The organism is Duganella sp. GW822-FHT06D06 (assembly GCF_058799615.1).
In genome coordinates this window covers 339,638-392,784 of record NZ_JBXALQ010000001.1, presented here as the reverse complement: position 1 = coordinate 392,784, position 53,147 = coordinate 339,638, and the positions used below count along the sequence as shown (strand labels likewise).

At 63.8% G+C, this 53,147-nt stretch carries 59 protein-coding genes and 1 tRNA gene (2 of these 60 running past the window's edge); 32 read left to right on the top strand and 28 right to left on the bottom strand.

Translation table 11 applies throughout. The features are described 5' to 3' along the window. From AC1RMD_RS01840 to AC1RMD_RS01815, 6 genes are all read left to right on the top strand, one after another. Positions 1-101: the 3' end of a F0F1 ATP synthase subunit delta gene (locus AC1RMD_RS01840; RefSeq protein WP_492923084.1), read on the top strand. The gene continues 445 nt to the left of window position 1, outside the view; only the last 101 of its 546 coding nucleotides appear in the window; the start codon falls outside the window, past its left edge; the stop codon is at positions 99-101. Positions 102-163: 62 nt separating this feature from the next. Continuing rightward, the gene (gene atpA, locus AC1RMD_RS01835; RefSeq protein WP_492923082.1) at positions 164-1,705 is read left to right on the top strand and encodes a F0F1 ATP synthase subunit alpha; all 1,542 of its coding nucleotides are present in this window, start codon (positions 164-166) and stop codon (positions 1,703-1,705) included. A 60-nt stretch (positions 1,706-1,765) separates the two neighbouring features. After that, positions 1,766-2,641, top strand: coding sequence for a F0F1 ATP synthase subunit gamma (gene atpG / locus AC1RMD_RS01830; protein WP_492923080.1), 876 nt, complete (start codon positions 1,766-1,768; stop codon positions 2,639-2,641). A 29-nt stretch (positions 2,642-2,670) separates the two neighbouring features. Further along, positions 2,671-4,071 carry a F0F1 ATP synthase subunit beta gene (gene atpD, locus AC1RMD_RS01825; RefSeq protein WP_026334776.1) on the top strand — a complete coding sequence of 467 codons (1,401 nt, stop codon included), beginning with the start codon at positions 2,671-2,673 and terminating at the stop codon, positions 4,069-4,071. Between the two features lie 60 nt (positions 4,072-4,131). Then, a complete protein-coding gene (locus AC1RMD_RS01820; RefSeq protein ID WP_026334777.1) occupies positions 4,132-4,554 on the top strand; it encodes a F0F1 ATP synthase subunit epsilon in 423 nt (140 codons plus the stop codon). A gap of 60 nt (positions 4,555-4,614) precedes the next feature. Then, positions 4,615-5,007, top strand: coding sequence for a hypothetical protein (locus AC1RMD_RS01815; protein WP_492923077.1), 393 nt, complete (start codon positions 4,615-4,617; stop codon positions 5,005-5,007). Here AC1RMD_RS01815 and AC1RMD_RS01810 read toward each other — a convergent pair. Next, the gene (locus AC1RMD_RS01810) at positions 4,994-5,338 is read right to left on the bottom strand and encodes a helix-turn-helix domain-containing protein (RefSeq protein ID WP_492923075.1); all 345 of its coding nucleotides are present in this window, start codon (positions 5,336-5,338) and stop codon (positions 4,994-4,996) included. The two genes, AC1RMD_RS01815 and AC1RMD_RS01810, sit on opposite strands and share 14 nt — an antisense overlap. 268 nt (positions 5,339-5,606) lie before the next feature. Here AC1RMD_RS01810 and AC1RMD_RS01805 point away from each other — a divergent pair, with 268 nt between their 5' ends. The 5 genes from AC1RMD_RS01805 to tet all read left to right on the top strand — a co-directional run bounded on the left by AC1RMD_RS01805 (position 5,607) and on the right by tet (position 11,374). Then, positions 5,607-6,800, top strand: a complete 1,194-nt coding sequence (locus AC1RMD_RS01805) for a hypothetical protein (RefSeq protein WP_492923073.1) — start codon at positions 5,607-5,609, stop codon at positions 6,798-6,800. Continuing rightward, entirely contained in the window at positions 6,800-7,915 is a 1,116-nt protein-coding gene (locus tag AC1RMD_RS01800) for a hypothetical protein (protein ID WP_492923071.1), read from the top strand. Before AC1RMD_RS01805 ends, AC1RMD_RS01800 begins: the two co-directional genes overlap by 1 nt. Positions 7,916-7,996: 81 nt before the next feature. Then, positions 7,997-8,620 (top strand): hypothetical protein, encoded by a 624-nt coding sequence (locus tag AC1RMD_RS01795; protein ID WP_492923069.1) that lies wholly within the window; start codon positions 7,997-7,999, stop codon positions 8,618-8,620. Between the two features lie 69 nt (positions 8,621-8,689). Beyond that, positions 8,690-10,114, top strand: coding sequence for a CsgG/HfaB family protein (locus AC1RMD_RS01790; protein ID WP_492923067.1), 1,425 nt, complete (start codon positions 8,690-8,692; stop codon positions 10,112-10,114). A 42-nt stretch (positions 10,115-10,156) separates the two neighbouring features. Then, a complete protein-coding gene (gene tet, locus AC1RMD_RS01785; RefSeq protein ID WP_492923559.1) occupies positions 10,157-11,374 on the top strand; it encodes a Tet(A)/Tet(B)/Tet(C) family tetracycline efflux MFS transporter in 1,218 nt (405 codons plus the stop codon). 22 nt (positions 11,375-11,396) lie between these two features. Here the strand turns inward: tet and rsgA are convergent, their stop codons facing one another. From rsgA to AC1RMD_RS01765, 4 genes are all read right to left on the bottom strand, one after another. Continuing rightward, positions 11,397-12,449 (bottom strand): ribosome small subunit-dependent GTPase A, encoded by a 1,053-nt coding sequence (gene rsgA / locus AC1RMD_RS01780; RefSeq protein WP_492923065.1) that lies wholly within the window; start codon positions 12,447-12,449, stop codon positions 11,397-11,399. Between the two features lie 237 nt (positions 12,450-12,686). Then, positions 12,687-13,016 carry a helix-turn-helix domain-containing protein gene (locus tag AC1RMD_RS01775; protein ID WP_217941449.1) on the bottom strand — a complete coding sequence of 110 codons (330 nt, stop codon included), beginning with the start codon at positions 13,014-13,016 and terminating at the stop codon, positions 12,687-12,689. A gap of 103 nt (positions 13,017-13,119) precedes the next feature. Then, entirely contained in the window at positions 13,120-13,968 is an 849-nt protein-coding gene (locus tag AC1RMD_RS01770) for a PhzF family phenazine biosynthesis protein (RefSeq protein ID WP_492923063.1), read from the bottom strand. Beyond that, positions 13,965-14,774: an AraC family transcriptional regulator gene (locus AC1RMD_RS01765; RefSeq protein WP_492923061.1), complete on the bottom strand. Its 810-nt coding sequence runs from the start codon at positions 14,772-14,774 to the stop codon at positions 13,965-13,967. The genes AC1RMD_RS01770 and AC1RMD_RS01765 overlap by 4 nt, the downstream gene beginning before the upstream one ends. A gap of 80 nt (positions 14,775-14,854) precedes the next feature. On the opposite strand from AC1RMD_RS01765, the gene AC1RMD_RS01760 reads away from it, so the two are divergent. Together AC1RMD_RS01760 and AC1RMD_RS01755 are read left to right on the top strand one after the other, a co-directional pair. Continuing rightward, positions 14,855-15,484 (top strand): glutathione S-transferase family protein, encoded by a 630-nt coding sequence (locus AC1RMD_RS01760; protein ID WP_492923059.1) that lies wholly within the window; start codon positions 14,855-14,857, stop codon positions 15,482-15,484. 131 nt (positions 15,485-15,615) lie between these two features. Then, entirely contained in the window at positions 15,616-15,795 is a 180-nt protein-coding gene (locus AC1RMD_RS01755) for a hypothetical protein (protein ID WP_492923057.1), read from the top strand. Here the strand turns inward: AC1RMD_RS01755 and speD are convergent. The 5 genes from speD to AC1RMD_RS01730 form a co-directional block, all read right to left on the bottom strand. Then, positions 15,788-16,186 carry an adenosylmethionine decarboxylase gene (gene speD, locus AC1RMD_RS01750; protein ID WP_492923055.1) on the bottom strand — a complete coding sequence of 133 codons (399 nt, stop codon included), beginning with the start codon at positions 16,184-16,186 and terminating at the stop codon, positions 15,788-15,790. The two genes, AC1RMD_RS01755 and speD, sit on opposite strands and share 8 nt — an antisense overlap. Then, positions 16,183-16,365 (bottom strand): hypothetical protein, encoded by a 183-nt coding sequence (locus AC1RMD_RS01745; protein ID WP_492923053.1) that lies wholly within the window; start codon positions 16,363-16,365, stop codon positions 16,183-16,185. Before AC1RMD_RS01745 ends, speD begins: the two co-directional genes overlap by 4 nt. Continuing rightward, positions 16,362-17,762, bottom strand: coding sequence for a DUF4178 domain-containing protein (locus tag AC1RMD_RS01740; protein ID WP_492923051.1), 1,401 nt, complete (start codon positions 17,760-17,762; stop codon positions 16,362-16,364). The genes AC1RMD_RS01745 and AC1RMD_RS01740 overlap by 4 nt, the downstream gene beginning before the upstream one ends. Positions 17,763-17,824: 62 nt before the next feature. Beyond that, positions 17,825-18,853: an SPFH domain-containing protein gene (locus AC1RMD_RS01735; RefSeq protein ID WP_492923049.1), complete on the bottom strand. Its 1,029-nt coding sequence runs from the start codon at positions 18,851-18,853 to the stop codon at positions 17,825-17,827. A 16-nt stretch (positions 18,854-18,869) separates the two neighbouring features. Next, positions 18,870-19,256: a DUF350 domain-containing protein gene (locus AC1RMD_RS01730; RefSeq protein ID WP_492923047.1), complete on the bottom strand. Its 387-nt coding sequence runs from the start codon at positions 19,254-19,256 to the stop codon at positions 18,870-18,872. A gap of 65 nt (positions 19,257-19,321) precedes the next feature. Between AC1RMD_RS01730 and AC1RMD_RS01725 the strand changes: the two genes are divergently transcribed. The 4 genes from AC1RMD_RS01725 to gabD are packed head-to-tail and all read left to right on the top strand — an operon-like array spanning position 19,322 to position 24,765. After that, a complete protein-coding gene (locus AC1RMD_RS01725; RefSeq protein WP_492923045.1) occupies positions 19,322-20,833 on the top strand; it encodes a polyamine aminopropyltransferase in 1,512 nt (503 codons plus the stop codon). Further along, positions 20,833-22,443, top strand: a complete 1,611-nt coding sequence (locus AC1RMD_RS01720) for an NAD(P)-binding protein (protein WP_492923043.1) — start codon at positions 20,833-20,835, stop codon at positions 22,441-22,443. Before AC1RMD_RS01725 ends, AC1RMD_RS01720 begins: the two co-directional genes overlap by 1 nt. A 12-nt stretch (positions 22,444-22,455) precedes the next feature. After that, complete coding sequence (locus AC1RMD_RS01715; protein WP_492923041.1) at positions 22,456-23,298, top strand: polyphosphate kinase 2 family protein; 843 nt, start codon at positions 22,456-22,458, stop codon at positions 23,296-23,298. Between the two features lie 12 nt (positions 23,299-23,310). Further along, positions 23,311-24,765, top strand: a complete 1,455-nt coding sequence (gene gabD / locus AC1RMD_RS01710) for an NADP-dependent succinate-semialdehyde dehydrogenase (RefSeq protein ID WP_492923039.1) — start codon at positions 23,311-23,313, stop codon at positions 24,763-24,765. On the opposite strand, the gene AC1RMD_RS01705 is transcribed toward gabD, so the two are convergent. Next, positions 24,762-25,823, bottom strand: coding sequence for an extracellular catalytic domain type 2 short-chain-length polyhydroxyalkanoate depolymerase (locus tag AC1RMD_RS01705; RefSeq protein ID WP_492923037.1), 1,062 nt, complete (start codon positions 25,821-25,823; stop codon positions 24,762-24,764). The two genes, gabD and AC1RMD_RS01705, sit on opposite strands and share 4 nt — an antisense overlap. A 166-nt stretch (positions 25,824-25,989) precedes the next feature. Here AC1RMD_RS01705 and AC1RMD_RS01700 point away from each other — a divergent pair, with 166 nt between their 5' ends. The 3 genes from AC1RMD_RS01700 (at position 25,990) to AC1RMD_RS01690 (ending at position 27,728) form a co-directional block, all read left to right on the top strand. Beyond that, positions 25,990-26,592 (top strand): glutathione peroxidase, encoded by a 603-nt coding sequence (locus tag AC1RMD_RS01700; RefSeq protein WP_492923035.1) that lies wholly within the window; start codon positions 25,990-25,992, stop codon positions 26,590-26,592. An 81-nt stretch (positions 26,593-26,673) separates the two neighbouring features. Further along, positions 26,674-26,994 carry a hypothetical protein gene (locus AC1RMD_RS01695; protein WP_492923033.1) on the top strand — a complete coding sequence of 107 codons (321 nt, stop codon included), beginning with the start codon at positions 26,674-26,676 and terminating at the stop codon, positions 26,992-26,994. Next, positions 26,991-27,728: a toxin gene (locus AC1RMD_RS01690; protein WP_492923031.1), complete on the top strand. Its 738-nt coding sequence runs from the start codon at positions 26,991-26,993 to the stop codon at positions 27,726-27,728. Before AC1RMD_RS01695 ends, AC1RMD_RS01690 begins: the two co-directional genes overlap by 4 nt. On the opposite strand, the gene AC1RMD_RS01685 is transcribed toward AC1RMD_RS01690, so the two are convergent. Further along, positions 27,691-28,116: a rhodanese-like domain-containing protein gene (locus AC1RMD_RS01685; RefSeq protein ID WP_492923029.1), complete on the bottom strand. Its 426-nt coding sequence runs from the start codon at positions 28,114-28,116 to the stop codon at positions 27,691-27,693. The genes AC1RMD_RS01690 and AC1RMD_RS01685 overlap by 38 nt on opposite strands. A gap of 97 nt (positions 28,117-28,213) precedes the next feature. Here AC1RMD_RS01685 and ftrA point away from each other — a divergent pair, with 97 nt between their 5' ends. Next, positions 28,214-29,170 (top strand): transcriptional regulator FtrA, encoded by a 957-nt coding sequence (ftrA, locus tag AC1RMD_RS01680; protein WP_492923027.1) that lies wholly within the window; start codon positions 28,214-28,216, stop codon positions 29,168-29,170. On the opposite strand, the gene AC1RMD_RS01675 is transcribed toward ftrA, so the two are convergent. Continuing rightward, complete coding sequence (locus tag AC1RMD_RS01675) at positions 29,167-29,940, bottom strand: substrate-binding periplasmic protein (RefSeq protein WP_492923025.1); 774 nt, start codon at positions 29,938-29,940, stop codon at positions 29,167-29,169. The two genes, ftrA and AC1RMD_RS01675, sit on opposite strands and share 4 nt — an antisense overlap. Before the next feature lie 118 nt (positions 29,941-30,058). Between AC1RMD_RS01675 and AC1RMD_RS01670 the strand changes: the two genes are divergently transcribed. Both AC1RMD_RS01670 and AC1RMD_RS01665 read left to right on the top strand, forming a co-directional pair. After that, positions 30,059-30,418, top strand: coding sequence for a DUF1428 domain-containing protein (locus AC1RMD_RS01670; protein WP_492923023.1), 360 nt, complete (start codon positions 30,059-30,061; stop codon positions 30,416-30,418). After that, positions 30,418-30,879, top strand: coding sequence for a GNAT family N-acetyltransferase (locus tag AC1RMD_RS01665; protein ID WP_492923021.1), 462 nt, complete (start codon positions 30,418-30,420; stop codon positions 30,877-30,879). Before AC1RMD_RS01670 ends, AC1RMD_RS01665 begins: the two co-directional genes overlap by 1 nt. Here AC1RMD_RS01665 and pabB read toward each other — a convergent pair. From pabB to AC1RMD_RS01650, 3 genes are read right to left on the bottom strand one after another with little or no spacing between them, the layout of a single operon-like run. Continuing rightward, the gene (gene pabB / locus AC1RMD_RS01660; RefSeq protein ID WP_492923019.1) at positions 30,876-32,747 is read right to left on the bottom strand and encodes an aminodeoxychorismate synthase component I; all 1,872 of its coding nucleotides are present in this window, start codon (positions 32,745-32,747) and stop codon (positions 30,876-30,878) included. The two genes, AC1RMD_RS01665 and pabB, sit on opposite strands and share 4 nt — an antisense overlap. Then, the gene (slmA, locus tag AC1RMD_RS01655; RefSeq protein WP_492923017.1) at positions 32,737-33,330 is read right to left on the bottom strand and encodes a nucleoid occlusion factor SlmA; all 594 of its coding nucleotides are present in this window, start codon (positions 33,328-33,330) and stop codon (positions 32,737-32,739) included. The genes pabB and slmA overlap by 11 nt, the downstream gene beginning before the upstream one ends. 41 nt (positions 33,331-33,371) lie before the next feature. Further along, positions 33,372-34,100, bottom strand: a complete 729-nt coding sequence (locus AC1RMD_RS01650) for an HAD-IA family hydrolase (protein WP_492923015.1) — start codon at positions 34,098-34,100, stop codon at positions 33,372-33,374. A gap of 25 nt (positions 34,101-34,125) precedes the next feature. On the opposite strand from AC1RMD_RS01650, the gene AC1RMD_RS01645 reads away from it, so the two are divergent. After that, entirely contained in the window at positions 34,126-35,046 is a 921-nt protein-coding gene (locus tag AC1RMD_RS01645) for a TraB/GumN family protein (RefSeq protein ID WP_492923013.1), read from the top strand. Positions 35,047-35,078: 32 nt separating this feature from the next. On the opposite strand, the gene AC1RMD_RS01640 is transcribed toward AC1RMD_RS01645, so the two are convergent. Then, positions 35,079-35,153: transfer RNA gene (locus AC1RMD_RS01640), tRNA-Thr, on the bottom strand. 54 nt (positions 35,154-35,207) lie between these two features. Then, the gene (argB, locus tag AC1RMD_RS01635) at positions 35,208-36,101 is read right to left on the bottom strand and encodes an acetylglutamate kinase (RefSeq protein ID WP_093385720.1); all 894 of its coding nucleotides are present in this window, start codon (positions 36,099-36,101) and stop codon (positions 35,208-35,210) included. Positions 36,102-36,246: 145 nt separating this feature from the next. On the opposite strand from argB, the gene AC1RMD_RS01630 reads away from it, so the two are divergent. The 5 genes from AC1RMD_RS01630 to AC1RMD_RS01610 are packed head-to-tail and all read left to right on the top strand — an operon-like array spanning position 36,247 to position 41,546. Further along, a complete protein-coding gene (locus AC1RMD_RS01630; protein WP_492923011.1) occupies positions 36,247-36,822 on the top strand; it encodes a sigma-70 family RNA polymerase sigma factor in 576 nt (191 codons plus the stop codon). A gap of 36 nt (positions 36,823-36,858) precedes the next feature. After that, positions 36,859-37,104: a zf-HC2 domain-containing protein gene (locus AC1RMD_RS01625; RefSeq protein ID WP_492923009.1), complete on the top strand. Its 246-nt coding sequence runs from the start codon at positions 36,859-36,861 to the stop codon at positions 37,102-37,104. 7 nt (positions 37,105-37,111) lie between these two features. Then, complete coding sequence (locus AC1RMD_RS01620; protein ID WP_492923007.1) at positions 37,112-37,318, top strand: cysteine-rich CWC family protein; 207 nt, start codon at positions 37,112-37,114, stop codon at positions 37,316-37,318. Positions 37,319-37,330: 12 nt separating this feature from the next. Beyond that, a complete protein-coding gene (locus AC1RMD_RS01615; protein WP_492923005.1) occupies positions 37,331-40,399 on the top strand; it encodes a hybrid sensor histidine kinase/response regulator in 3,069 nt (1,022 codons plus the stop codon). 13 nt (positions 40,400-40,412) lie between these two features. Further along, on the top strand, positions 40,413-41,546 hold the full coding sequence (locus AC1RMD_RS01610) for a response regulator (protein ID WP_492923003.1): 1,134 nt from the start codon (positions 40,413-40,415) through the stop codon (positions 41,544-41,546). On the opposite strand, the gene AC1RMD_RS01605 is transcribed toward AC1RMD_RS01610, so the two are convergent. Beyond that, positions 41,547-42,758, bottom strand: a complete 1,212-nt coding sequence (locus AC1RMD_RS01605; protein WP_492923557.1) for an extracellular catalytic domain type 1 short-chain-length polyhydroxyalkanoate depolymerase — start codon at positions 42,756-42,758, stop codon at positions 41,547-41,549. Between the two features lie 33 nt (positions 42,759-42,791). Beyond that, positions 42,792-43,205 carry a CopG family transcriptional regulator gene (locus AC1RMD_RS01600; RefSeq protein ID WP_492923001.1) on the bottom strand — a complete coding sequence of 138 codons (414 nt, stop codon included), beginning with the start codon at positions 43,203-43,205 and terminating at the stop codon, positions 42,792-42,794. Between the two features lie 87 nt (positions 43,206-43,292). Here AC1RMD_RS01600 and AC1RMD_RS01595 point away from each other — a divergent pair, with 87 nt between their 5' ends. The 3 genes from AC1RMD_RS01595 (at position 43,293) to AC1RMD_RS01585 (ending at position 45,491) form a co-directional block, all read left to right on the top strand. Beyond that, entirely contained in the window at positions 43,293-43,523 is a 231-nt protein-coding gene (locus AC1RMD_RS01595) for a DUF1289 domain-containing protein (RefSeq protein ID WP_492922999.1), read from the top strand. Then, positions 43,520-44,428 (top strand): MBL fold metallo-hydrolase, encoded by a 909-nt coding sequence (locus AC1RMD_RS01590; RefSeq protein WP_492922997.1) that lies wholly within the window; start codon positions 43,520-43,522, stop codon positions 44,426-44,428. The genes AC1RMD_RS01595 and AC1RMD_RS01590 overlap by 4 nt, the downstream gene beginning before the upstream one ends. A gap of 109 nt (positions 44,429-44,537) precedes the next feature. Continuing rightward, positions 44,538-45,491: an NAD(P)H-dependent flavin oxidoreductase gene (locus tag AC1RMD_RS01585; protein WP_492922995.1), complete on the top strand. Its 954-nt coding sequence runs from the start codon at positions 44,538-44,540 to the stop codon at positions 45,489-45,491. A 96-nt stretch (positions 45,492-45,587) separates the two neighbouring features. Here AC1RMD_RS01585 and AC1RMD_RS01580 read toward each other — a convergent pair whose 3' ends face one another. The 8 genes from AC1RMD_RS01580 to AC1RMD_RS01545 form a co-directional block, all read right to left on the bottom strand. Beyond that, positions 45,588-47,054: an amidohydrolase family protein gene (locus tag AC1RMD_RS01580; RefSeq protein ID WP_492922993.1), complete on the bottom strand. Its 1,467-nt coding sequence runs from the start codon at positions 47,052-47,054 to the stop codon at positions 45,588-45,590. Between the two features lie 78 nt (positions 47,055-47,132). Next, entirely contained in the window at positions 47,133-48,233 is a 1,101-nt protein-coding gene (locus AC1RMD_RS01575) for an AraC family transcriptional regulator (RefSeq protein ID WP_492922991.1), read from the bottom strand. A gap of 42 nt (positions 48,234-48,275) precedes the next feature. Next, positions 48,276-48,845: a hypoxanthine-guanine phosphoribosyltransferase gene (locus AC1RMD_RS01570; RefSeq protein WP_332852763.1), complete on the bottom strand. Its 570-nt coding sequence runs from the start codon at positions 48,843-48,845 to the stop codon at positions 48,276-48,278. 100 nt (positions 48,846-48,945) lie between these two features. Continuing rightward, a complete protein-coding gene (locus tag AC1RMD_RS01565) occupies positions 48,946-50,202 on the bottom strand; it encodes a phenylacetate--CoA ligase family protein (protein WP_492922988.1) in 1,257 nt (418 codons plus the stop codon). 6 nt (positions 50,203-50,208) lie between these two features. Further along, positions 50,209-50,556 (bottom strand): MmcQ/YjbR family DNA-binding protein, encoded by a 348-nt coding sequence (locus AC1RMD_RS01560; RefSeq protein ID WP_492922986.1) that lies wholly within the window; start codon positions 50,554-50,556, stop codon positions 50,209-50,211. Positions 50,557-50,568: 12 nt separating this feature from the next. Further along, the gene (locus AC1RMD_RS01555; protein WP_492922984.1) at positions 50,569-51,408 is read right to left on the bottom strand and encodes an ABC transporter ATP-binding protein; all 840 of its coding nucleotides are present in this window, start codon (positions 51,406-51,408) and stop codon (positions 50,569-50,571) included. Beyond that, positions 51,405-52,715, bottom strand: coding sequence for an ABC transporter substrate-binding protein (locus AC1RMD_RS01550; protein WP_492922982.1), 1,311 nt, complete (start codon positions 52,713-52,715; stop codon positions 51,405-51,407). Before AC1RMD_RS01550 ends, AC1RMD_RS01555 begins: the two co-directional genes overlap by 4 nt. Positions 52,716-52,749: 34 nt before the next feature. Continuing rightward, positions 52,750-53,147: the 3' end of a branched-chain amino acid ABC transporter permease gene (locus tag AC1RMD_RS01545; RefSeq protein WP_492922980.1), read on the bottom strand. Its footprint extends 661 nt past the window's final position; 398 of the gene's 1,059 nt are visible here — the last part of the coding sequence; its start codon lies off the right edge, out of view; the stop codon is at positions 52,750-52,752.

Sequence of the window (53,147 nt, the reverse complement as noted above, 5' to 3'; positions counted from 1 at the left end):
CAGCGTTGATCGGCGGCGTGCGCGTGGTTGTTGGCGATCAGGTGCTGGACACGTCGGTCCGCGCCAAGTTGCAGCAATTGCACGTTGCGCTGGTCGCGTAAGCGCCGCTTAGAACAGATTCTTCCCCTCGCGCAAGCTGAGAGAAACACTTTTAGGAGTTAGTATGCAACTCAACCCATCTGAAATCAGCGAGCTGATCAAGAGCCGTATCGAAGGCCTTGATGGCGGCGCTGAAGTACGCAACCAAGGCACGGTTATTTCCGTCGCCGACGGTATCGTTCGCATCCACGGTCTGTCGGACGTGATGCAGGGCGAAATGCTGGAATTCCCTGGTAACACCTTTGGTCTGGCGATGAACCTGGAGCGCGACTCCGTGGGCGCCGTGATTCTGGGTGCTTACGAGCACATCTCCGAAGGCGACACGGTCAAGTGCACCGGCCGCATTCTGGAAGTGCCGGTCGGTCCTGAACTGCGTGGCCGTGTGGTCAACGCCCTGGGCCAGCCGATCGACGGCAAAGGCGCCATCGACGCCAAGCTGACCTCGCCAATCGAAAAGATCGCTCCAGGCGTTATCGCCCGTGAGTCCGTCTCGCAGCCGATGCAGACCGGTCTGAAATCGATCGACGCGATGGTACCAATCGGCCGCGGCCAGCGCGAGCTGATCATTGGCGACCGTCAAACTGGTAAGTCCGCCGTGGCGGTTGATGCGATCATCAACCAAAAAGGCCAGGGCATGACCTGCATCTACGTGGCTATCGGTCAGAAAGCCTCGACGATCAAAAACATCGTGCGTTCGCTGGAAGCGCACGGCGCGATGGAATACACCATCGTCGTCGCCGCCACCGCGTCGGAATCGGCAGCGATGCAGTACATCTCGGCCTACTCCGGCTGCACCATGGGCGAGTACTTCCGCGACCGCGGTGAAGACGCGCTGATCGTGTACGATGACCTGTCGAAGCAAGCAGTTGCCTACCGTCAGATCTCGCTGCTGCTGCGCCGTCCACCAGGCCGCGAAGCCTACCCAGGCGACGTGTTCTACCTGCACAGCCGTCTGCTGGAACGCGCAGCACGCGTCAACGCCGACTACGTCGAAGCCTTCACCGGCGGCGCAGTCAAAGGCAAGACCGGCTCGCTGACCGCACTGCCGATCATCGAAACCCAGGCTGGCGACGTTTCGGCGTTCGTGCCAACCAACGTGATTTCGATTACCGACGGCCAGATCTTCCTGGAAACCTCGCTGTTCAACGCCGGTATCCGTCCTGCGATTAACGCCGGTATCTCGGTGTCGCGCGTTGGTGGCGCCGCCCAGACCAAGGTCATCAAAAACCTGTCCGGCGGTATTCGTACCGACTTGGCGCAGTACCGTGAACTGGCTGCGTTCGCGCAGTTCGCTTCCGACCTGGACGAATCGACCCGCAAGCAGCTGGACCGCGGTGCCCGCGTGACCGAACTGCTGAAGCAGGCTCAGTACTCGCCACTGTCGATCTCCCTGATGGCCGCTTCGCTGTTCGCAGTGAACAAGGGCTTCCTGGATGATGTCTCGGTCAAGCAAGTGCTGTCGTTCGAAGCTGGCCTGCACGGCTACCTGAAGACCAAGCAAGCTGACCTGCTGTCCAAGATTGAAGCATCGAAGCAACTGGACAAAGACGGCGAAGCAGCGCTGTCGGCCGCCATTGCCGACTTCAAGAAATCCGGCGCATATTAAGCTAAACGGCGGTCCCGGTTGAACCCTGGATCGCCTGCAGCGCAGAAGGAGTAAGGACTCATGGCAGCAGGCAAAGAGATACGTGGCAAGATCAAGAGCGTAGAAAATACGAAGAAGATCACCAAGGCGATGGAAATGGTCGCCGCATCGAAAATGCGCAAAGCGCAGGATCGCATGCGCGCCGCCCGTCCCTACAGTGAGAAGATTCGCAATATCGCCGCTAATCTGGCTACCGCAAATCCGGAATACACCCACCCGTTCCTGGCTGAAGAGCAAAAGGAACAGGCGAAGGCAGTTGGCTTCATCGTCGTCACCACGGACAAAGGTCTGTGCGGCGGCATGAACACCAACGTGCTGCGCATGGTGACGGCGAAAACCCGTGAGCTGGAAACAGCCGGCAACAAGATTGCCGCGGTAGCTATCGGTAACAAAGGTTTGGGTTTTTTGAATCGCGTGGGCGTTCCTGTCGTTGCGCAAGTAACGCAGATCGGCGACACGCCGCACCTGGAAAAACTGATCGGACCCGTCAAGGTCATGCTCGAGAAATTCCAGAACGGCGAAGTCGACGCAGTCTACCTGTGCTACACCAAGTTCATTAACACGATGAAGCAAGAGCCGGTAGTGGAGCAGTTGCTGCCACTGCCAGCCGCGAAGACGCAGGCCGACTCGGGTAATCACAACTGGGATTACATCTACGAGCCGGATGCTGCGACCGTGATTGATGAGCTGCTGGAGCGCTATGTTGAAGCGCTGGTGTACCAGTCGGTGGCGGAAAACCTGGCGTCCGAGCAATCGGCGCGTATGGTGGCGATGAAGGCTGCGAGCGACAACGCTGGCAGCGTGATCGGCGAATTGAAGCTGATCTACAACAAAACCCGCCAAGCTGCGATTACCAAAGAACTTTCCGAAATCGTCGCCGGTGCGGCTGCGGTTTAAACGAATTAAACTATATAGAAGGAACGAACATGGCTGATGGCAAAATCGTTCAGTGTATCGGCGCTGTGGTGGACGTAGAGTTTCCACGCAACGCGATGCCTAAGGTATTCGATGCCTTGAAAATGGCTGGCTCCGAGCTGACCCTGGAAGTACAACAACAGCTGGGCGACGGCGTGGTCCGTACCATTGCTCTGGGTTCGTCCGACGGCCTGCGCCGCGGCATGATGATCCAGAACACCGGCAAGCCAATCATGGTGCCAGTGGGCAAAGCGACCCTGGGTCGCATCATGGACGTGCTGGGCAACCCGATCGACGAATGCGGCCCGGTGTCGCACGAGCAGACCGCGTCGATCCACCGCGCGCCTCCTGCGTACGACGAACTGTCGCCATCGCAAGAGCTGCTGGAAACCGGCATCAAGGTGATCGACCTGGTGTGCCCGTTCGCCAAAGGCGGTAAAGTCGGCCTGTTCGGCGGCGCCGGCGTCGGCAAGACCGTGAACATGATGGAACTGATCAACAACATCGCCAAGGCGCACTCGGGTGTTTCCGTGTTTGCCGGCGTGGGCGAGCGTACCCGCGAAGGTAACGACTTCTACCACGAGATGGCCGATGCCAAAGTGGTCGATCTGGAAAATCCAGAGAACTCCAAAGTGGCGATGGTCTACGGCCAGATGAATGAACCACCAGGCAACCGTCTGCGCGTCGCGCTGACCGGTCTGACCATGGCGGAATCGTTCCGTGACGAAGGCAAGGACGTTCTGTTCTTCGTCGATAACATCTACCGCTTCACGCTGGCCGGTACCGAAGTGTCCGCACTGCTGGGCCGTATGCCTTCCGCAGTGGGTTACCAGCCTACCCTGGCCGAAGAGATGGGCCGTCTGCAAGAGCGCATCACCTCGACCAAGACCGGTTCGATCACCTCGATCCAGGCCGTCTACGTTCCAGCGGATGATTACACCGATCCTTCGCCTGCAACCACCTTCGGTCACCTGGATTCGACCGTCGCCCTGTCGCGTGACATCGCCTCGCTGGGTATCTACCCTGCGGTCGATCCACTGGACTCGACCTCGCGCCAGCTGGATCCGCTGGTCGTCGGTCAAGAGCACTACGACACCGCCCGCGCAGTACAGATGACCCTGCAGCGCTACAAAGAACTGCGCGACATTATCGCGATTCTGGGCATGGACGAACTGGCGCCGGAAGACAAACTGCTGGTGGCACGCGCACGTAAGATGCAGCGCTTCCTGTCGCAGCCGTTCCACGTTGCTGAAGTGTTTACCGGTTCGCCAGGTAAATACGTTTCGCTGAAAGACACGATCAAGGGCTTCAAAATGATCGCTTCCGGCGAACTCGATCACCTGCCAGAACAAGCGTTCTACATGGTCGGCACGATCGACGAAGCTATCGAAAAAGCCAAGAAGCTCAACTAATCATTGCGTTTCGATTGCGGCCCCGCGCGAGCGGGGCCGCATCACACCGACAGGACACACATGGCAAACACTATACACGTGGACGTGGTTTCCGCCGAGGAGTTGATCTACTCGGGCGAAGCCGAATTCGTCGCGTTGCCGGGCGAGCAGGGCGAGCTGGGGATCTACCCCAAGCACACGCCACTGATCACCCGCATCCGTCCGGGCGCGGTGCGCATCCAGGTTCCAGGTCAAGCCGAGGAAGAATTTGTCTTCGTCGCGGGCGGCCTGCTGGAAGTGCAGCCGGGCGCCGTGACGGTGCTGGCGGATACCGCGATTCGCGGCAAGGATCTGGACGAAGCCAAAGCGACGGCGGCCAAGAAACGTGCCGAAGAAGCGCTGGCGAACAACTCGTCCGGTATCGACTACGCAAAAGCGCAGGCCGAACTGGCAGCGGCCATCGGCCAGCTGGCGGCGATCGCCAAACTGCGCGCCAAGCACTAAGCAACGCATAGCATCACAGCAAAAAAGGCAGCCTCGGCTGCCTTTTTTTATGCCGAGAACATGAAAACAGAAACCGCCGTCGGCTTGTATCTCAAAATCGAAATCGCCTGTGTGGCCGGGGTGACGCTGTTCGTGCTGTATCTCGGGTGGATGATGGTCTTTTCGCCGTTTTCCCGCGCGGACTTCGATCAACAAGCCTGGGCTCTCGCCGCCGATGGCGACGACAACTGCAGCACGCGCGGCCCGATGGTCGATAGCCTGTTGAAAAAACACATCCAGATCGGCATGGAAAAGAGCAAACTCGTCGCGCTGCTCGGCAAGCCGGATACTGACCATGGCTACGAAGCCTCGTATGAACTGGGCTATTGCCAGACCTTCACCGATGGTGATACCTTGGATTTCCACTTCGATAGCCAGGACGCCTTAACAAAATACGTCATCACGACTCACTAGGCAGACTTTGATCTGCGCGCCGCAGGGTCGCCAATATCGCTTGCGGATTATCGAGAGCGATCGCCACCAAGGTGCGGGCGGGGCCGCTCGGTGGTTGGTGGCCTAGCTCCCATTCTTCAAGCGTCGAAACAGATACGCCTAAGAGCTGCGCAAATTCCTCAGGCGACATACCGGTGTTTTTTCGCGCGGCAGCAACGGGTGAGTACACCACCGTGCACAAGCCGGCCTGTATGTCCTTGGCGGCCTGCATCAACTCCGCGTACAAGTCACGCGTCGCCTCGAACTGTTCTAGTTCTTCATCGCTAAGGGGTAATGTTTTTTTCGTAGGCACGGCGTAGCTCCCTCAACTGGGCGGCGGTCCGGTTAACATCGATCGACTCTACGTCTACAAAGTATAGACGATTTGATTTGGCGCACCCGACGACCTGGTCGCGTGAAGGTTTTCGACTATCTCCAGGCAGTTCTAGCCAATCGTTACAATTGGTTAGTATTAAAAGAGTATTTTCTGCAATAATTTCCGAAAATCAATAACTGTCGAAAAGCAAAGTCAATCTCCAAAAAAGAAGCTTGCTGGCCGTCGCTGCATTCCGGAGATTATCTTGCTTTTCAAAACGCCAGCCACCCCGCGCCTCGCCCTGATATTGCCGGCCCTGTGCCTGGCCTTGCTTCTATCTCCCTTGTCGTCCATCGCGCAGACGATCACCTTCGCCGGCTTCTCCTTCGCCGGCGATTACGCGACGATCGCCGAACGCTTCCCCTACGCGGCCGGCATCGAAAAGTCGCTCAAGGCCGACCCCGCCGGCCCATCGCTGTCCCGCATCACCATCGACCGCGCCTACGCCGGCGAGCACGCCGGGCTGGAATACGCGCCGCGCGGCACCCTGGCCAACGCCAAGGGCGCCGACCAGGTGTTGATGGCCGTGCTGCTGCTGAACGGCGAAACCGTCTCCACCGAACATATCGGCGACTACTACAAGACCTTCGTCAGCCTGCGCGCCGACGCCCTGATCTTCGACTACAAGAACAAGAACGTGGTGCGCAGCTATCCGCTCAGCGTGGTGATGTTCGACGCCACCGCGCAGCCGCCGACGCCGGCGGCGATCGAAGCCTACGTCAGGGACTTGCTGCTGCGCGAAGACGGCGGCGGCCTGTTGACCCAGTTCACCCGCCGCCTGTCCGCCGCGCGGCTGCCGGCGCCCGGCACCAAGACCATCCAGGTGCGCCGCGCCCAACTGGCGCCCGAAGCGATGGCGGTGATGCCGGCCGCGATCCGCGACAAACCGGCGCTGGCCGGACAGATGATCTCCGACGCCTTCGGCTCCATCCTGGCGGCCAAGCTGGGCGTGTCGCTGCTGCCGACCGGCCTCGGCCACGCACTCGGCACCATGTCCTTCCGCTTGGACAACGGCGACGCGCTGGACCTGAAGGTGGGCGAGGGCGACTATCTGTTCGACGTCAAGCTCAACAAGTTTGCCAAGATCAAGAGCGGCGAAAACAATGTCGGCGCGTCCTATGTCTACGGCGTGTACGGCAACGTCCGCTTCTTCGAGCCGCTGCTCAACACCGACTTCTTCAATTCGGACCTGAAGAACGGCGAAGTGAAGATCGTGCCGGCCAACCAGACCGACCTGGACGACTTCCCCGCCTACGAGGCGGCGATACGCGGCCTGTTCCTCAAGTTCGCCGACGCCCTGGTGCAGCCGGAGTCGAAGTGGATCGTCACCGCCGCCGCCGCCCCGGAAATCACCAAGCAAATCGCAACATCCAAAGCAATCATAAAGGCGAGTAAATAATGAAAAAAATTCTGTTGGCACTGGTTGCCACGCTGTTGGCGCTGCCATCCTATGCGCAAGTCGTTACCGCCAAGGGCGTGGCCACGGTCAGCTACGGCGCCGCGCTCAGCCCGGCCGACGTCGACCGCGCCTACCGCGCCGCCCAGGTGGCGTCCATCGAGCGCTACTTCGCCGAGGCGGGCGAGGCGGAGTCCGAAAACTTCGAGACCATCCGGCCGCAAGTGGAAGCCAATCTCGACAAATTCATCATGAGCGCCACCATGCTCAACGAGCAGGACCAGCCGGTGCTGCACAAGTACTCGGTCTCGGTGCGCACCGAACTGAACGTGACCAAGCTGCGCATCACCTTGCGCGGCGCCAGCCGCGTCAGCCAGAGCGCGCCGGCCGGCAACTCGCCGATGGTGTATGTCTTCCTCGGCCGCGAAGTGGGCGCGGTCAAATCGTTCGACGACCGCGTGGTCAAGCGCGTCGAAACCAAACTCGACAGCGACGTCACGGTCAACACCACGGCCCGCGGCAGCGAAGGCGAGAACATCAAATCCAGCCAGATCGCCACCAACGCCAGCAAGCAGAAGACCGCCAAGCTCGCGTTGAACCAGACCCTCAACGTCGAAACCGGCGGCAGCACCACCCGCAAGCAGGACGAAACCAGCTTCCGCATGTTGTCGATGGCCGGCCACAAGACCTCGGTCACCAGCGTGTTCTCGCAATCCGGCTTCGCCGTCGCCGATCCCGAGTTCGTGCTGGCCGATGGCGACCTGAAGGCGGTCAACGCCGACTTCTCCAAGGGCAGCGACCTGACGCCGGCCACCATGCGCGCGCTGGTGCAGTCGCTGCGCAAGGCCAGCGTGCCGCTGTTCGTGCTGGCCACCTTCGACGTCGGCACGCCGGCGCAGGACCCGGAAACCGGCATGCAGCGCGTGACGGTCACGGTGTCGGGCCGCGTGCTCGACGTCAGCGGCGCGCTGCCGCGCGAAGTGGCGGCGGTGCCGCCGGTGCAGTACTTCGCTTTGGCGCCCGACAACGCGGTCGCCACCACCAAGGCGCTGAAGGATGCGTCGCTGCTGGCGGCCAAGGAAATCGTCAGCCGCCTCAACGTCAACGGTATTCACTGATGCATGCGCCCGGCAGGCGAGCGTCGATAGCCTGCCGGACTATTCGATCGACGGTCCTAAACTAATGAGAAGGCAATACCTATGAAAAGTTCTTACGTCAAAGCCATCGCCGCTGTCGCGATGGTCATGGTGGCCGGCGCCGCCTCGGCGCAACTGGGCAGCTTGACCAAGTCGCTGAATATCGGCGTCGGCGGCGGCAGCGCGAGCGCCGAGCAGATCGTGGCCAAGTACGTGGGCGGCACCCAAAGCGTGATGCGCGCCGACGCCAACATGCTGGCGGCGGTGGGCTTGAAGGATGAGGCGGAGAAAGCGTCGGTGCAGGCCAAGAACCTGACCGAAGGCGCCACCAAGGGTTCGCTGGAAGAAGCCGCTGCGGTCCGCACCTCCAGCAGCGAGGCGCTGGAGCGCACCTTGAACGGCAAGAAAATCGAGATGGATGCCGCCAGCAAAAAGCAATTCGCCAACGGCGTGGGCGACCTGGCCAAGGGCATGATCCAGTACGTCGACATGAGCAAGGACGTCAGCGGCTTCAAGCCTGGCATGTCGTCCTTCGGCGCCGCCGCCGGTTCGGCGATCTTTGTCGCCAAGAGCCTGCCGGATTCGATCAAGAATCTGGGCCGCACGCTGAAGACCGTGGTGGACTTCTCCAAGGCCAACAACATCCCGGTACCGAAGGAAGCGACCGACGCGACCGCGCTGCTGTAATTCACCGGCACCATCGCAGCAAGGCGCGCCTTCGCGCGCCTTTTTTTATCTCTAGGGAAGTGCACCAATATGAAGAACATCGCGATAGCCAGCCTGCTGTGCGTCGGCCTGGTCGCATGCGGCCAGAAGCAGGAAGCGCCCGCCGCGGCGACGCCGCCGGCCGGCCCCAACCTGACCCAGACCCCGGACGTCGGCAAGATCGAGCAAGTCCAGACCACCGCCAGCGGCACCGGCATGACGCCCGGCGCGGCGATCAATGACGCGTTGAAGACGGCCATCATGCAGGTCAACGGCACAACGGTCGATGCCGCCTCCGCCAACCTCAACACCTTCTCGCAGGCCACCGCCACGCTGGACGTGGAAAGCTCCTACGGCAACGACAGCCTGAAGGCCAGCGCCACCGCGCAAGGCAGCCATTTCGCCGAACAGATCGTCACCCAGTCCAAAGGCGTGGTGTCGTCGTTCAAGGTGGCCAAGCTGACGCCGCCGTCCAGCAAGGGCGGCTTGTACAGCGTGGAGATCGCCGCCAGCATCGCCAAGTTCAAGGCGCCGGCCGATAGCGGCAAGATCAAGATCGTGGTGGCGCCGCTGCGCTCGAACCGCAGCAGCTTCAATATCGGCGGGCGCAACGTTCCCGCCGCCGAAGTGCTGGGCGCGCTGCGCCAGCAAATCATCGACACGCTGTCGCAGAGCGGCCGCTTCACCGTGCTGGACCGCCAGTTCGAAGGCGAACTGCAAAACGAGCTGGACATGATCGGCTCGGGCCAGACCGTCAACACCGATTTCGCCAAGCTGGGCCAGGCCCTGAGCGCGGACCTGGTGTGGGTGGGCGTGGTCAACGATCTGGCCTATGACAAGCACGTGCGCAAATTGCAGACCTCGGATCGCGACCTGGTCAGCTATTCGGGTGGCTGGTCGGTCTCGCAGCGCATGATCAACCTGGCGACGCGGCAGATCCTGCAATCGGCCACCTTGCAGGGCACGGCGCCATCGATTGCGGCCACGACCATGAGCGCCGGCATCGACGAAGGCGCGACCATGCGCAGCATGCAGTCGGACATCGTCAAGCGTTCGGCCGAAGCGATCTTGCTGCAGACCTTCCCGATCAGCGTGGTCGAACGCGACGGCATGAACGTCGTGCTCAGCCAGGGCGGCACGTCGGTGGTGGAAAACGGCCGCTACAAGATCTACCTGCAAGGCAAGGAGATCAAGGATCCGCAGACCGGCCAGTCGCTGGGCAATATGGAATCGGCTTGTTGCGAAGTGGTGATCAACCGCGTCACGCCGAAGCTGTCCTACGGAACGCTGGAGAACGTCGCCATCAAGCTCGATGGCGTGCGTCCCGCCGCCTTGCAGTTGCGTGAAACGGTGACGGCGAAAGCGGCCGTGGCGGTTGCCGAGCCGGCGGACAAACCGAAGCCGGCCGAACGCAAAGTCGCGGCCAAGGGCGGCAGCCCCGCCGTAGCGGGCGAGCCGAAGAAGGAAGACTGGTAGTTGTGACAGCGGCCACAGCGGTGTGAATCCGGGCGGCATACAATCGGCGGCTACTTCCTGAAAAAGTGCCAGATGAACCGAGCGTTGCTGACCATACTATCCACCGTTGTGCTGAGCGCGATCGGCATCGGGCTGACCATGCCCATCATTCCGCAACTGATGCGCGACGTCGGCCACACGTCCGAGCTGGGCTGGCGCTTCGGCGCCTTCACCGGGCTGTACGCGCTGATGCAGTTCATCTTCTCGCCGGTGCTTGGCGTGCTGAGCGACCGCATCGGCCGGCGGCCGGTGTTGCTGCTGTCGCTGGCGGGCGCGGTGGTCGATTATCTGTTCATGGCGATGGCGCCGTCGCTGACCTTGTTGTTCGTCGGCCGCGCGATCGCCGGCATCAGCGGCGCCAGCATCGCCGTCACCTCGGCCTACATCGCCGACGTCACGCCGGAAGACCAGCGCTCGCGCCGCTACGGCCAGCTGGGCGCCTGCTTCGGCATCGGCTTCATCATCGGCCCGGTGATCGGCGGTTTGCTGGGCGCCTGGTGGGTCAGGGCGCCGTTCCTGGCGGCGGCGGCGATGAACGCCGTCAATCTGATCCTGACCCTGCTGGTGGTGCGTGAATCGCATACCGAACGCTCGGCGTCCTCCGCATCGAGCATGTCCTTCAATCCCTTGACCAATTTGCGCTGGGCGGCCGGCTTCAAGTCGCTGCTGCCGCTGATCTTCGCATCGGGCATGCTGGTGTTGATCGGCGAGATAGGGGGCACGGTGTGGGTGCTGTACAGCGAAGACAAGTTCGCATGGGATACGCTGACCATCGGCATTTCGCTGGCGGGCTTCGGGGCGTTTCACGCCTTGGCGCAGGCGTTCGTGGTCGGCCCGATCTCCGAACGCTGGGGCGAGCGCCGCGCGCTGATGGTGGGCGTCACGGCCGACACCTGCGCGTATGTCCTGATCGCGCTGGCCAACCAGGGCTGGATGTTGTTTGCGTTGATGCCGCTGTTCTGCATAGGCGGCATAGGCGCGCCGGCCTTGCAGGCGATCATGTCCGGCAGCGTGGGGCCGGACCAGCAAGGCAAGCTGCAGGGCGTGCTGGCCAGCGCCGCCAGCCTGGCGACGGTGATAGGTCCGGTGGCGATCAGCACGATCTACTTCATGTCGCGCGGCAGCTTCCCCGGCCTGGTCTGGCTGATCGGCGCCGGCCTGTACGTGTTGTGCCTGCCGGTGTTGATGCGCAGACCTGAAGCGCCGCCGGCTGCATCGTAGCCGACGGCGCGTCCTGGCTCGGCTAACGCTTGCCGAGCTTGTCCTTCGAGCGGGCCACGGCGGCGCGCTGCATCACTTTCCACTTGGCGACTTCGGCGATGCGGTCCAGCGGCGTCTGCTGGCTGCGGCGCGCCTCGCGCAGCAGCTTGTGGTAGTTCAGCAGACGGTCATCGTCCACCGCGCCGCGCACCGCGCAACCGGGCTCGGCGGCGTGGCGGCAGTCGCGGAACTGGCATTGCGCCGCCAGCGCGTCGATGTCTTCGAAGGCGGCCGTCAGGCTGGCCTCGTCGGCGTCGGGTTGCCAGCTGCGCAGGCCGGGCGTATCGATGATGCAGGCGCCGCCGTCGCACAGGTACAGCGAGCGCGACGTGGTCGTATGCCGGCCGCGCCCGTCTCCCTTGCGCACGCCGCCGGTCTGCTGGCCGGCCTGCGTCAGCGTATTGGTCAGCGTGGATTTGCCGGCGCCCGAAGACCCCAACAGCACCAGCGTCTGTCCCACGCCCAGCCACGGCGCCAGTTGCTGCGCAGCGTCGTCGCTGAGCGTGTTCACGGCCAGCAGCGGAATGCTGGCGGGCAGGCGCTGCCGCAGCAGCTCCATGCGTTCCTCCACATCATCGCCAATGTCGGCCTTGCTCATCACCACCACCGGCTCCACGCCGGCCGTTTTCACGATGGCGAGGTAGCGCTCCAGACGGCGCGGGTTGAAGTCGTGATCCAGGCCCATCACCAGCAGCGCCGTGTCGACGTTGCTGACCAGGCTGTGATGGCGGCCGTCGTTGCCGCGCCGGGCGATGTGGGTGGTGGGCGGCAGCAGCGCGCCGAGCCAGCGTTCGTCGTGCGCCAGCGTGGTGCTGAGCACCCAGTCGCCGACGGCCAACGCGGCGTCGTGCAGCACCGGCAGCACGCGTGCGCGGAATTCGGCCTGGCCGTCGTGGACGGTCAGCCAGTCGCGCTGGATTTCGGTGATGCGAACCAGCTGGGCGTTGGCTGGGGCGTCGTGTAAGAGATAGAGCTGGCTGGCGATGGTTTGCGTTAAGCCGATAAGGCGCAGCGATTCAAAATCGATGTCGATCATGGTGGTTGTGTTTCCTGATTCCGGTAAGGCGAGCAATACCCTTCGCGATAAAGCGAATAGGTGGCGGATACGGGAAGTCAGCTGCGCGAGAACGCGCGGGTCAACACACTACAGGGGGAATCCCGACGTAATCAGGCAGCCGACAGGAGGGCAGTATCTACTTGGCGCATTTTATGGTCTCCTATGGTTGGGTAAGGCGCACAGTGTCGCACCGGAAGATGGCGCCGTCAATTGCCTTCACACTTCTTGAGGCTGGTTGGCGATCGCGATCAGCGCTTCAGGATGATGGAGGGCGATGGCGATCAGAGTCCGTACGGCACCGACAGGCGGCTTGCGGTCTTGTTCCCAGCTTTCCAGAGTGCTGACGGAAATACCGAATAAGGCGGCGAACTGCTCCGGTGTCAGCCCGGTATTTTTTCGTGCGGCGATCAGCGGCGAATAGACTACGCGTCCGAGTCCGGCTTTCATTTGCTCGCCAGCTTGCAGCAACTCGGCAGCCAAGTCGCGGGTGGCCTCAAAGGCAGCAAGCTCTTCATCGCTGAGAGGCAATTTACTATTCGTAGACACGGCGAATTTCCTTCAACGCTGCGCTATACCTTCAGAAAGTATAGTCGATTTGGCGTGGCGTCAAATGGTCGCCGGTCTTCGTGCGGCAGCTGGTTTGATACGGTCAACGATGCATGATGCCGTCGACTATGGTGACGACGTTGCCGCCTATCCAGGGTTCGCCGTCGAGGTAGGTGATGGTCACGCGGCCATCGCGTCCCAGCGCTGTGCCCTGGCGCACGGTGTAGTCCGGGCCGCCGGTCAGCAAGCGGGCGATGCAGGCGTTGGCGCTGCCGGTGACCGGGTCTTCGATCATCACGCCGTTTTCCACGCAGACCGCGCGCACCTCGTAGTTCGCCGGGCCGCCTGATGGATGCGGGCCATAGACCGCCACCCCGTCGATGGCGGCGCGCTGTGCCAGATCGCTCAACGCAGTCGCATCGAATGCCAGCGCCAGGCAATCGGCCGCCGCGTCGAAGCGCACGACCAGCCAGCGTACGCCCATATTGACCACCACCGGCGGCTGGTCGACGGCCGGCGCCTCGGCGCCGAGCGCGGCGCGCAGCAGCGGTCTCAGGCCGGCATCCAGCGTTGCCAATGTGGCCGGCGGCGCGCGGAACGCCAGGCTGGTGTTATCGGCGATGCGCACCTCCACCAGGCCGACGCCGCATTCCTGCACCAGTACGCCCGGCGTCCTGGGCTGCAGTCCCGCCTCCAGCAATGCGTAGGCCGTGCCCAGCGTCGGATGGCCGGCGAACGGGAACTCTTCCGCCGTGGTGAAGATACGCACCCGGTAGTCGGCGGCCGGATCGGTGGCCGGCAGCACGAAGGTGGTCTCGGATAAATTGGTCCAGCGGGCGATGGTTTGCATCTGCTGGTCGCTGAGCCCTTCTGCATCCAGGATCACCGCCAGCGGATTGCCCATGAACGGCGTGGTGGTGAAGACATCGACCTGCTTGAAACGACGATTCATGTTTGCTCCTTGCAACTGCGGCGGTAGTCGGCGGGCGGCTTGCCGACCAGTTTTTCAAAATCTGTGGTGAAGTGGGCCTGGTCGTAATAGCCCAGCGCCTGCGCCAGCGAGGCCAGGTCGATCTGGCTGCCGTGCGACAGCTGGTCGGCCGCGTCCAGCAGGCGGTTGCGGCGTATCACCCATTTCGGCGTGGCGCCCACGTATTCCTTGAACAGCATTTGCAGGCGACGCACGCTGGTGCCGGTGTGATCCGCCAGCTGCCCCACCTGCGTGATCTCCGGATGGTGCTGGATCGCATCGAGGATCTCGGCGATGCGCGCGGTCTGCGGATCGGGCACGGGCAGGGCGCGGCGCAGGATGGCGCTGGCCGCCTCCACCATGCCGGCGTCGTCGGCCGCCGTCAGCACGCTGCGCTCGGCTTGCGCGTCGTCGCAATCGAACAGCGCCGACAGCGGTAATTCGCGGTCCGTCACCGACTGCACCGGCCGCTTCAGGAAGCTGCGGAAGGCGCCGGGCAAAAAGCGCACGCCGAGGATGCGGCCGCTGTTCTGCAGCGTATATTCGAAAGCCCCCGTCATCACCCCGAACACCGCCGTGCGGCCGGCGTCGAACGCCAGGTGGATGCAGGGCGAGGGCAGGGTGCGCTGCACGTGGACTACGCCGTCCGGCAACTGCCACGCCACCAGCCAGAAGTACTCGACGAAAGGCGCCAGGTCCGGCGGCGGCAGGTAGCGTTCCAGGCGGAAGATTTTTTCCGCTGCGGCGGGATTGACCACGCCCTTGGGCCGGCTCGTCACGGTTTGCATAAAGAGTTCGCGTTTTTACAAGACCGTCATCATAGCAAGAGTTATCCTGACGATTCTTCACCACCGACAGGAGACACAACATGGCACCACAGCTGACTTTGTACCACTGCCCGTATTCCCGCTCCACCGGCGTCATGACCTTGCTGGAAGAGCTGCACGCGCCCTACGACCTGCATGTGATGAACATGAAAAAGGGCGAGAACCGCGCAGCGGCCTACCTGGCCGTCAACCCGATGGGCAAGGTGCCGGCGATCCGCCACGGCGACGCCATCATCACCGAGCAGGTGGCGATCTACCTGTACCTGGCCGACCTGTTCCCGGACGCCAAACTGGCGCCGCCGCTGGGCGATCCGCTGCGCGGACCGTATCTGCGCTGGATGGCTTTCTACGGCAGCTGCTTCGAGCCGGCCATCGTCGACAAGTGGATGAAAAACGCGCCGGCCGACAAGGCGTCCTGCCACTACGGCGACTTCGACACCATGTTCAACACGCTGATCGAACAGCTGTCCAAGGGCCCGTACCTGCTGGGCGAGCAGTTCAGCGCGCTGGACGTGTTGTGGGCTTCGTCGATGGGCTGGATGGGCGCCTTCGAGCTGCTGCCCAAGCTGCCGGTGATCGAGCAGTACGTGGCGCGCGTCACCAGCCGGCCCGCTTTTGCCGCCGCCAATACCAAGGACGGCGAACTGGCTGCTGCCCAGGCCGCTGCCTGAGACGGCGCCCGGCTGTCGGCCGTGGATTTGGCGAAAAAGCCTCACCCTGCGTTCCGTTGACAATTGCATATTGTCATCTTCTATTTCCTGAGTGATAATTTGATGGACGTGTTGTCCATCAGGGGAAATACATGAACAGAATACTCGCTTTGCCGTGCCTGTTGGCGATGGCGGCTTGCGCCTCGGCGCCGGGCGTCGTCGTCGCGCCGGCGCCCCGGATCGCCGCGCCCGTCATGACCATCAATCTGCCGTTGGAGGAAGTGCCGCTGAAGTTGATGTCGCCCAGCCAGAGCGCAGCCCGCGTCAACTGAGCGCGGGAGGCGCGCGCCGCACCGTGTTGATGCGGCTGGAGGCAGGCTGCAAGGCCGTTTCGATGATGGTGAGCGCTAACTCGGGCCGCGCGCTGCCGCACATGAAGATGTCGGCCGCAGCAAAGCCGCATTCGGGCCAGGTGTGGATAGTGATGTGCGATTCCGCCAGCAGCACCACGCCGGTCACGCCCTGGCCTTCGCCGAATCCGTGAAAATGACTGAACAGCACGTGCGCATGCGCCGCCTCGGCCGCCGCGCGCAGCAGCGCGTCCAACGCGGCGCAATTGCCCAGTTTTTCAGCAGCGATGCCGCTCAGGTCCGCCAGCAGATGCGTGCCGGCCGGTTGATGGACCACCGGCTGCGCCGGGTCCGGAAGTGCTTCGCGTTTCACTTGTGGCCTCCGCCGCCGGAGCCGCCGCCGTAACTGCCGCCGCCGCCGCCGGTGTTCGAGCTCCAGGTGCTGCCCCGGTAGCCGCTGCCGTAGTTGCTGCTGCCGCTCACGGCGCGCATCCAGCTGCTGCCCGAAGTGACCACCGAAACGATGATCGCGTAAATGAAGAATTTGCTCATGATTTTTCGTTGTTATCCATAAACCAGGCCGGCAGGTAGATTGCCGCCGCGCCGACCAGGCTGAGGAACCAGGTGCCGGAGAAATTCATCAGCAACGGGATCGCATTAATCGCCAGCATGAACCAGATGATGTATTTGGCCGTGTTGCGGTAGCGGCGCTTGCCGTCCTTGGCCGCCGTCGGCGCCACTGTGCCCTTGAATTGCTTGCCGAACCAGGCTTTGAGCTGGTCGGCCGGCACTGGCGACGAGCGCGACCACGTCATCTCCTGCTCCGTGGTTTCGGACGCCAGCCGGATCTGGCCGGCGGAGAATTCCTCCACCTGCGTGCGGTCGCCCACGGCCACGCGCCAGTTGAAGGCGCCGGCCGCGAACGTCACCACCGAGCCGTAGTCGTACAGCCGGTTGTATTGGACCTTGTCCACCGTTACCCGCTCCGAGCCGGGCGCGTACCAGATCGGCCATTCGGCCATCACGTTGGAACCGGACCAGCCCTCGTCGGTCTCCACCAGCCACGAGAAGCCTGCGCGGGTGCCGTACATCAGGTACTCAGTCCACTGCGTGCCTTCGTCGTCGGCGCGGCGCATCATGCCGATGATGGTGAAGTCCTGGTTGTTGATCCTGGCGGTCGCGCCCAGCTCCAGCGACGATTCGTAGCGCGTCACGCGTTCGCCGGCGGCCAGCACTTCGGCTTTCGGACTGGCGGCGTCGATCTGCGCCTGGCAGGCCGGGCACACCAGCGTTGCCGTCACGCCGGGGATGTATTTGATCGCGCTGCCGCAGGACGGGCAATCGAGCGCATCGAGCTTGCCGCGATAACGGCCGGCCGCGCGCTGGATGGTGTCGTCGTCGCGCAGCAGCTGGCATTGCATGCTCTCCAGCGTCACGGCCACGCCGGTGTAGACCACGGGACGCGGCGCATCCGAATAGTCGAGCGTGATGAATTCGCCGCCGCGGCGGAAGTCCGCCACCTTGGCCTGGTAGCCTTCACCGACCTTGAACGGCAGCTCGCCCTGGCCGCCGATGCAATCGGCGGTGCGGATTTCGGCGGCGGTGTAGGGCGCGCCGTTGATGGCATAGTTCCGGCCGGGTTGCAGCTGCTCGAACGCCGGCAGCTCGCCTTCGCCCTTGTACTGCGCGGTGACGGTGTACATGCCGGACGAATCGCCCAGCCACGAGGTGACGCCGTCGTCGAACAGCAGATACCACTCGTTCCACATGCCGGCCGCATAGCGCAGCTGGATGCGGCCGACCACCGTGAACTGGCGCTTGCCCAGCACCCCGCTGGTGCCGATCTGGATCGGCGAATAGTCCTCCAGCACGGACGACATCTTGCCCAGGTCCTTGACCGAGTCGGCGTCTTTGAGCACGCTGGTGCTGCAATATTCGCAGACAGCCATAACCGAGGCATGCGAGCGGAATTTGACTTCCGCGCCGCAACTGGGACAGGAAACGATTTGCATTAGCCGAGCAGTTTTTTCAGCAGTTCGGCCTTGGTGCTGTCGTAGTCGGTAGCCGTGATCAAGCCCTTGTCGAGCAGACCTTTAAGTTTTTCCAGCCGCGCCTCGATCGAGTCCTCGGCCGGTGCCGCGGCGGCGGGCGCCGCCTGCGGCGCCAGGGTCGCGCCGAGCGCCTGGCCCATCACCTGGCCCAGCTGCACGCCCGCGCCCAGGCCGACGCCGATGCCGGCCATGCCGCCCTCGTTCTGCGCCGCCATCGGAATCGCGCTGGCCACCTGGTACTTGGTGAAGCCGGCCATCTTGTCGGCGCTCATGCCGCCCTTCATGCCGGCGGAGATGCGCTCGTCCAGCGCGGCCTGCAGTTCCTCCGGCAGGCTGACGCTGGCGACGTTGAATTCATCGAGGCCGATGCCGTAGCGGCCGAACGCCGTGGCCAGGTCGCCCTTGACCTGCTGCGCCATCAGCGCCTGGTTGGCCGCCATGTCGAGGAAGGGCACTTGCGCGCTGCCCAGCGAGCTGGCCATGGTCGCCATCAGGATGCCGCGCAGCTGGTCTTCCACCTCGTCGCGGGTGTAGGCCTCGCGGGTGCCGCTGATCTCCTTGAAGAACAGGCGCGGATCGGCCACGCGGTACGAGTACATGCCGAAGGCGCGCACGCGCACCATGTCGAAGTCCTTGTCGCGGATGGTGATCGGTTGCTGCGTGCCCCATTTGCGGCCGGTCTGCACGCGGGTGCTGAAATAATAGACATCCGACTTGAACGGCGAATCGAACAGCTTGTCCCAGTTTTTCAGGTTGGTCAGCACCGGCAGGGTTTGCGTGCTCAGCTTGTGGGTGCCGGGGCCGAACACGTCGGCGATCTGGCCCTCGTTGACGAACACCGCCATCTGCGATTCACGGACCACCAGCACGCCGCCGTTCTGGATCTCCTGGTCCTGCATCGGATAACGCCAGGCCAGTACGCCGTCGATTTCTTCGTTCCATTGAAGTACGTCTATAAACTGCTTCTTGATAAAGCTGCCTAAGCCCATGATGGTCCTCGCTCAATTAGGAAATGCAGGCGCCGTTGATGGCGCCGATGGAAATGGAGATGGCGCCCAGCAGGCCGCCGAAGGCCGCGTTGTTGCCTTCGATCTGGTCCTTCGACATGTTCAGCACACGCGTGGTGATGGCATAGGCCAGCATCTGCACCACCATCGCGCCGAGAGCCCAAGCGGAGAACTCCCGGTAATCGGCAGTATGCACCAGCGCCGAGGCGATGGTGATGGAAAAACCTATCAGGGCCCCGCCCAGCGATAGCGCCGCGGCGAAATTCCCCTGTCGGATCAGCAGCACCTCGTTGAACGGTGTCAGCCACGTGTAGGCTTTGAAAAATATCGCCAGCAGCACGGCGGCCAGCAAAAGATGAATCAGGTAGTTTAGGATGGCGGGCACGGCGCACCTTGGGTTAAAGTGGTTAACTTGCTAACGCTCAAACATATTAGTGCAAAAGTAGCTAAATGACCAAAAAGATTCTCATCCTGTCCGTCTTCGTCGTCGCTTCCTGCGGCCTGGCCTACGAATTGATCGCCGGCGCCCTGTCCAGTTACCTGCTGGGCGATTCCATCCTGCAGTTCTCCACCATCATCGGCTGCTATCTGTTCGCGATGGGGGTGGGCGCGCACTTTTCCAAGTATGTCAGGGATGAGGATGTGCTGGCGCGCTTTGTGGATATCGAGCTGGCGGTCGGCCTGGTGGGCGGCTTGTCGGCGGCGGTGCTGTTCCTGACCTTCTCGTGGATGGCGGCGCCGTTCCGCACGCTGCTGTACGTGATGGTGTTCCTGATCGGCGCCTTCGTCGGCATGGAAGTGCCGCTGGTGATGCGCGCGCTCAACGAGCGCAAGACCGAATTCAATGAGCTGGTCAGCCGCGTGCTGACCTTCGACTACCTGGGCGCGCTGGCCGTGTCGCTGCTGTTCCCGCTGGTGCTGGCGCCGTATCTGGGCCTGGTGCGCACCGGCTTCCTGTTCGGCATGCTCAATGTGGGCGTCGCCCTGTGGACAATTATGGCGTTTCGCACAGAGCTGAAAAACGTCACCGGCCGCATGCTGCGCGCCGCCAGCGTGATGTGCGTGCTGATTTTCGGCTTCGCCTTCGCCGACAAGATGACCTCCTGGGGCGAGCATGGCCTGTTCGGCGACGAGATCGTGTACGCCACCACCACGCCCTATCAGCGGCTGGTGATCACGCGCTGGAAGGACGACCTGCGCCTGTACATCAACGGCAACCTGCAATTCTCCTCGCGCGACGAGTACCGCTATCACGAGGCGCTGGTGCATCCGGTGCTGCAACCGCTGCCGTGGGCGCGGCGCGTGCTGGTGCTGGGCGGCGGCGACGGCCTGGCGCTGCGCGAGATCCTGCGTTACCCGAATATCGAGCACGTCACGCTGGTCGACCTGGACCCGGCGATGACGGGCGCATTCACCAAGCGCGAAGAGCTGGTCAAGCTGAATCACGGCTCCTTCAGCGACAAGCGCGTGCGCGTCATCAACGCCGACGCGGCGATCTGGCTGCAACACAACGACGACATGTTCGACGCCGTCATCGTCGATTTCCCCGATCCGTCCAGTTTCGCGCTGGGCAAGCTGTACTCGGTGCCGTTCTACGGCATGGTGAAGAAGCACCTGGCGGCCAACGGCTTGATGGTGGTGCAATCGACGTCGCCGTTCTTCGCGCCGCACGCCTACTGGACCATCGACGCCACGCTGCGCGAAGTCGGCCTGAAGACCTATCCGTACCACGCCTATGTGCCGTCGTTCGGCGAATGGGGCTTCATTCTCGCCACGCCCCAGGCGGACTACAAGCCGCCCACCGAGTACCGCCTGCCGATGCGCTACCTGAACGCCGACACCACGCGCGAAATGTTCGTCTTCCCGCCGGATATGAAGGCACTGCCGATGGAGCCCAACCGCCTCAACACCCAGTCGCTGGTGCACGAGTTCGAGCAGGACTGGCGCAGGGTGATCCGCTGATGCTGCGCCGTTCCTTCCTCGTGTGGGCCGGCGCCAGCGGCGTGGTGGCGGCGGGCAGCGTGGCGGGATTTCATCGCTGGCAGGAGATCACGCCGACGGTCCACGCTCCGGGCCGCGACGAGGGCCACTTCCTGCGCGACCGCCGCGCCTTGCCGCCGCCATCGGAAGTTATCCACACCGACATCGCCATCCTCGGCTCCGGCGTGGCCGGCCTGACCGCCGCGTGGAAGCTGAAAAAACTCGGCAAGACCGACGTGCTGATGATCGACGGCCCGCAGCCGCACGGCAACGCCGCCGGCGGCGCCTTCGGCGAGCTCGAATATCCGACCGGCGCGCACTACCTGCCGCTGCCGTCGCCGGAATCGGTGCACGTGCGCGAGATCCTGGCCGACCTGGGCATCATTCAAAAAGATGCGATGGCGGAGAAGCCCTACTACGACGAGCGCTTCATCCTGCACGGGCCGGAAGAGCGGCTGCTGTTCAACGGCCACTGGCAGGACGGTTTCATCCCCACCGACGACGTGCCGCAATGGGAGCTCGATGAGCATAAGCGCTTCTTCGCCGAGGTAGCGCGGCTGCGCCAGACCCACGGCGCCGACGGCCGCCGCGTGTTCGTGTTCCCGACCGTGCTGTCGTCGGAAGACCCGCAGTGGCAGGCGCTGGACGGCATCACGCTCAAGCAGTGGCTGGAGCAGAGCGGCTACAAATCGCCGACGCTGCACTGGTACCTGAACTACTGCTGCCGCGACGACTACGGCACCCGCTACGACCAGGTCTCGGCTTGGGCGGGGCTGCACTACTATTGCAGCCGCTGGGGCCAGGCGGCCAACGCCGGCAACGGCGCCTGGCTCACCTGGCCGGGAGGCTTGCAGCCGCTGGCCTCCGGCATCGAGCGCGCGGCCGGCGTCCAGCGCAAGGCCGGCACGGTGGTGTCGCTGAAAAAGACGGCGGATGGTGTCGAGGCACTGTGCTTCAAGCTGGAGAACGGCAAACCGTCCACCTACATTGTCCGCGCCCGCAAGGCGATCTGCGCGATGCCCGCCTACGTGGCGGCGCGGGTTGTGGATAACATCGCCGCTTACGGCTTCGACCCGGCCAAGCACATACCCGACTACGCGCCGTGGATGGTGGCGAACTTCCTGCTCAAGCGCTTCCCCGACGAGCTCCCCAGCCAGCCGCTATCGTGGGACAACGTGGTGTACAGCGAGCCGGGACTGGGTTTCGTCGTCTCCACCCACCAGGACATCCGCGTGGGGCCGCCGGAAAAGACGGTTTTCAGCGCCTACATCGCGCTGTCTGACCGCAAGCCCGCCGCCGCGCGCCGCTGGCTGGAGGCGGCCAAACCGGAGGAGCTGCTGGCGTTGGCCAGCGCCGATCTGAAGGAAGCGTATGGTTCGCAGTTCGCCTCCTGCATCGAGCGGGTCGACATCACGCTGCGCGGGCACGCGATGGCGTCGCCGGGACCCAACTTCCGCAGCAACGCCGGCATGAAGGCGCTGCGTGAGGTGGATGGCCCCATCCTGTTCGCGCATGCCGACCTGTCGGGCTTCTCGGTGTTCGAGGAAGCCGCGTGGTGGGGCTATCGCGCCGCAACCCTGGCCGCAAAGTGATAAGCTGATCTCATGACACATAACGCCCGCCAGCGCTTCGGCGCCTCCGCCAAGCTCAAACTGCACGAAAGCTATGCGGACGACGCGGCTTTTTCCAGCCGCTCCGCCAACCCTGAACTGAGCAAGTCCAAGGCCAAGACGCTGGACCGCAAGCGCATTGCGGCGCTGATCGACCGCATCGGCGCCTTGCAGGACAAGCTGTACGCGCAGCACAAGCAGAAGGTGCTGCTGATCTTGCAGGGCATGGACACCGCCGGCAAGGACGGCACGATACGCGCCATGTTCAGCGGCATCAGCCCGATGGGCATACGCGCCGCCGCCTTCAAGCAGCCGACCGACAACGAACTGGCCCACGACTACCTGTGGCGCGTGCACCAGCAGGTGCCGGTCAAGGGCGAGATCGCGATCTTCAACCGCAGCCACTACGAAGACGTGTTGATCACCAAGGTGCAAGGCATGATCGACGGCGAGGAATGTCAGCGCCGCTACGCGCAGATCCGCGATTTCGAACGCATGCTGGCGGAGACGGGCACGGTGATCGTCAAGGTGTTCCTGCACATCTCGAAGGAAGAACAGCGCCAGCGCTTGCAGGAGCGGCTGGACGATCCCGACAAGCAGTGGAAATTCAATCCGGCCGACGTCGAGCAGCGCAAGAAATGGGGCGAGTACCAGCGCGCTTACGAGCAGGCCATCCGCGAGACCAATGCGCCGCATGCGCCGTGGTACGTGGTGCCGGCCAATTCCAAGACCCACCGCAACCTGGTGGTCGCCAGCCTGCTGCTGGAGACTTTGGAAGGCATGGACCTGGCGTATCCCGAACCGCATCCCGATTTGTCCTCGTTCACCGTGGAATAAAGGAGCTTACCCATGCTGCAACTTAAAGATCCCAGCCTGCTGCGCCAGCAGGCCTACATCAACGGCGAGTGGAGCGATGCCGACAACGGCGCCACGCTGGCCGTGACCAATCCCGCCACCGGCGAGCAGCTCGGCACCGTGCCGCTGATGGGCAGCGCCGAAACGCGGCGCGCCATCGTCGCCGCCAACGCGGCCTGGCCGGTCTGGCGCAAGAAGAGCGCCAAGGAACGCGCCGCCATCCTGCGCAAGTGGAATGACCTGATCCTGGAAAACACCGAAGACCTGGCGCAGCTGATGACGGCCGAGCAGGGCAAGCCGCTGGCCGAGTCGCGCGGCGAGGTGACGTACGGCGCGTCGTTCATCGAATGGTTTGGCGAGGAAGCCAAGCGCGTGTCCGGCGAAACGCTGGCCTCGCCGTGGCCGGACCGCCGGCTGGTGGTGACCAAGGAGCCGATCGGCGTCTGCGCCGCCATCACGCCGTGGAACTTCCCGATCGCGATGATCACCCGCAAGGCCGGCCCGGCGCTGGCCGCGGGTTGTCCGATGGTGCTCAAGCCTGCCGAATCGACGCCGTATTGCGCGCTGGCGCTGGCTGTATTGGCCGAACGCGCGGGCGTGCCGGCCGGGGTGTTCAGCGTGGTGACCGGCACGCCGAAGGACATCGGCGCCGAAATGACGTCCAACCCGACCGTGCGCAAGCTGACCTTCACCGGCTCGACGGCGGTGGGTCGTCTGTTGATGGAGCAGAGCGCCAAGACCATCAAGAAGCTGTCGCTGGAACTGGGTGGCAACGCGCCGTTCATCGTGTTCGACGACGCCGACCTCGATGCGGCGGTGGAGGGCGCGCTGGCCTCCAAGTACCGCAATGCCGGCCAGACCTGCGTCTGCGCCAACCGCATCTACGTGCAGGATGGTGTGTACGAACAATTCGCGGAAAAGCTGGTGGCCGCCGTCGCCAAGCTCAAGGTCGGCAACGGCGCCGACGAAGGCGTGACCCAGGGCCCGCTGATCGACGAGAAGGCGGTGCAGAAGGTCGAGCAACACGTGGCCGACGCGCTGGCCAAGGGCGGCCGCCTGCTGGCCGGCGGCAAGCGGCACGCGCTGGGCCATAGCTTCTTCCAGCCGACCGTGATCGCCGACGTCACCAGCGACATGATCGTCGCCACCGAGGAAACCTTCGGCCCGCTGGCACCGCTGTTCCGCTTCACGACCGACGAGGAGGCCGTGGAACTGGCCAACAACACCGAGTTCGGCCTGGCCAGCTACTTCTATTCGCGCGACATCGGCCGCATCTGGCGCGTGGCGGAAGGGTTGGAGAGCGGCATGGTCGGCGTCAACACCGGCCTGATCTCCAACGAAATCGCACCGTTCGGCGGCGTCAAACAATCGGGTCTGGGGCGCGAAGGCTCGCACTATGGATTGGACGACTACCTGGTCATCAAATACATCTGCCTCGGCGGCATCTAGTCATGCGCGCCTAGCCGCACCAGCACGGTGGCCGGCGCCACGCCGGTCAGCCGGTCGACCATGCGCTTGACGGCCGCCATCTGGCGGCCGGATTTCTGCGCAAAGCGCGGATCGTCATAGGAAAACCAGTCCCAGCACGCGTTGGGATTGGTGTACGGGTAGATCGCCGCCGCTTGCGGATACAGCACCACGATCTTGTTGCTGTCGGCCCAGGCGTTGTAGCCGGCGTGTTCAACGAAAGTGGTGCCGATGTTGTCCAGGTCTTGCAGGCAGCCGTGGAAGGCCACGTGCAGCTTGCACCCGGCGCCGCTGTTGCCGTCGCAGGCCTTGGGCACGTACAGGTAGCCGGTGCCGGCCATGCCGTGCCAGCCCGGCAGCGACAGGAAATCCGACTGGTCGAAGGCGATCAGGCGGCCGTCCGGCGTGCCGTTGTTGCGCGGCGTCAGCGGGCCGTAGATCCAGCGCAGCAGCTCGCCCGCCGCATCGTAGCCGCAGTTGCTGATGTAAGGCGTGCCCAGCGTGCTACAACTGTTGCCGTATTTGTCGGTCGGCATCGAATGCTCGGCCGGCAGGTTGCGGGTGTAGGAGATGTGGTCGGCGTCGACATAGTGGCGATAGTAGAAGTACAGGTCGGTCATCACCGCCTGCGGCACGATGGAATCGGCGCTGCCGGACAGCATCCAGATATGGTGGCCGGCCAGGGCGGCGGTGGGGTCGATGCCGCCGCCGCCGGCGAACCAGTCGGTGAAGGCGATCAGCTCGTTGATGCGGGTGGCGCCGGGGCGCACGCGGCAGGCGAACAGCTCGCTGGTGCAGCTGCAACTGGTGGTGGCGGTGAACACGCTGCCCTGCGAGCAGAAGTACGGCCCGCCGGCGATGACGCCGGCGCCCTGCACCGTCTGCGAGAAGGCCACCTCGAACTGCACCGCCATGTAGGCGCCGGACGAGAGGCCGGAGACGGTGACCTGGGTGGTCGTCATGTTCGGCAGGGGCACCACCTGCGCCACCTGCGCCTGGGCCGCGCCCATCAGCAGCCACAGCAAACACAGTATTCTCATCACGCTCTCCTCGCGTCGGATCTGGAATCGAGTGTGGGGCAGGGGAGTGCACTTTGCTTAATTTCGCTCAATCGTGCGCGGGGCTGAACTTGTTATTCGCAGCCTCGGCAAGCAGGGTGCTGGCGTTTGGCATAGAATGGTTTTTTCCCTTTTTCGGCCCATCACCATGTCCAAGACCTTTGCCCAGTTATGCCTGATGTCCTCGCTGACTTTGCTGGCCAGCGCGTCCGTGTTTGCGCAGGCGCCCGCCGCCGCGCCAACGGCGGCCCCCGCCGCTGCGGTGGGCAGCTGTCCGGCCATCCTCAAGCAGACCTTCAAGCGCTTGCAAGACGAGTCGCCGCAGGACCTGTGCCAGTACGCCGGCAAGGTGATCCTGGTGGTCAACACGGCCAGCTACTGCGGCTTCACCAACCAGTACGAAGGCCTGGAGGCGATGTACGCCAAGTACGGCAGCAAGGGGCTGGTGGTGCTGGGCTTCCCGTCGAACGACTTCGGTCAGCAGGAGCCGGGCAGCAGCAAGGAGATCGCCGACTTTTGCTACAACACCTACGGCGTGAAGTTCCCGATGTTTGCCAAGTCGGTGGTGTCGGGCAAGGAGCCGAATCCGCTGTTCGCCAACCTGATCAAGATCACCGGCAAGGCGCCGGCCTGGAACTTCCACAAATACCTGATCGACCGCAATGGCAAGGTGGTGGAAAACTTCGGCAGCAAAATCACCCCTTCCGACAAGCAACTGGTCGGTGCGGTGGAAAAAGCGCTGGCGATGTAAGTTGTGCTGAACTTTTGAGCAGCGCCGGGGTCTACCAGTAATGGCCGCCCCGGCGGCTCAATCGTCAGAGTGGGGGATGTTATGGCGCGTATTGCGAAGAAAGCGGTGGCCGAATCGGCCATATCTGAAGCCAGCGATTTGATTGATATTACGGTTGGCAGCATTACTATTCGTGCAAAAAGACCGACTGCCCAGCAGCTGGCGCGTGCGCGCGGCGAAGGCAAACGTGCTGCCATCGCCCTGGCCAATGTACTGGCCGAACCTGGCGTCAATTTGACCTTTGAACCTGACATACCCGTTTTCAGCGTCGATCCGCAAGATTCCAATTTGGTGATCCGCACACTCGACGGCCGAACAGCGAGGGGCTATTTCAAGAATGGGAAATTTGTGGAAGTCCCATGATTTCCACAATTCGTCGGGCGCCTTCTGTGCGGACGATGCTGAATACGCTGTTGAAAAACGTGAATCAGCCGCTGGCGATAGTATTGGCCGGACACAACGGTTCAGGAAAATCTACGCTTTGGTATGAGCGGGTTGCCGATCAGGTCAAAATTCCGCTCATTAATGCCGACCGGATGATGCTGTCAGTTTTGCCCGAGTTCGGCCCTGAGCGGCCGCTTCCTTCTTGGGCAGTTCAGATCCGCGACCACAATTTGGTTTGGATGGGCGTTGCCCAGAAGGGCGTTGAAAGTTTTGTCGCCCATGCAACGGCGGGCAATGCGCCGTTCGCGGTGGAGACGGTTTTTTCGCATCGGCTGGTTCTGCCGGATGGCCGAGTAGAAAGCAAAGTTGACCTCATTGTTAACCTGAAGCAAACAGGCTATTTTGTTCTGCTGCTTGGCCTTGCGAATGTTAATTTATCGCTTGGCCGGGTCGCGAGCCGTGTTGCAAAAGGCGGGCACGCAGTTGACCCGGAGCGTCTTCTACAGCGTTTTTCGCGCACTCAACTGGCTATCCGCAGTGCGCTGGATGTCGCCGATGCCAGTATTTTGTGCGATAACAGTCGTTCTGTGCAGAATGCCTTTACCACAGCGCATGTACGTGCAAAGAGCGAAATCCTCTTTGATATGCGGATGAACGCGAGTGCACCGCATGCCATCACGCGATCGCTGGATGTGGTTGCGCCGTTGTCGTGAGGGCAAAGCCCTCATCCTCCCAACCGGTAATCCCACCCGGCATCAATTTGACCGGGCGACCCAGCTGCGCCAGGCGCACGGCGGCGCGGGCGGCGCCGTTGCAGTGGGGGCCGGCGCAGTACACCACGAACAGCGTGTCGACCGGGAACTCGGCCAGCCTGGAGCCGATGATCTTGCGGTGCGCCAGGTCCAGCGCGCCCGGCACGTGGCCGGCCGCGTATTTCTCCGTGCCGCGCACATCCAGCAAGACGAAATCCCGCGGGCCGTTGGTCAGCGCATCGTGCACGTCCCAGCAGTCGGTTTCGTAGCTGAAGCTCGCTTCAAAGCGGGCCAGCGCGTCGCCGCTGGCGGCGGCGGGAATGGCGGCGACGAGGGACTTGGCGGACATCATGATCTCCTTCAATGAGTGGACAGTGACGCCATTGTGCGGCGCCCCCGCCATCGCCGACAGTGGCGCATATGCCATTCTGCGTTAAGATTGCGCCATGAGAAAACATCTGGTTGTCGCACTGGCCTACGACCGCCTGTGCACCTTCGAATTCGGCTGCACGGTCGAACTGTTCGCCCTGGAGCGCCCCGAGCTGGACGTGGACTGGTACGACTTCGCCGTCTGCGCCGTCGAGCCCGGTCCGATCCGCGCGGCCGGCGGCATCACCGTGCAGGCGCCATACACGCCGGAACTGCTGGAGCGGGCCGACACCATCGTCATCCCCGGCTGGCGCGACGCCGACGAGATCCCGCCGCCGGCCGTGCTGGACATGATCCGCGCCGCCCACAGTCGCGGCGCCCGCCTGTGCTCGATCTGCTCCGGCGTATTCGTGCTGGCCGCCGCCGGCGTGCTGGACGGCCAGCGCGCCACTACCCACTGGCGCTATGCCGACCGGCTGGCGCAACGTTATCCACAGATCCAGGTCCAGCCCGACGACCTGTACGTGGACAACGGCCAGATCATCACCGCCGCCGGCTCGGCCGCCGGCCTCGACATGCTGCTGCATCTGGTGCGCAGGGATTACGGCGCCAAGGTCGGCAACCTGGTGGCGCAGCGGCTGGTGGTGGCGCCGCATCGCGAAGGCGGCCAGGCGCAGTTCCTGCCGCGGCCGATGGCGCAGGGCGAGCAGGGCCGCCTGTCGCGGCTGATGGACTGGCTGCGCAGCCACCCCGAACAGCCGCACACCGTCGGCAGCATGGCCGAACGCGCCGCGATGAGCCCGCGCACCTTGCAGCGCCAATTCCAGCAGTCCACCGGCCTCGGTCCGATTGAATGGCTGATCCGCGAGCGCGTCGCCATCGTCAAGGACATGCTGGAAGTGCCGGACGTGCCGCTGGCGCAGATCGCCGAGCGCGCCGGTTTCGGTTCGGAGGAATCGCTGCGCCACCATTTCCGCCGCCTGGCCGCCACCACGCCGGGCGCCTACCGCCGCCGCTTCGTCCACACGATCTAGTCGAATTTGTAGCGCTTTTGCAGCGCCTTCAGATCGCCGGAAGCTTCCAGCTTGCGCATGCCGTCGGCGAGCGCGCGGACCCAGGTTTCGGCGCGTATGTCCTGCGTCGCGAAGCCTATGGTCAGGGGCAGCTCGTGTTCCAGGCAGCCCGCCTGGCGGACGCGGTCGGCCACGTCGAGCCGCTTGCTCAAATGCGCCATGACGGCGGCGTGTTCCAGCACCACACGATAGCGTCCGCCCAGTAACTTTTGCACATTGGTGGTGCCGGCCGATGCGCCGAAGGCGAGCGCGATGAGGGAGGGCTTGCGCCGGTTTTCCGCAATATAGGCGTCCATCGGCCCGTCGTCGTAGCCGTAGTCGTCGATCACGCCGACCACCAGTGTCTTGAGCGACTTGATGGATTGAAAAGTCCAGTCGTCACCCACCCGCGTGTAGAAGCAGGCCCGCGACTGCGCCAGCGGTGCGCTCAGGCGCAGGCGCTTATCGATCGGCGGCGCGTACACCCCTTCGATATCGCCGTGCGCCGTTTGCGTGATGGCGCGATTGAGCGGCATCAGCACCGGTTCCGCCCGATACCCTTCCAGCGCCATCGCCATCCCGGCCAGTTCCACCAGATAGCCGCCGGGAGGCTTGCCGTCGACCGCGCACACGAACGGACACCAGTCGTCCGAGCCCAGGCGGATCAGCGGGGCGGCCCGCGCCAGCCCCGATGACGCCAGTATGCCAGCGAGTAGCGCAGCAGCAAACAACCGGTCCGCTTTGATCGTCATGCTGCCCTCCCGCTATTTTGGTATCCAAGCTTACCCCATTCAACGGCGCGCACGGCACTGCTTGTCAAATCGGCCATATTTGGCTACCCTGAACTTCCATACTGAGAAGGAGACAGCCATGTCCTATGTAGACGGTTTTGTGATTCCGGTGCCGAAGGAAAATGTTGAGGCGTACAAGAAAATGTCGTTTGAATGCGGCAAGGTCTGGAAGGAATTCGGCGCGCTCGAATTCCGCGAATGTATCGGCGACGATGTCCCGCCCGGCAAGGTGACCTCGTTCCCGCTCAGCGTCGACCTGCAGGATGGCGAGTCCGTGGTGTTTTCATGGATTGTCTATGCCAACCGCGCCGCGCGCGACGAGATCAATGAGAAGGTGATGAAAGACCCGCGCATCGCCCACTTCATGGATCCGAAGAACATGCCGTTCGATGGCAAGCGCATGGTCTGGGGCGGTTTCGAAATGATGATCGACCTGTGATGCTGGCGCGCCGATCCAGCCAGCCCGACGACGAGGCTTTCCTGCGCAGCGTATACGCTTCGACCCGGGCGAACGAGATCGGCCTGTTCGGCTGGCACTCCAGCCAGGCCGAGATTTTCCTGCGCATGCAGTTCGACGCGCAGGACCGCCACTTCCGCTCGGCCTATCCCGACGCGCAGTTCGATATCGTCGAACTGGATGGCGCGCCGATAGGCCGCATCTACGTCGCGCAGCGGCCGCAGCTCACGCACGTGATCGACATCGCGCTGCTGCCGCCGTGGCAAGGCCAGGGCATCGGCACGCAACTGCTGCAAGGCTTGCAGCAGGATGCCGTGCGCGATGGCGGCGGCATCAGCCTGCACGTGGAGGGCAGCAATCCGGCGCAGCGTTTGTATGAGCGTCTGGGATTTCGCGTGACCGGCGACGCCGGCCTTTACAAGATGCTGGAGTGGCGTTCCTAGCTTGCCAATACGGCTCGCATGGCGCCGCGCAGCGCGTTGCAGACGACGATTTCATCGGCCGCCGCCAGCATCGTCCGCGTGATGACGGCTTCGCCGGCCTGCCACTGCGGATCGTCCAGCAGCACGCCGCGCATCACGCCGGGCAGCACGCCGCTGCTCAGGGGCGGCGTCAGCCAGCGGCCGTCCACACGCACGAAGACGTTGGTGCGACCGCCTTCGGTCAGCTCGCCGCGTTCGTTGAAGAACAGCGTATCGAAGGCGCCCTGCGCCTCGGCCTCGCGCCAGGCGGCGTCGTAGCGGCTGCGGATGCCGGTTTTGTGGCGCAGGAACAGGTCGCCCGATTCGGTGGCGTCCGGCGCCAGCAGCACGCGTACCGGTTCCGTCAACGGCGTCACCGGTGCATGCTGCACCGAGAACGCGCCCGCTGAACTGAGCGCCAATCGCAGCCGGTAATTCACGTCCGCGTCCAGCATCGCGCAGGCGGTGTCCAGGTAGGCGTTGGCCGCCGCCGCGTCCCAGGCGTAGCCGAAGCAGGCCGCCGATGCCGCCAGCCGCTGCAGATGGCGATCGCGATGGCGCACGCCGTCGGCCCGGGTGGCGCGCATGGTCTCGAAAATCTCGAAGTCGTTTTTCAGGCCGGTGAGGAAGCGCGCCTTCAGCTGGCATTCGGCGTACTCCTCTTGCGCGTCGCTGTCGAAGACGATGCCGGCGCCCACGCCCATCTCGCCGCGGCGCGCGCCGTTCGGGCTGGCCGGCGCTTGCAGCGTCAGCGTGCGGATCGGCACGGACATGCAGAAGTCGCCCACCTTGCCGGTGTCGTCATCCTTGGACGGATCGAACCAGCCGATGGCGCCGGTGTAGATGCCGCGCGGGTCCGGCTCCAGTTCGCGGATGATCTCCATCGTGCGCCGCTTGGGCGCGCCGGTGATCGAGCCGCATGGGTACAGCGCGTTGAAGATGTCGGCCAGCGTGGCGTCGTCGCGCAGTTTGGCGGTGATGGTCGATGTCATTTGCAGCACGCTGCTGTAGCGGTGCACCTCGAACAGCGCAGGCACCGTCACGCTGCCGGTTTGCGCGATGCGGGCGATGTCGTTGCGCAGCAGGTCGACGATCATCAGATTCTCGGCGCGGTTCTTCGGATCGGTGGCCAGCGTGGTGGCGCGCAGGATGTTCTCGGCCGGTTGCGATGGCGGCGCGGCGGGCGCGGTGCCCTTCATTGGCCGCGCCGTCAGCACGCCGCCCTCGTGGCGTACGAACAGCTCGGGCGACAGCGACAGGATGGCCGTGCCGTCCTCCAGCCCCACCAGCGCGCCGTAGGGCACCGGTTGGCGGCCGCGCAGGCGGGCGTACAGCGCGTGGATGCTGCCAAAGGCGTCAAACCGCAGCCTGTACGTGTAATTGACCTGGTAGGTGTCGCCGGCCTCGATGTAGTCGTGGATGCGCGCCAGGGCGCCGCTAAAGGCTTCCTGGTCGATGTTGGCGCGGATGTTGGCGATGCCGGACGGACGGTCGATCGGGAACGAGCGCGCCGCCAGCCAGTCGCCCACTTCGTCCGACGACAGCTGGGCGCAATGCGAGAACAGCAGGATCTGCGCCAGCGGCGGGGCTTTTGCGGCGCCCGTGCCGGTGCGGGCGGCGGCCGCGCCCAGCTCCAGCAGCTCCGCTCCCAGCTCGTAGCTGCACACGGTGACGGCGTATTCGCCGCGCGTCAGCGCCGCCTGCATCTGCTCCAGCAGTTGAGGCCATTGGCTTATGTCGTCGCAGCGCAGGGTGCCGGCGTGGCCGGTGTACAGGCGCGAACGCGCGCCCGGAGTTTGCGTACCTTCCGGGCTGGCGTCATCGAGCAGTGCAAAGCATTCAGCGTTCATTTTCTACGTAGGGCAGCAACAGGGCTATTTGCAGCGGCGCGTCCTGCGCCGGGTTGTTCTTGAATCCACTCTTGGCGTAGCGGTGCCAGCGGCCGATGATGAAACTCACCAGCATGCCGGCGCGCGCGGCCACTTCCGCCTCATGCGCCTGGCCTTCGGTCACGGCCAGCCGCATGGCCTGCTTCAGCGCCAGTTCGACGCGGTCGTAGAACTGGTTCATGCGCAGTTGCAGCCGTTCGTCCTCGTTCACCAGCGCCTCGCCGGTCAGCACCCGCGTCATGCCCGGATTCTGGCTGGCGAAGTTGAGCAGCATGCCGAGGATGTCGCGCGCCTGCGCCAGGCCGTCGCTCTGGCGTTCGGCGATCTGGTTGATCAGGCCGAACACCGACGACTCGATAAACTCGATCAGCCCTTCGAACATCTGCGCCTTGCTGGCGAAGTGCCGGTACAGCGCGGCCTCGGAAAACTCCAGCTTGCGCGCCAGAGCGGCGGTGGTGATCTTCTCGCCTTTGGGTTGTTCCAGCATCTCCGCCAGCGCCTGCAAAATTTGCATGCGGCGCTGGCCCGGCGGGTTGCTTGCCATGTGATCTCGCGGATAAGTGAATGGGAGTGTAACTATTTGGTTCAGCGCAGGTGATGCAGGCGTGCCGGCAAATTCCTGACAGATTTTACTTTGACATCGACATAAGCGGGGCGAATTAACCTTTTTTGCGGATGCGCCAGGCCGACCGCGTCGCCCACTGCGAGGTACTGCGTGACCCAGGCGGTGCGCATGCCCAGCGCGTGGGCGCTGCGCAGGTTGGCCAGCGTATCCTCGACCAGCACGCAGCGGCCGGGAGTCAGTCCATGGCGGCGCATCAGTTTGCGCAGCAGCAGCTTGGACGGCTTAGGCCGCATCTGCCGGTGCACCGTCATCGATTCGACCGAGATGTGGTGGCTGAAGTGGCGCTGCAGGCCCAGGTGGCGCAGCACCTGCGTCGAATAGCGGTGCGGCGCGTTGGTCAGCAGGATTTTGCGGCCGGGCAGGCGGCGCAGCAGCTGGCGCAGGCCGCGTTCGGCGCGGATCATGTCGGCCAGGCTGTCGAAGCGGTGGGTTTCGTCGAGAAAGTGCGCCGCTTTTACGTCATGGTGCTTCACCAGTCCCAGCATGGTCGCGCCGTAGCGTTGCCAGTACAGCGTGCGCGCGGCGTTGACCGCGTCCGCGCCGGCGGGCGTGGTGCCGTCGCCCAGCACATTGGCGATGTAGGCGTTCATCCTGGCCATGAGCGCCGGGAAGATCGCGTGAGAGGCGTTGTGCAGCGTGTTATCCAGATCGAATAGCCACACCGGGGCGTTGCGAGTAATAATGTTCACTTCAAGTCAGTCATCCAAGGAAGCCATGCGGGTAGCCATACAGCGCCAGATTATAGTGATGTTCTGGACTTTGTTCAGTTTCATGTCGATGCCGGCGTGGGCCGCCGACAAGGTGCAGCCCCCCAACCACGGCGCCCTGTTCAAGGTGCAGCAGGGTGGCCATACACTGTACCTGTTCGGCACCATCCACGTTGGCGCGGCCGATTTCTATCCGCTGGAGCCGCGCATCAGCGCCGCGTTGAAGAAGGCGCCGGTGCTGGCGCTGGAGATCGATCCGCTGGGCGACCAGCGGCCGCTGATGCGCGCCGTGCAGCGCCACGGCATGCTGGCCAGGGGCGGCCCGGCCGGACCGGAGCTGTCGGCCGACTGGCGCCAGCGGCTGGACCGCCTGCTCAAGCAGTACAACATCGAACCGGCGACCGTGGCGGCGATGAAGCCCTGGCTGCTGGCCAGCCTGCTGACGGTGAGCGAGTTCTCGGCCCAGGGCTATGAAGCGGCGCTGGCGGTGGACGCCCATCTGTCCCGGCAGGCGCACGGGCGCGGCCAGAAAGTGGTCGAGCTGGAATCGGCCGAGAGCCAGATGGCGCTGTTCGACCAGATGAGCGCCGCCGAGCAGCTGGTGTTCCTGCAGGAGGCCATCGCCGGCATCGAGGACAAGGAGCAGGCCAACCAGGCGCGCGAGATCGCCGACGCCTGGCGCAAGGCCGATGTCATCGCGCTGGACGCGCTGGCGCTCAAGGCGGAGATGGACGACAGCTTTTCCGGCCGTTTCGTGCAGAAGGTGCTGCTGGACGGACGCAATCCCGCGCTGGCCGACGGCGTGGCCAGGCTGATGGCGCGCGAGAACAATAGCGTGGCGGCGATCGGCATACTGCATTTGATCGGTAACGGCAGCGTGCCGGACCTGCTGCGCAAACGCGGCATGACGGTAGAGCGGATTTACTAAGAGGGAGGGTGCTGCAGAGTGAAACCGGAAGATGGTGCCCTTTACGTGGATTGAACACGTGGCCTCTCCCTTACCAAGGGAGTGCTCTACCACTGAGCTAAAAGGGCGTACTGGTATGACGATGCACTTGAAATCGCGGCTAAAAGTGCATCGCCGTTTTTTCAGTGAGACCGGATCATAGTGCCAAAAGCCTGTTCGGTCAACACCTCGAGCAATAAACTGTGTTCAATTCGCCCGTCGATGATGTGAACCGTGTTGACGCCGGACTTCGCCGCGTCCAGGGCTGATGAAATTTTAGGCAGCATTCCGCCCGAAATCGTCCCATCGGCGAACATCTCGTCGATCTCGCGCGCCGACAAATCGGTCACCAGGTTGCCCTGCTTGTCCTGCACGCCGGCGATGTTGGTCATCATGATCAGCTTTTCAGCCTTCAGGATCTCGGCGATCTTGCCGGCGACGACGTCGGCGTTGATGTTGTACGCCTGGCCATCCTGGCCGAAGCCGATCGGCGAAATGATCGGGATGAAGGCGTCGTCCTGCAGCGCCTTGACCACGGCCGGGTTGATCGCGTCGATCTCGCCGACGAAGCCGATGTCGAGGAACTGGCCCGGATTTTCCTTGTCCGGCATGGCCATCTTCTTGGCGCGTATCAGGCCGCCGTCCTTGCCGGTCAGGCCAACCGCCTGGCCGCCGTAGTGATTGATCAGCATCACGATGTCCTGCTGGACTTCGCCGCCCAGCACCCACTCCACCACTTCCATGGTTTCTTCGTCGGTGATGCGCATGCCCTGCACGAAGGTGCCTTGCTTGCCGATTTTTTTCAGCGCGTTGTCGATCTGCGGACCGCCGCCGTGTACCACGACCGGATTCATGCCCACCAGTTTGAGCAAAATGACATCGCGGGCGAAGCCGTGTTTCAGGCGCTCGTCAGTCATCGCGTTGCCGCCGTATTTGATGACAATCGTCTTGCCATGGAAATTACGGATGTAGGGCAGGGCTTCAGCCAGGATCTGCGCCTTGATCTGCGGCGCCACCGCGGTCAAGTCGTCAGTCATGCCTAAGTTAAGGTTGCTTAGTTGGGTCATGGCGAGTCCGGTTAGAAAATTTTGTGCAATTTTACAGCGTGATGCTGCAATCAACCATGCATTATAGGGCTATCCGGTTGTATTTTCAGAGATCATCCGATACGCTGGCCGTCATATGAGCCCTACCGATACCCTTCACCGCCAGTTGGAAGTCATGCGCCCCCTGCTTGTTCGATTCGCACAATTGCAAATACGGAATCAGGCGCTGGCCGAAGACGCGGTCCAGGACGCGCTGATCGCCGTGCTGGAAAAACCCGAACGCTTCAGCGGACAGTCCTCCCTGCGCACCTATGTGACGGGCATCCTGAAGTACAAGATCATCGACTGCCTGCGCGCCAGCTCGCGCGAGCGCCAGATCGACACCGTCGAGGACCAGTCCGAGGACGACGCCATCGACGCGCTGTTCAAGACCAACGGCCACACCCGCGAGCAGCCGCTGGCCTGGGGCGACCCGGATGCGACGCTGGAGCAGAAGGATTTCTTCAAGGTGCTGGAGGTCTGCCTGGAAAAGCTGCCCGCCAAGACCGCCCGCATTTTCATGATGCGCGAATGGCTGGAGCTGGAAACCGACGAAATTTGTAAGGAACTGGCGATTACAACGTCTAATGCCTGGGTGCTCCTGTACCGGGCCCGCATGCGTCTGCGCGAATGCCTGGACTTGAACTGGTTTGGCAACCGCCAGGCCTCGTGACCGCGCCACTTACCGTCTCACTTATTGTCTGCGACCATGGAACCACATAAAACCGGCTTGAAACCGACCTGCCGCGAAGTGCACCGGCTGGTGTCGGAGGGGATGGACCGCGATTTGTCCTTCGTCGAACGCACCCGCATGCGGCTGCACCTGATGGTTTGCGACGCGTGCACCCGCTTCAACGGCCAGATGTCGTTGCTGCGCACGGCCATGCACCGCTTCCCTGACGACAGCCCGCCGCCGCTGGACGACGACGAGCCGGCAGAACATCCTCGCCCGTAAGCGCGCCATGAGCACCTGTTCGCGCTGCGGCGCCCAATTCAGCTGCGCCATGGTGGACGCCGATCCGGCGGCGCCGGCGCAGCCCTGCTGGTGCACCTATTTGCCGGCCTCGCTGCCGGTGCCGTCCGCGCCGGGCGCCAGCTGCTGGTGTCCGGACTGTCTGAAACAGCATATTTTTGACCAACGCGCCGACCAACCCAAGCCGGCCGGCTAACCTGAAGGACGCATGATGCGCCGTTTTAGCGACATGGGTATCCGCGCGCGCATCAGCAGCGGCTACATCATCCTGATCCTGCTGATGATAGGCGTGATCCTGGTCGGCGTGAATCGCATCTACGCGATCCGCGCCGAGAGCGACCATATCCTGCACCAGGACTGGGCCGCCAGCGCCGCCATCAACACCATCGACACACAGTCGCGCGAGGCGGCCACCCGCATCGTCACGCTGATCATCCAGAAGGACCAGAAGCACCGCGTAGACAGCTACGGCCGCATCGACCGTATCAAGCTCGATATCGACGCCCAACTGGATCTGCTGGGCACACTGGACGCCACGCCGGAAGCGCGGACGCAGATCGAAAAGGTCAAGCAGGCGCGCGCCGCCTACTACGACAGCTTCATCGCCGTGGCCGACATGGTGGAAGCCGAGGACCGCGACCAGGCCGAAGCAAAGATGAACGCGATGGCGCTGCCGGCGCTGGACCACCTGCTGGAGCAGATCAAGTTATTGGACCAGCTGCAGCAAAGCCAGGTGATGGCCAGCGCCGCGCGCGCACGCGCCGACATCAACTTTTCGCTGGTGCTGATTTCGTTGATGGGCGGCGCGGCGGTGCTGGTGGGGATAGGCTTCGGCTTTTCCGCGCGCTCGATCACGCGGCCGCTGGAAGAGGCGATCGGCATCGCCAAGCGCGTGGGCCAGGGCGACCTGAGCTCCGTGATCGAAGTGACGTCGCAGGACGAGACGGGCGAACTGCTGCACGCCCTGAAGCTGATGACGGCCAGCCTGGCGGCCGAGCAGCAGCTGCGCCACGCGGTGACGGTGGCCGAGGACGCGACCAAGATGAAGTCCGACTTCCTGGCCAATATGTCGCACGAGATCCGCACGCCGATGAACGGCATCATCGGCATGACCCACCTGGCGCTGCAAACCGACCTCACGCCCAAGCAGCGCAACTACCTGGAGAAGGTGGAAGGCGCGGCCAAGAACCTGCTGGGCATCATCAACGACATCCTGGACTTCTCGAAGATCGAGGCCGGCAAGCTGGCTTTCGAGCAGGTCGATTTCTACGTCGAGGACGTGATGGCGAATATCGCCGACCTGTCCGTCATGCGGGCGCAGGACAAGGGCCTGGAGCTGCTGTTCGACGTGGCGCCCGACGTGCCGCAGGCGCTGGTCGGCGATCCGCTGCGCTTCGGCCAGGTGATGATCAACCTGACCAACAACGCCATCAAGTTCACCCAGCAGGGCGAGATAGTGGTGACGATCCACGTGCAGGAGCGCTTGCCGAAGGAGCTGGACATGCAGCGCGTGCGCCTGCGCGTGGAGGTGCGCGACACCGGCCCGGGCCTGACGCCGGAACAGCAGGCGCGCCTGTTCCAGGCCTTTTCCCAGGCCGACACCTCCACCACGCGCCACCACGGCGGCACCGGCCTGGGCCTGACCATCAGCAAGCGCCTGGTCGAGCTGATGGACGGCGAGATCGGGCTGGAAAGCCAGCCCGGCGTTGGCAGCACCTTCTACTTCACGGCGGTATTCGGCGTCGCCACCGTCGAGGCGCCGCTGCCGCTGCCGGACATCTCCGGCCTGCGCGCGCTGGTGGTGGACGACAACGCCAGCGCCCGTGAAATCTTCATGGGCATGCTGGCCACCATGCAGTTCAACGCCGCCTGCGCCGACGGCGGCCAGCGCGCCGTCGACATGGCGGCACAGGCCCGCAGCGAAGGCCGGCCGTTCAATATCGTGCTGCTCGACTGGCAAATGCCCGGCATGAACGGCCTGGAGACGCTGCAGGCGATCCGCGAACAGGCGCTGGCCGCGGGCGCGGAATCGCCGGCCTTCATCATGGTCACGGCCTACAACCGCGACGTGCTGATGGACGAGGCGCGCGGCATCGCCATCGACGCCATGCTGAACAAGCCGGTCAGCGCTTCGACGCTGCTCGATTCGATTTCCACCGTGTTCGGCAAGGACTTGAGCCGCTGCCGCAGCACGCGCCGCCGCGCCGACTACATGGCGGCCGAAGAGGCCATGCGCGGCGCCTACCTGCTGCTGGTGGAGGACAACGAAGTCAATCAGGAAGTGGCGCAGCAGATCCTCAGCGACGCCGGCATCCGCGTCGACATCGCCGTCAACGGCGCTATGGCGCTGGCGAAAATCGCCGTGGCCGACTACGACGGCGTGCTGATGGACTGCCAGATGCCGGTGATGGACGGCTACGACGCCACCCGCAAGCTGCGCGAGGACGCGCGCTACGCCGACCTGCCGGTGATCGCCATGACCGCCAACGCCATGGTCGGCGACAAGGAGAAGTGCCTGGCCGCCGGCATGAACGATTTCATCGCCAAGCCGATCGACGTGGCGCAGCTGTTCACGACGTTGGCGCGCTGGGTCAAGGTGAAGAATCCGCTGGCGCCCGAAGCGGTGGCCGAAGCGCCGCCCGGCCCCGCCCGCGACGAGGCGCTGCCGGTGGTCGCCGGCCTGCGCATGGAGGCCGCGCTACAGCGTGTGGGCGGCAATGTTAAGCTGATGCGCAAGCTGCTGTCGCGTTTTGTCGAGACCCAGATCGACGCCATGCAGCGAATCGCCACCGCCATCGAGAACAACGATTTATCCGGGGCCACGCGCGAGGCGCATACTGTCAAGGGACTGGCCGGCAATATCGGCGCCGGCGGCATGGCCGATGCGGCCGGCAAGGTGGAGCAGATGCTGGCGATGGGCGCGACCAAGGGCCGCGACGAAGCCATCGCCAACATGGCGGGCGAATTGAACGACCTGGTGGCGCGCATTGCGATGGCGATGTCGCTGGACGACAAACCGGCCGCAGCTGAAGCCGCGCCGGCCGCGCAAGCTGTCGACATGGCTGAACTGGCGGCGGTGGCGCGCGAGATGGCGCGCCTGCTGGCGCAGGACGACGGCGCCGCCGTCAAGCTGCTGGACCGCCTGTGCGGCGCGCTGACCGCCTCCGGGCAGGCAGAACATGCGCGCCAGATGCGGCGCATGCTGGGACAATATGATTTTGAAGGCGCACTGGATGAATTGAAGGCCGCCGCCGATGCACTGAACATCGCCTTGTGAAGAGAGTACGCCAATGAACGCTAAACCTACGATCCTCGTGGTCGACGATATCCCGGACAACATCGATCTGCTGTGCGCCGTGCTGGAAGACGATTACCGCACCAAGATCGCCGTCAACGGCGAGCGCGCCCTGAAGATCGCCAACGGCGAATCCAAGCCGGACCTGATCCTGCTGGACGTGATGATGCCGGGGATGAGCGGCTACGATGTTTGCAAGGCGCTCAAGGCCAATCCCGCCACGCGCGACATTCCGGTCATCTTCGTCACCGCGATGAGCGAGGCGGTGGACGAGCAGCTTGGACTGAGCCTGGGCGCGGCGGACTACATCACCAAGCCGATCTCCGCGCCGATCGTGCAGGCGCGCATCAAGACCCAGCTGTCGATGAAGCGGGTGCACGACTTCCTGCGCGACCAGAACAACTTCCTCGAAACGGAAATCGAAAAGCGCACGCGCGAAATCGTCGCCTTGCAGGACGTGACGATCCACACCATGGCCTCGCTGGCCGAAACCCGCGACAGCGAAACCGGCAACCATATCCGCCGCACCGCGCACTACGTGAAGACGCTGGCGGAAAAGCTGCGCACCAATCCGCGCTTCAGCGATTTCCTGACCGATAAAAACATCGAGCTGCTGTTCAAGTCCGCGCCATTGCACGACATCGGCAAGGTCGGCATCCCGGACCGCATCCTGCTCAAGCCCGGCCGCTTCGAGGGCAATGAGTTCGAGATCATGAAAACCCACACCACGCTGGGCCGCGACGCGATCCGCCAGGCCGAGCGCGAGCTGGGCCTGGAGGTGGACTTCCTCAAGTTCGCCAAGGAGATCGCCTACGGCCACCAGGAGAAGTGGGACGGCAGCGGCTATCCGGAAGGCCTGAGCGGCGACAACATCCCGATCTCCGCGCGTCTGATGGCGGTGGCCGACGTGTACGACGCGCTGATCAGCCGCCGCGTTTACAAGGCCGGCATGTCGCACGAGGCGGCGGTGGCCATCATCATCGAGGGGCGGGGACAGCACTTCGATCCCGACATGGTCGACGCCTTCCTGGAACTGCAACAGGAATTCATCGACATCGCCAAACGCTACGCGGATTCCGATCACGACATGGAACAGAACCGCGAGAAGATCGAGCGCTTCAGCGGCTGATCAGCTGACGGTGCGGAAGAAGCGCAGCATCTCGCGGCTGGCGTCCGGACCTTTGGCGTCGGTGTAGGTGCCGCTGCCGTTGCCGCCGAACCAGGCGTGGCCGGCGCCGTGCACCACCCAGTGTTCGCCGATCGGCGTGCCGTCCGCCTTGGTGTGGGTGGTCTGCGTGTAGCGGTGGCCATTCGGCACGCTGCCCGATTGCACCGACGGTTTGCCCTGCTGGCTGTGCAGCAGCTGTTCGATCACCTGTTCGCCATTGCGCGGGTGGACGGTGTGGTCGCTGTCGCCGTGGAAGACGATGATGGGTTGCGAGCCGTCGCCGGCCTTGCGCGGCGACATAACGCCGCGCTTCATGGCCGTCAACGCCGACGGCAGGTCCTGCGCCGAGGCGAACGGCAAGCCCGAATGCACGCCCACCGCCGCAAACAGTTCCGGATACAGCGTGCCGACGATCACCGCCATCGCGCCGCCCGCCGACAGGCCGGCCACATACACCTGGCGCTCGTTGACCGGATAATCGTCGATGATCTGCTGGGCGATGCCGGCGATGATGGACGGTTCGCCCTGGCCGTGCTGCTGGTCGATGGCGCTGAACCAGTTCCAGCATTTGCTCTGGTTGGCGTTGGCGGTCTGCTCCGGGTAGACCACGAAGCATTCATTTTCCTCGGCCAGCTGGTTCATTTGCGTGCCGACGGCGAAATCGTCCGGGTTCTGCGTGCAGCCATGCAGCATCACCAGCAGCGGCATGGCCTGGCCGTGGAAGCTGGCCGGGATGTACAGCTTGTAGTTGCGGGTGCCTGCGTGGTTGGTGTAACTGCCCTTGATGAACTGCGCGCCGTCCGGCAGCGGCACTGCGGGCGCCGGATGCATGATGGCGCCGACGTCGATGGCGCGGTCGAGATTGGCCTGCAGGTCGACCTTGATGCCCATGCGGTTCAGCATATCCTGCGCATACTCGGCCGGATGTGTGGCCGGATTCGGCCTGGCGCCGTTGGGCGACGGCGCGGCCGTTTCCGGCGCTGCCTTGGCCGTGACGTCGGGCGCCGCGTCCGCGCTTGGCCGTGGCGGCGGATTGATGTCGCGCATGGCGGGTTGCGACGGTTGCGCCGGCGCTGCCGGCCGCATGGACGGATGTCCACGCAGGCTGTCCATGGCCTGCTGGATGGTGGCCGAAGCGCTTCTGTTCATCAGTTTTTGCGCCGCTTCGCGCATGTGTGAAAACAACGGTAGTTTCATGATGTTCCTTTAATGGATGCGTTTTGCCAGCGCGGTTTTGAGCACCGCGCTGGCGTGCAGCGATCCCAATACGAAGATTGATTCGATCGTCGCCAGCGCCAGTTCGACGGAAACGTCGTTGGCGATGCTGGCCAGTCCCAGTACCTGGATTTGCAGTCGCTGTCCGGCCGCCTGGGTGGCTTCCAGGTCGGCGCGTGAGTAATGCTGCATCCCGAGCACCAGGCTCTTGCGCGCCACCGTCTGTTTCACGACGTCGGCGTGCTGGTTCAACTGATTGCGGATCGCCGTGCGTATCAAGTCGGTGCGGTTGGAATAAAACCCTTCCTGCACCAACAGGTCAATTTGTCCCAGGTCGATAGGACCGAGGTTGATCGTGATCTTTTCCGATTCAGCGGTCTTCAGTTTTAATTCTTGCTTTGCCATGAGTCTCCATCCGGTTACCATCTACATGGATGGTAGTATAGGCCTGAAAATCACCAAGTCAAGCGCGTTCGCGGGCATAATGGCGGCATGAGTGAACCAGCTAACCTAATTTCCCCCGGTGCGCCGGAATTGGCCACCCCGGTGCCGTCGCCCTGCGTCAGCCTGTGCAAAATGGACGCCGACCGCCTGTATTGCATGGGCTGCATGCGCACGATCCCGGAGATCGTCGCCTGGTCCAAGGCGGACGACGACTACAAACGCGGCGTGTGGGCGGAAATCCGCCGCCGCGAGCAATTAATCAACTTCGACGACGAATGAACGCGCTGCCCGATACCATCCAGGTGTTTGAACGGGGTTGGCTGTCGTCCAACAACGTCATGCTGCTGGGCCGCCACGACACGGCCATCATCGACACCGGTTACCTGAGCCACGCGCCGCAAACGCTGGCGCTGGTGCGCCATGCGCTGCACGGCCGCCACCTCGACCAGATCGTCAACACCCATCTGCACTCCGACCATTGCGGCGGCAACGCCACCTTGCAGGCGCATTTCGGCAGCCGCACCTCGATCCCGGTCGCCGAGGCGGACAAGGTGCGGCGCTGGGACGTGGAGGCGCTCAGCTTCAAGGCCACCGGCCAGCGCTGCGAGCGCTTCACCTTCGACGCCACCATCGCCCCCGGCGACGTGCTGAAACTGGCGGACATGGAATGGCAGGCACTGGGTGCGCCCGGCCACGATCCGCATTCGTTGATCTTCTACTGCCCGCAGGAGCGGCTGCTGATTTCGGCGGACGCGCTGTGGGAAAACGGCTTCGGCATCATCTTCCCGGAGCTGGACGGCCAGTCCGGCTTCGCCGAGGAACGCGCCACGCTGGACGTGATCGCAGGGCTGGACGTGCGGCTGGTGATCCCCGGCCACGGCAAGCCGTTCGACGACGTGGCCGGCGCGCTGGCGCGGGCCCGTTCGCGGCTGGAGTACCTGGAGGCCGATCCTCTGCGCAACGCGCAGAACGCGCTGAAGGTGCTGCTGAAGTTCCTGCTGCTGGAGCGCCAGCGCATTCCGCTGGCGGATGTGCCGCAGTTGCTGATGGCGATGCCGGTGTTTGAAAAGGCCAACACCAACTTCCTGAAGCAGACGCCGGAGCAGGTTGGCGCCTGGGCGGTCGGGCAGCTGGTGCGCGCGGCTGCGGCCCGTGTCGATGGTGAGTACTTACTCAATGAGTAGTTGAGGAGTAGTCGCCAGGAAATATAGAGGAAGCCGCCTAGTTTAGGCACGGTCGTACTATTTTCGATCTATAATCGATTTTCCTTAACTCACCGACAGCGAGTTCGCCATGGCCCTGCCAGCAGCGTTGCAAAACCTTACCCTTCCAGTTATCGCATCCCCGATGTTCATCGCCAGCGGCCCGGCCCTGGTCGCGGCGCAGTGCAAGGCCGGCATCGTCGGCTCCTTCCCGGCGCTGAACGCCCGTCCGGCGGAACTGCTGGACGTGTGGCTGACCGATTTGCAGAAAGAGCTGGCCGAATTCCAGGCCGCCAATCCGGACAAGCGTGTCGGCCCGATCGCCGTCAACCAGATCGTGCACCAGTCGAACGACCGCCTGGCGCATGACGTGGAAGTCTGCGTCAAGCACCAGATCCCGATCATCATCTCCTCGCTGCGCGCGCCGCCGAAGGAGATGCTGGACGCGATCCACAGCTACGGCGGCATCGTCCTGCACGACGTGATCTCGATCCGTCACGCGGAGAAGGCGCTGGAAGCGGGCGTCGATGGCCTGATCCTGGTGGCCAGCGGCGCCGGCGGCCATGCCGGCACCCTGTCGCCGTTCGCGCTGGTGGGTGAAATCCGCAAATTCTTCAAGGGCCCGATCGCGCTGTCCGGCTCCATCGCCACCGGCGATGCGATCCTGGCGGCGCAGGCGATGGGCGCGGACTTCGCGTACATCGGCTCGCGCTGGCTGGCGACGCAGGAATCGAACGTCAGCGACGACTATCGCAATGCGATCGTGGAATCGACCGCGGCGGACATCGTGTATTCGAACCTGTTCACCGGCGTGCACGGCAACTACCTGAAAAAATCCATCGTCGCCGCCGGCCTGGATCCGGAAGCGCTGCCGCAGGCCGACAAGAGCTCGATGAATTTCGGCTCCGCCAGCGCCAAGGCCTGGCGCGACATCTGGGGCGCCGGCCAGGGCGTAGGCCTGATGAACGACGTGCCGACCACCGCCGAGATGGTAGCGCGCCTGAAGCAGGAATACGACGCCGCCCGCGCGCGGTTGGCCCTGTAAAACCCTGGGGGTCAAGTCTGACATTCGGACACGGCCTCTGCCGTTGTGAGGCCTTACGGCAGAGGCCGTGTCCGAATGTCAGACTTGACCCCGGGTTTATTTGACCGACAGGCTGCCGCGCGCAGCCTGTTTGCCGCGTACCCAGACGGTGTCGACGCTGTCGTAGGCGCGGATATCGGCCAGTGGCGACATCTTCATCAGCACCAGGTTGGCCAGCTTGCCCGCTTCGATGGTGCCCACCTGCGCATCGATCTTGAAGGTGCGGGCGTTGTTGATGGTGGCCGCCTTGAACAGCTGCGCCAGCGACAGGCCGGCCCTGTGCAGGTTCTGCATCTCCAGGTAGCCGTTCAGGCCGGGGATGTTGCCGTAGGTCGGCGACGACGGCGTATCGGTGCCGAACACGAAGTTGGCGTCCTTGCTGGCCAGGTAGGCCACCACCTGCCGCTGGCGGCGCAGCGGCGCTTCCATTCCCTTCAACACCGCCGCGTCGGTTTCATCTTCCGCCAGCTCCTGCTTGAACCATTGGCCTTCGGGCGTCTTGAGCCAGGCCAGCATCGCCGGCGGCAGCAGCCTGGCCAGCGCCGGGTGGTTCAGGTAGGCGGGGTCGAAGTAGGCGTTCAGGCCATGTAGCACCTGCATCGTCGCCTGGTAGCCGATCTTGCGCTCGGCGATCTTGTCCAGCAGCTGTTTGATCTCGGCCGGCAGTTCCTTCTCCTTGTCCAGCGCGCCCCAGTGCCACATGCCGTGCGCCAGCACGTCGACGCCGCCGTTGACGGCGAAGGTCTGCGCTTCGAACGAATTGCCGTGGGTGACCAGCACCATGCCGTCCTTGCTGGCGGCCGTGCGCACATCCGCGTACACGGCGGGGCTCATCACCGGCAGGTTGTGCATGGTGCCGAAGCCATGTTCGAAGTGGGTCTTGACGCAGATGGCCTGGTCGGCCTTGACCCGCGCCACGCCCTTGGCCGGGGTGTAGTCTTCCGGCTTGAAGCGGGCGGGGATCTTGTCGGCCTGCGCCGGGTCGTAGATAAAGTTGGAGAACATCTCGAAGCGGCTTTCCGGCGGCGCGTAGGACGATGGGTAGCCGTTGGCGAACACCAGCGGCGCGCCGCAGTCGTAGACGTCCGGGTGCAGCGGCGTGGCCTTCACGCGGTCGATGAATTCGCGGCTGCCGGCGGCCAGGTCGATCACCGTGGTGTAGCCGTAGTAGAGGAAGGAGCGCGGCATCTGCGCGAAGTATTCGGCGGCCATGGTCTTTTTCCGGTCGGCCTGCTCGAAGCTCATGCCGGGGACGGAGAACAGGTGGACGTGCGAGTCGATCAGGCCGGGCGTGAGGAACTGGCCTTTGCCGTCGATGCGGCGGGCGCCGGCCGGCGTTTTCCTGTTCGCGCCGCGTTCGACCCGGACGATGCGTTCGTCCTCGATCAGCACACTGCCGCTCTCGACGCGGTCCAGTTTTTCCGGCGACACCAGTTTGACGTTGGTGATCCAGGTCTGCTGGCCGGCCCAGGCCTGGGCGCAGAGGAGGACGGAAAGGCTGATCAGAATGCGGGTGGTTTTCATGCTTGGCTCCGTGTTGTGAGGAGCCCAGTGTGCCGCCGCACACCGCGTTTTGCGTCTCAAATGATGATTTGGCACCTGCTAGGCGGGTGTTTTGGCCTGGTCGCGGAATTCGCCCGGCGTCATGCCGGTCTGCTTCTTAAATACGCGGTTCATCGCGCTTTTGCTGTTAAATCCAGCCAGTATCGCCAGATCGAGGATGCTGGCGCTGGCTTGCCCGGGGGCCTGCAGGGCCAGTTTCAGCGCTTCGACGCGATGGCGGTTCAGGAAATCGGCGAAGTTGGCGCCGCAGTTCTCGTTGATCAGCTGGGACAGTTCGTGCGGCGTCATCGCCACCTGCGCGGCCAGGTCTTCCAGCTTCAATTCGCCGTTGCGGTAGGGCTGCTCCTGTTCCATGCAGGCGTTCAGCCGCGCGAGGAAGGCGTCGCGGTCGGCTGTGGATAACTGTTTGCTGGCGTAGCGTTGTTTGGGCGGCGCGGGCGGCGGCAGTGCGCGCGGACGATAACCCAGCGGCAGCCGCATCGCCGTGAAGGCGGTCGCGAACACGAACAGCATCAGCGAAATGCCATCCATCGCGTCGGCGGACAGCGGCTGCTCCACGTCCAGCACCGCCATCGCCAGCGCGACGATGCTCAGCGCGGCGCTGACCAGCCACATGCCCATCAGGCGCCGCAGGTCGCGCACCAGGTCGGAATCGACCGGCACCCGGCCCACCAGCCGGTGGGTGGCGCGGATGTAGGTCAGCAGGATGGCCAGCTTGGCCAGCCCCGCCACGGTCAGGTACCACGGCCAACCGTTCCATTGATGCATCCACGCCAGCTTCTCCTCGGCCGAGCGCAGGTAGAACGGCATCATCGCCAGCGTGGCGGCGGCGAAGGGCAGGAAGTGCAGCAGCGCGCGCCGGTCCAGCTTTTGATTGGACAGCATCGCGTGCAGGTACAGATATTGAAGCGGCCCGACGGCCAGCCCCAGCGTGACGATGGCCAGCGCGCTGTGCGGATACTGCTGGTAGAGGTGATTGAGGCCCAGCCAGTTATGGCCGATGATGGCCGCGAACACCAGCAGCAGCGCGGACAGCAGCCGGTTGGCGGTCCGCATCTCCGGCTGGCGCACGCTGAGCAGCGTCGCCGCCATCAGGAAGGCCTGGCCTATCGCCAGCAGGAATAGCCACGAAAGTATCAAGGTGTATATCCCGCCGGTGCTTGCGGCCTGCGGCCGCTGGGTTTAATTCTCGGTCTGGATGGCCCACAGGCCCGGCAGGTTGCGCCAGTAGCCGTAGGCGTCCATGCCGAAGCCCACCACGAAGCGGTTGGGGATGGTGATGCCGACGATGTCGGCCTTGCACGGCTTGGCCTTGCCGATCGCCTTGTCGGCGAAGACGGCCAGCACCACTTCAGCCGCGCCCATGTCCAGCAGGCGCTGTTTGACGTGGGCCAGCGTTTCGCCTTCGTCCAGGATATCGTCGAGCACGATGACCACGCGGCCGGCCACGTTCGAACGCGGCACCACTTTCCAGACCACTTGTCCGCCCTTGTCGTCGTCGCCGTAGCGGCTGACGTGGATGTAGTCGAATTCGAGTGGGAAGGTCAGTTGCGGCAGCAGATTGCCAGTGAAGACCACGGCGCCGCCCATCACGCCCAGCACCAGCGGGAAGGAATCGCTGTCCGGGCGGTCGAAACGGGCGTTGAGGGTGTCGGCCATCGCGGTGACGGCTTGGTCGACGTCTGCTTTGCTGAACAGTTCTTCCGCGTTCTCCAGCAGGGCGCGGGCGCGGGTGTGATGGAAGTCTTGCATGATCTTCTTCGGCTTCTAAAAACAGGGGGTAAGTTCGCTATTATCCGCCATATCCCGCCCCGCCGCATGCCGTTGGTTTTCCACCACAACTACGCCCGGCTCAGGTGTAGTCGCGCACGTCGTCGATCACTTTGCCGTCGTTGGGCAGGCTGCCGATGGTGGCAAATCGCACTTCACCCCGCAACTTGGTCAGGTCGCGTATCGATTCGGTGATGGCGACGGCGCTGGAGGCGCTGGACGGATCGGCCACTTCGCAGTGCAGCGTCATCACGTCCTGCGCCATGTGGCCGGACACCACCAGCCGCGCCTTGACGATTTCCGGATGGCGGCGGGTGACGTCGTGCACCTGCGACGGATGCACGAACATCGCGCGCACCTTGGTGGTCTGGTCGGCGCGGCCCATCCAGCCTTTGATGCGGGTATTGGTGCGGCCGCAGGGCGAGGGTGGCGTGTCGGTCAGGATCGCCGACAGGTCGCCGGTGGCGAAGCGGATCAGCGGGTAGTCCTGGTTGAAGAGGGTGACGACCACTTCGCCGATTTCGCCGTCCGGCACGGGATCGCCGGTGCCGGGGCGGACGATTTCCAGTATCAGGTCCTCGTCCAGCACCATGCCCGGGTCGCGCGCGTCGCCGCTCTGGGTTTCATAGGCGATGCTGCCGATATCGGCCGACGCATAGCATTGCAGTACATGCGGCACGCCGTGCTCGATGAACCAGCTGCGCAGCGATTCGGGCAGCGCCTCGGCGGACATCAAGGCCTTCTGGATGCTGCTGACGTCCGCGCCCAGCTCCCGCGCTTTTTCGATGATGATCTTCAGGAAGGACGGCGTGCCGATGTAGGTATCGGGCCGCAAATGGCTGATGGCCTGCACCTGCATCTCGGTCTGGCCGGCGCCGGCCGGTATCACGGCGCAGCCGATGCGCGCGGCGCCGCCTTCGACCATGAAAGCCGCCGGCGTGAAGTGATACGAGAAGCAGTTCTGCAGCAGGCCGCCGGGACGCACGCCGGCCGCATACATCGGCCGGGCGAAACGCCACCAGTCCTGGCCGCGTCCTTCTGGATCGAAAATCGGGCCGGGCGACATGAACACGCGCGACAGCTGCCCGAGCGGCGTGGTATTGAGACCGCCGAACGGCGCCTGCTGTCTCTGCAAGGTGTGCAGCTCGGACTTGCGCGTCACCGGCAGCGTCGCCAGCGCGGCGCGGCTGTTGATGTCGGAGGCGTTGACGTCGTGCAGGATGCGCGACCAGCCGGCGGCGGCCTTGGCGCGCGCCACCAGTTGCGGCAGGCGTGACATCAGCTCGCGTTCGCGTTGTTCGGGCGAGCGCGTTTCGAGACTGTCGTAGGTATCGGCCATGATTGTTTATCCTTGTATCTCGCGTTGCAGCTTCTTGGTCAGTTTGCCGAACACCAGTTCATAAGAGCGCGTCAGCAGTTCTTTGGCTTCGACGTCGCTGAGGGTTTTTAAATCGTCCACACGCACCCACTTCGCCCGCGCCAGGTAGGGCGCGGGGATGATGCCGGGGCGGTCGGTCAGTTCCAGGAAGCGGTCGTCGTCCACCTTGAAGCTGATCCCCTTGGCCTTGTCATCGAGCTCGGTGACGGCGAACATTTTCGCCCCGACGGAGAACACGAGGTCCGCGCCCCACTTGGTATCCTCGGTCGCGCCGGGGAAGGTGCGGCACAGGGCCTTGGCCTGCTTGAGATTCATGCCTGTCGGACCTCAAGCCAGCCAGCGTTTGCGGCGGCGGTAAAATTTCATGTCGCGGAAGCTCTTGCGGCCGGCGCCGGAAACGCCGAGGTAGAACTCCTTGACGTCTTCATTGCTGGCCAGTTCGGCGGCCGCGCCTTCCATCACCACCCGGCCGTTCTCCAGGATGTAGCCGAAGTCCGCGTAGCGCAGCGCGATGCTGGTGTTCTGCTCGGCCAGCAGGAAGGAGACGTTCTCCTTGCTGTTCAAGTCCTTGACGATGCCGAAGATCTCGTCGACGATCTGCGGCGCGATGCCCATCGACGGTTCGTCCAGCAGGATCATCGACGGCTTGGCCATCAGCGCGCGGCCGATGGCGCACATCTGCTGCTCGCCGCCGGAGGTGTATCCGGCCTGGCTGCCGCGCCGTTCGCGCAAGCGCGGGAAGTAGTGGTAGACCTTCTCCAGCGATTCCTTCAACTCCGCCCGCGATGCGCTGCGGGTGTAGGCGCCGGTGAGCAGGTTCTCTTCGATGGTCAGGTGGCCGAAGCAATGGCGGCCCTCCATCACCTGCGACAGGCCGCGCCGCACCAGCTCATTGGGCGTCAGCTGGTCGATGCGCTGGCCCTTGAACTGGACCTCGCCCTTGGTGACGTCGCCCCGTTCGCCGCGCAGCAGCGTGGAGATGGTTTTCAGCGTGGTGGACTTGCCGGCGCCGTTGGCGCCCAGCAGGGCCACGATCTTCCCCTGCGGGACTTGCAGGGACACGCCCTTGAGCACCAGGATCACGTGGTCGTAGATCACTTCCACGTTGTTCACGGACAGGTAGGGCGCTGCCGCCGGAGCGGCCGGCGTGCTGGTGGCTGTCATCATTTTGCGCAGGCCGGGGTGATTTTTTTCTCGGCCGCGTAGGCTGCGGAGCTTTCCTCCAGCAGCTTGCGGGTCAGGGCCTTGTCGCCGACGATCCAGTTGGGCGTGATGGCGTTCCACTTCTTGCCGTCCCATTGCTGGACCTTGACCGCGCCCGAGCCTTCATGGTCGTCGCAGCTGGTCTTCACCACCGGCAGCATGCCGAAGGCGCCGATGGCTTTCTGGCGCGCTTCGTCGACGTTCAGGTGTTCCAGGCCCCAGCGCATTTGTTCGCCGTTGACCGGTTTGCCCTTGCCGAACTTGTCCTGCGCGGTGCGCATCGCTTCCACCCACAGGATGGCCGCGCTGACGCCGCGCATGTGGTACACGGAACCGATGCGGCTGCGGTCGGCCAGGTTGCCCTTGCCGGCGTCGTAGAGTTTTTTCTGGATCTCGTCCATCACCGGGTAGTTGCCCGGCGTGTTGAAGGTCATCGCGCTGTAGCCTTTGGCGGCGTCGCCGGCCGGCACGGTGTCTTCTTCGGAGCCGGCCCACCACACGCCCAGCATTTTCTCGCGCGGGATGCCGTTGCGCTGAGCGGTCTTGATGGCGACCGCGTTCATCGCGCCCCAGCCCCACAGGATCACGTGGTCGGGATTGGCCTGGCGGATCTGCAGCCACTGCGATTGCTGCTCGGTGCCCGGCGGCGTGACGGGAATTTTGATCAGGTCGAAGCCATACTGCTTGGACAAGGCGTCCAGCACCGGCAAGGGTTCCTTGCCGAACGCCGAGTCGTGGTACAGGTAGGCGATCTTCTTGCCTTTCAGCTTGTCCATGCCGCCGTTTTTGTCGCCGAGGTATTTGATCATCGCGGCGGCCTGGTTCCAGTAGCTGGTAATCAGCGGGAACACATAGGGGAAGACCTTGCCGTTGGCGGCGTCCGAGCGGCCGTAGCCGATCATCGTCATCGGGATTTTGTCGGTCGGCAGGCGATCGAGCACGCCGTAGGCGACGCCGGTGGACAGCGGCTCAACCAGCGTGGCGCCGCCGTTCTTGGTCTTCAGGCGTTCGTAGCATTCGACGCCGCGCGAAGGGTTGTATTCGGTTTCGCATTCTTCCCACGAGATCTTCACGCCGTTGACGCCGCCCGCCAGGTTGACCAGGTTGAAGTAGTCGATGATGCCGCCGTAAAAGCCGGAACCGCCCGCCGCATAAGGGCCTACGCGATACGAGGGCAGGGCGACGTATTGGTCGGCGACGGCCGGTTGTGCCCATGCCGGAATGGATGATGCCAGTGTGAGTCCAAGTACCAGGGATGCGATGCGCTTCATTGTCTTCTCCTCCAGGTTATTGTTTTTTATGCGCTTAGTGCGGGAACGGCCACAGACGCAGTTTCTCTTTACCGATTTGCCACAAACGCGCCAGACCGTGCGGTTCCACGATCAGGAAAAATATGATCAGGGCGCCGAATACCATCAGCTCCAGATTGGACGCCACGCTGGTCGGCAACGCCAGGCTGTGCGCGAAGATATTCAGGAACACCGGCAGCAGCACGATGAACGCCGCGCCCAGGAAGGAGCCGAGCACCGAACCGACGCCGCCGATGATCACCATGAACAGGATGCGGAACGACAGGTCGAGGTTGTAGGCTTCCGGCTCCACCGTGCCGAGGTAGGCGTAGGCATACAGCGCGCCGGCCACGCCGCAGTAGAAGGAACTGACGGCGAACGCCAGCAGTTTGGTGCGCATCAGGCGGAAGCCGA

Excerpts from the sequence above, each read along its gene's own strand:
- pabB (WP_492923019.1), bottom strand. The coding sequence starts at position 32,747 with ATGAACGCTGAATGCTTTGCACTGCTCGATGACGCCAGCCCGGAAGGT.
- AC1RMD_RS01685 (WP_492923029.1), bottom strand. The coding sequence starts at position 28,116 with ATGTCCGCCAAGTCCCTCGTCGCCGCCATTCCCGCCGCCGCCAGCGGC.
- argB (WP_093385720.1), bottom strand. The coding sequence starts at position 36,101 with ATGACTGACGACTTGACCGCGGTGGCGCCGCAGATCAAGGCGCAGATC.
- atpG (WP_492923080.1), top strand. The coding sequence starts at position 1,766 with ATGGCAGCAGGCAAAGAGATACGTGGCAAGATCAAGAGCGTAGAAAAT.
- AC1RMD_RS01755 (WP_492923057.1), top strand. The coding sequence starts at position 15,616 with ATGAACAGAATACTCGCTTTGCCGTGCCTGTTGGCGATGGCGGCTTGC.
- AC1RMD_RS01570 (WP_332852763.1), bottom strand. The coding sequence starts at position 48,845 with ATGCAAGACTTCCATCACACCCGCGCCCGCGCCCTGCTGGAGAACGCG.
- AC1RMD_RS01735 (WP_492923049.1), bottom strand. The coding sequence starts at position 18,853 with ATGGGCTTAGGCAGCTTTATCAAGAAGCAGTTTATAGACGTACTTCAA.
- AC1RMD_RS01560 (WP_492922986.1), bottom strand. The coding sequence starts at position 50,556 with ATGAATCTCAAGCAGGCCAAGGCCCTGTGCCGCACCTTCCCCGGCGCG.
- atpA (WP_492923082.1), top strand. The coding sequence starts at position 164 with ATGCAACTCAACCCATCTGAAATCAGCGAGCTGATCAAGAGCCGTATC.
- AC1RMD_RS01585 (WP_492922995.1), top strand. The coding sequence starts at position 44,538 with ATGGCCCTGCCAGCAGCGTTGCAAAACCTTACCCTTCCAGTTATCGCA.
- AC1RMD_RS01605 (WP_492923557.1), bottom strand. The coding sequence starts at position 42,758 with ATGCGCGAAGCGGCGCAAAAACTGATGAACAGAAGCGCTTCGGCCACC.
- AC1RMD_RS01555 (WP_492922984.1), bottom strand. The coding sequence starts at position 51,408 with ATGATGACAGCCACCAGCACGCCGGCCGCTCCGGCGGCAGCGCCCTAC.
- AC1RMD_RS01625 (WP_492923009.1), top strand. The coding sequence starts at position 36,859 with ATGGAACCACATAAAACCGGCTTGAAACCGACCTGCCGCGAAGTGCAC.
- AC1RMD_RS01795 (WP_492923069.1), top strand. The coding sequence starts at position 7,997 with ATGAAAAGTTCTTACGTCAAAGCCATCGCCGCTGTCGCGATGGTCATG.
- AC1RMD_RS01615 (WP_492923005.1), top strand. The coding sequence starts at position 37,331 with ATGATGCGCCGTTTTAGCGACATGGGTATCCGCGCGCGCATCAGCAGC.
- AC1RMD_RS01690 (WP_492923031.1), top strand. The coding sequence starts at position 26,991 with ATGATTTCCACAATTCGTCGGGCGCCTTCTGTGCGGACGATGCTGAAT.
- AC1RMD_RS01700 (WP_492923035.1), top strand. The coding sequence starts at position 25,990 with ATGTCCAAGACCTTTGCCCAGTTATGCCTGATGTCCTCGCTGACTTTG.
- AC1RMD_RS01745 (WP_492923053.1), bottom strand. The coding sequence starts at position 16,365 with ATGAGCAAATTCTTCATTTACGCGATCATCGTTTCGGTGGTCACTTCG.
- AC1RMD_RS01675 (WP_492923025.1), bottom strand. The coding sequence starts at position 29,940 with ATGACGATCAAAGCGGACCGGTTGTTTGCTGCTGCGCTACTCGCTGGC.
- AC1RMD_RS01740 (WP_492923051.1), bottom strand. The coding sequence starts at position 17,762 with ATGGCTGTCTGCGAATATTGCAGCACCAGCGTGCTCAAAGACGCCGAC.
- gabD (WP_492923039.1), top strand. The coding sequence starts at position 23,311 with ATGCTGCAACTTAAAGATCCCAGCCTGCTGCGCCAGCAGGCCTACATC.
- AC1RMD_RS01590 (WP_492922997.1), top strand. The coding sequence starts at position 43,520 with ATGAACGCGCTGCCCGATACCATCCAGGTGTTTGAACGGGGTTGGCTG.
- AC1RMD_RS01770 (WP_492923063.1), bottom strand. The coding sequence starts at position 13,968 with ATGAATCGTCGTTTCAAGCAGGTCGATGTCTTCACCACCACGCCGTTC.
- rsgA (WP_492923065.1), bottom strand. The coding sequence starts at position 12,449 with ATGATCGACATCGATTTTGAATCGCTGCGCCTTATCGGCTTAACGCAA.
- AC1RMD_RS01760 (WP_492923059.1), top strand. The coding sequence starts at position 14,855 with ATGGCACCACAGCTGACTTTGTACCACTGCCCGTATTCCCGCTCCACC.
- AC1RMD_RS01580 (WP_492922993.1), bottom strand. The coding sequence starts at position 47,054 with ATGAAAACCACCCGCATTCTGATCAGCCTTTCCGTCCTCCTCTGCGCC.
- ftrA (WP_492923027.1), top strand. The coding sequence starts at position 28,214 with ATGAGAAAACATCTGGTTGTCGCACTGGCCTACGACCGCCTGTGCACC.
- AC1RMD_RS01720 (WP_492923043.1), top strand. The coding sequence starts at position 20,833 with ATGCTGCGCCGTTCCTTCCTCGTGTGGGCCGGCGCCAGCGGCGTGGTG.
- AC1RMD_RS01610 (WP_492923003.1), top strand. The coding sequence starts at position 40,413 with ATGAACGCTAAACCTACGATCCTCGTGGTCGACGATATCCCGGACAAC.
- AC1RMD_RS01645 (WP_492923013.1), top strand. The coding sequence starts at position 34,126 with ATGCGGGTAGCCATACAGCGCCAGATTATAGTGATGTTCTGGACTTTG.
- AC1RMD_RS01705 (WP_492923037.1), bottom strand. The coding sequence starts at position 25,823 with ATGAGAATACTGTGTTTGCTGTGGCTGCTGATGGGCGCGGCCCAGGCG.
- AC1RMD_RS01725 (WP_492923045.1), top strand. The coding sequence starts at position 19,322 with ATGACCAAAAAGATTCTCATCCTGTCCGTCTTCGTCGTCGCTTCCTGC.
- AC1RMD_RS01815 (WP_492923077.1), top strand. The coding sequence starts at position 4,615 with ATGAAAACAGAAACCGCCGTCGGCTTGTATCTCAAAATCGAAATCGCC.
- AC1RMD_RS01600 (WP_492923001.1), bottom strand. The coding sequence starts at position 43,205 with ATGGCAAAGCAAGAATTAAAACTGAAGACCGCTGAATCGGAAAAGATC.
- AC1RMD_RS01800 (WP_492923071.1), top strand. The coding sequence starts at position 6,800 with ATGAAAAAAATTCTGTTGGCACTGGTTGCCACGCTGTTGGCGCTGCCA.
- AC1RMD_RS01820 (WP_026334777.1), top strand. The coding sequence starts at position 4,132 with ATGGCAAACACTATACACGTGGACGTGGTTTCCGCCGAGGAGTTGATC.
- AC1RMD_RS01695 (WP_492923033.1), top strand. The coding sequence starts at position 26,674 with ATGGCGCGTATTGCGAAGAAAGCGGTGGCCGAATCGGCCATATCTGAA.
- atpD (WP_026334776.1), top strand. The coding sequence starts at position 2,671 with ATGGCTGATGGCAAAATCGTTCAGTGTATCGGCGCTGTGGTGGACGTA.
- AC1RMD_RS01630 (WP_492923011.1), top strand. The coding sequence starts at position 36,247 with ATGAGCCCTACCGATACCCTTCACCGCCAGTTGGAAGTCATGCGCCCC.
- AC1RMD_RS01670 (WP_492923023.1), top strand. The coding sequence starts at position 30,059 with ATGTCCTATGTAGACGGTTTTGTGATTCCGGTGCCGAAGGAAAATGTT.
- AC1RMD_RS01790 (WP_492923067.1), top strand. The coding sequence starts at position 8,690 with ATGAAGAACATCGCGATAGCCAGCCTGCTGTGCGTCGGCCTGGTCGCA.
- AC1RMD_RS01550 (WP_492922982.1), bottom strand. The coding sequence starts at position 52,715 with ATGAAGCGCATCGCATCCCTGGTACTTGGACTCACACTGGCATCATCC.
- slmA (WP_492923017.1), bottom strand. The coding sequence starts at position 33,330 with ATGGCAAGCAACCCGCCGGGCCAGCGCCGCATGCAAATTTTGCAGGCG.
- AC1RMD_RS01765 (WP_492923061.1), bottom strand. The coding sequence starts at position 14,774 with ATGCAAACCGTGACGAGCCGGCCCAAGGGCGTGGTCAATCCCGCCGCA.
- AC1RMD_RS01565 (WP_492922988.1), bottom strand. The coding sequence starts at position 50,202 with ATGGCCGATACCTACGACAGTCTCGAAACGCGCTCGCCCGAACAACGC.
- AC1RMD_RS01715 (WP_492923041.1), top strand. The coding sequence starts at position 22,456 with ATGACACATAACGCCCGCCAGCGCTTCGGCGCCTCCGCCAAGCTCAAA.
- AC1RMD_RS01595 (WP_492922999.1), top strand. The coding sequence starts at position 43,293 with ATGAGTGAACCAGCTAACCTAATTTCCCCCGGTGCGCCGGAATTGGCC.
- AC1RMD_RS01665 (WP_492923021.1), top strand. The coding sequence starts at position 30,418 with ATGCTGGCGCGCCGATCCAGCCAGCCCGACGACGAGGCTTTCCTGCGC.
- AC1RMD_RS01620 (WP_492923007.1), top strand. The coding sequence starts at position 37,112 with ATGAGCACCTGTTCGCGCTGCGGCGCCCAATTCAGCTGCGCCATGGTG.